We start from the raw sequence: 57,671 nt of genomic DNA on the forward strand, positions 1-57,671 counted from the left end.
GCTCCGCTGCCGCCGGAGAATCCGTAAGCCAGCCGGATCAGCGTCGCGCCGTGAACATCGGCACTCGAGCGCGAACAGCTCACCAGCTGTGCGGCGTCGTCCGAGCACGCCTCGAGCTTGCCGAGAACATCCGAAGAGAAGCTGCAGCGCTTGGCGACTTTCTCTGCATAGTGGTCGCGCGCTTTGGTGATGCGGCCTTTCGGGTCGTCGTCGTCGCACGTATATGCCGCGCCGCCGCCGGATTCGTCCGCGTCGTTCTGGCAGCGCCGCCGCTCGCCGAGATACGTCAGCGCGACGCGACCGACGCCCTTTCCGAGAGTCCCCTGGCAGACGCGCAGCGGATCGAGCAGTGGCTCGTCAGGGTTTCCTTCGGAATCTGCGTAAAGCTGTCCGGCATGAACATCGGCCAGCGCCGCGAGGCAGGCCGCAACCTCGCCGAAATCGTCGATGCCCGTCGTCGTTCCGCCGTCGTCGGCGCTGCGCGCGGGCGCAGGGCACTCCTCATAATTCGCAAGCAGCGAGCTCGCCGTCGTGCAGGTGCCGACAATGGTTTCGCGAAGCGTATCCTGCGCGCGCGCGAGCCGTCCGCCGGCATCAGCCTGCGCGGCGTCGTTGCAGTTGATGTCGAGTGACATGTCGCCCGAGCTTCTGGCCTGGTTGCACCTGGCGATGAGCTTGGCGACCGAGCCGAGATAGCGCGTCAGCCCGCCGGCGATCGCGTCGCGGCAGCCGATCTCGGCGGACGTCAGCGCGTGCGAAGGCGACGGAGAAAGAACGGCCAGAAGGGCGAACACTGCGAGCAGCCGCTGGGTACGCATGGGCGGGTCCCTCCAACTTTCATTTCCGTCCCGGCACGCACGGCAGGGTCCGGAGACGCGCCGGTCGGCAAGAAGCGGCGCTACTACGACTTCGATACTTTACTTACAGTATTCTCAGCAAGGGGGCCGTGCGTTTTTGATCTCAGCCGAGGGGGACAACTTGGATCGTATTTTCAATGACTTACGGCGATAAGCGTTGGCCGATTCACTACTTACAACCATTTTACGAGTTGCACCGCGGAGCCGCTGTGTTGCACACCCACGCACCCGCGATAGCTGTTGGCGATGGCAACCCATCCGCAGGCCGCCATTCTTCTTCCCCCGCCCGCCGCCGCCCGTTACCTCGAGTTCGGGCTACGAAAGGACGCGACGCGCACGAAAGCGGCCGCTGCGCTGGCGAGCCTCGCGGCTGCAGCACCCGTCGACGGCGTTTCCGTGCTGACCGGCTTCGGACTGTCGCTCGCGGACCTGCTCGGCCTGCGGATTCCGGGCCTGCGCGAATTTCCGACGCTCGCAAGCACACACGTCGAGATTCCGTCGACGCCGCGCGCGCTGTGGATCTGGATACGCGGCGAGGATCGCGGAGAGATCCTGCTGCGCTCGCGCGCGATCGAACGGGCGCTGTCGTCCGCCTTCGATCCTGCGAGCAGCGTCGACGCGTTTCGCTACGACATCGGCCGTGACCTGACCGGCTACGAGGACGGAACGGAAAATCCAAAGGCCGAAGCTGCAACCGAAGCTGCGATCGTCGGCGGACGCGTTGACGGAGCGGCGCCGGCCGGCTCGAGCTTCGTTGCAGTCCAGCTCTGGCAGCACGACCTCGTGCGCTTCGCGGCCATGGACAAGGCGTTGCAGGACTGCGTGATCGGACGCGAGCGCATCAGCAACGACGAGATCGCGGACGCGCCACAGTACGCACACGTCAAGCGCACCGCGCAGGAAAGCTTCGATCCGCCTTCGTTCGTGGTGCGGCGCTCCATGCCGTGGTCGGACGAAACGCGCGAGGGCCTTATGTTCGTCGCATTCGGCGCAACGCTCGATGCGTTCGAGCGGCAGCTCCGGCGTATGGCCGGACTCGACGATGGAATCGTCGACGGCGTGTTCCTGTATTCGAAACCGCTCGCCGGTTCGTACTACTGGTGTCCGCCGGTCGTCGACGGACGCGTGGCCCTCAGCGGGCTCTGACGGCCGAGAAATCGAGCCGTGCCGTCGTGGTTCCCGATCGCCGTCGCCGCAGCCGTGCTCTACGGCGCGCATCAGATCTTCACGCGCCTTGCGGCCGACCGGATCGGCGACGGTCTCGGCGGCTTCGTCGTCGAAGCCACCGCCGCGGTGACGATCCTCGCCTACCTTGCGTTCCTGTGGCTCACCGGACGCTGGGACCAGAAATTCACTGCGCCAGGCGTCGGTTATTCGATGCTGACCGGCGTCTGCGTGGGCGCAGGCACCGTCGCGTTCTTCCTGCTGTTCCAGCGAGGAGGACCATTGTCGGCGGTGCCGGTGATCCTCGCGGTCGGAGCGGCGATGATGGCGCTCGCCGGGTTCGCGGTGTTTCACGAAACGGCAAGCTGGCAGCGGCTGCTCGGCATCGCGCTTGCGATCGCCGGCCTGCTGCTGCTGCGGCGCTGATCCGGTCCGTCAGTGCGTTCCCTGGAGGAACCCCGCGATATCGAACGCCTTGACGACGGTGCCTTCGGACTCGCCGTAGTTGTAGTACCAGCCCTTGTCGTCGGAGGCTGTATGCAGCGGCAGCTCGCAGCGGGTGATGTGGTCGATCTGCATGTCGATCATCACGTAGCCGGGCAGATAGAACTCCTCGAACGATCGACCGCCTGCGTCGGCGCGCACCTTGGTTCCGAATCCCCATGTCTGGTGGAGCGCTTTCCAGAGCTTGCCCTGGTCGTCGTAGATCTCGGTATACGGCACCAGCCAGCTTTCCTTGTCGACGTAGACGACGCGGCGGGCGAACGCGTACTCGGGCAGCAGCGAGCGGCCTTCGAGCACGTAGACGTCGCGCATCTCCCACGGCTCGTTCGCCGCGAAATCGGCCGGCGCGGCCTGCCAGTGGACCGGCACGTGCTCGGAATGCATTGACGCCAGCATTTTCTTCGATCCGACCAGGCGCCAGTCCATCCACGCGGGGTTGCCCGCGTAGCCGGTGTAGCTGTCGAGGTCCATGTCCTGGCCGAAGATGCCCTGCGACCGCTGCGCGGTGCTCAGTCGCCGCACGCGGCGCATGACCGGATAATAGATCCAGCCGTCGTCGGGACGATGGACGTCGGTGTAGCGAATGAAGTTCCAGCCTCCGCCCTTGAGATCGAACGGCTCGATCAGCGGGTACTGCAGCTCGCGATAGCGGATTCCCTCGATGTTCGGCATCGACGGGCGCGGCTCGTGGTAAAGCCGGCCGACATAGTACAGCCGCCTCCAGTGCTCGATCTGGAACGTCCGCTCGCGTTCGAAGCCGCGGCCGCTCGAGATCGTCCCGATCTCGCATCCCATCTTGCGAGCGTCCATGTCGTCGACGATCAGACGCGACTGCTGGTTGAAGACGATCTTGATCGCGGCATCCGGATCGCCGGCCTGCACGAGAGGAAACGGAATCCCGGCGACGAAATTGCGCATGTCGCGGCGATCGGGCGTCAGTGTGACCTGATCGTGGTAGCGCTGGGTTGCCTCGGCACGCGCGTCTTCCATCGGGATCGGCTTCGTCGCTGTGACGCGAAGGGTCGCGCCTCGAAGCAGCGCCCACTGCACCGACGGACCGAGCAGCGATTGATAGCGGTCGATATCGCCGGCACGAACCACGTCGCCCGCAGATGGAAAGGCCTCGGGATCATGGATGGCCGCCGCGACGACGACGGCTGGCGCTGCGGCGTTCATTGCGGAAGACGACGCGGCAGGTAGCGCGGGCTCGGCAATCTGCGGCAAGCCCGCGGCTGCCGGTTTGACGACCCGCGGCGCGCGCCGGACCACTGCCTTTCGTACGGGCAGCGCCGGTTTTTTCCTCACTGCCGTCGCGGGCTCGTGCGATGCGGCGTCCGGCGCGGGCGCTTCCGGTTCGGAAGCAGACGCCGCCGGCATCTCGGGCGCTTCCGGCACCGGCGCCGGCACGCCGAGCAGTCGCCGAAGCACTTCGTATTCTTCGGGGCTTCCTACTGCCGGTTCATCCGCGCGCGTCGGTGCGTGGTTTGCGGGATTTTCCGGCGCCTGCTGGGCCAGCCCGATTCCCGCGAATCCCACCGCGCATGCGGCTACGAGCGAACAAGCGATTCTCGTCCGCATGCGACTCCCCGCACGCGGACGAAACTTTGCACCTACTAACATTCCCGCTCCCCTCAGCTCGCAGCGCGCACACTGCAACAACGCACGCGCAGTGAACGTGCCGGAGCGATGACGACTGCCAGGTCGTTGATGCCTCTGTGGAGTTGGAGCCATCCCAACGCAAACGCAGTTGGGGGATTTTTCAACAGCCCCCGCGTTGGCACACGGCTATGCACATCGGTGTATGCACCGATCGCGGCGCTTTTTTGCCGATCGCAGAAGATCGCTCTGATCGTGTCGCGCTTCCTCTGAGCTTGTGCGCGACGCCGTGAATCGCAATGCCGCCATCTCCTGCGGTTGCGGCCTCTCGTGTGTGATCACCCGAATGCAAGGACTTGCTGCATGCGAAACAGCGTCGCCATGGTGTCGACGAAGGAAAGACGCATGTCCGAACGGATCGACAAATACGAAATCGTGGAGCCCATCTGCCGCGGCGCTGCAGGCGTCGTGTACCGCGCAATGGATTTGCGCCTGAAGCGGCCGGTTGCGCTCAAAGTCTTCTCCACGGGCCGCGCGCTGGCGGACGAGCTTCGGGCGCGCCTGCTGTGCGAAGCAAGGTTGTGGTCGGCGCTCGGGCACCCGAACCTCGTCAGCATCCACGACGTAGGCGAAGAGCAGGACGGCTCTTACGTGGTCATGGAATTGCCGGAAGGGCCGACCCTCGACCAGGTGCTGCGCGAATCCGCGACGATCCCGCTCCAGCAGAAAATCTCGATCATGATCCAGCTTGCCGGTGCGCTGCACTATGCGCATCAGCGCGGTCTCGTGCATGGCGACATCCGGCCGGCGAACATCGTTCTTCCCGACGACGGCACAGTGAAGCTCGGCGACTTCGGCATGAACAAGCCGTTCGATTCCAACAGCCCCGACGAGCTTGCGGCGGCAATCACGCCGTACACGGCCCCCGAGCAGCTGCACGCGCGCGTCGATGCACGCTCGGATCAGTACGCACTGGGCGCCGTCTTCTACGAGCTGCTTTGCGCGCAGCCGCCCTATGCAGCAAGCGGTGGAGCGTCTGCGCGCGAGATGCTTGCAAGCGAGCGTCCGCGATCTCTGCGCGAGATTGCTCCAGGGCTTCCAGGCGATCTCGTGCCCATCGTCGAACGCGCGATGCGGGCCGAGCCGTCCGAGCGCTATTCCGATCTGCGCCAGATGCGCAGCGAGCTCGAGACTGTTCTCGCGAGGCTCGTCGCCGCGGAAACCAGTGCGCGGCAGGCGCTGAGTCCGGGGAAGCTCGGCGCGGCGCCATCACTGTCGTTCGACTCGAACGAAAAGCCCGCGCGACGCGTGGCCGATGATTTCCGCGGCTGGCAGCGGTCGAACGGGACGCTGGTCGCGTTCGCTTCCGTTGCATTGTTCTCTCTCGCCGTTGCGTGGTGGACGGCGCAAGAGACGCGCACGGCACCCGCGCCGCAGGCAGCAGCCGGCACCTCGCCGCGCGTTTCTGCTCGCGTGGATTCCGCCGTCGTTCGCGACGCCGCCACCCGGGAATCGGCCGAGGCCGCACGCGACCGCGCATTGGCGGCGCGATACGGATCCGCCAAATCCGAAGCCACGTACTATGCGGCGGACCTGCACCTTGCCGCGCAGCGCAAGGAAGCCGAGGCGGACGCGGCGATCGCAAGGAACGACTTCGCGACCGCCACGGTTCTCTACGACATGGCGCGCGACGGATATGACCTGGCCGCACAGAAGGCCGAGCTCAAGTCGACGACGCTCGACAAGCAGAACGTCGATGCGCAGGTTGCCGCCGACGCGGCCCGCAGCGGATCGAAGACAACCGTCGGCTCTGCCGAGATCACTGCACAGCCGCCGTATGCGGACGTTCGCAACCCCGAGATCCCGGCCGATGCATCGGAGCGCTACGGACGCGTCGTCTATCCCGGCGCCCCGTACGAGAATCCCACTGCAACCGAACAATCCGGACGCATCCGGCCGAAGATCGTCGAGCCGCTCCAGCCGCTCGATCACGTTTCCCAGGAACGCGTGCAGCCCCAGGACCGTTCGAAGCCGCTGGCCGGGTTCGCGGCCGTCTTCGCGGAGCCGACGGACGGCAATCACCACGGCGGAACGTGGGGAGCCTGCTGGCGAAGCGATCCTGCGAGTGCACGCGAATGCGCAAAGGCGAGCTGCGAAAACGGGCGCACGTCGAGCCAGCCCTGCGTACAGCTTGCGCTGAGCCGGCCCGGCGAACACTGCGCAGTCGCGAGGGCTACCGGATTCGGCGTCTCGTGGGGAGCGTGCAGCACGAGCCGTTCGGAAGCCGAAAGCGCTGCGCTCAGCGGCTGCCGCGACGAGACTATGCGCAACTACGGTTCGACGTCGGCCGCGTGCGCGGTCGCGTGGTCGACGGCGCAGTAGCGCGCAACGTTGCCGGCTCGAGTACGGCTTACGCGGCTGCCGCCTGCCTCAACGCATCGCCTGTTGCCTGGTCGGCGGGGAAGAACGCTTCGATCGCGAGCTCCGACAGCGTGATGTCGACCGGCGTTCCAAAGACCGTGATCGTGCTGAACAGCGACAGCACACCGGCCGCCGTCCGAAGCTGAAGCGGAATCACGACGCCTCCGTAACCGCCGTCGGCGCTTCGCGGCGCGGAGGTTCGCGCAGGCGCTGCTTCATCAGAAGGCACGGGATACGCAGCCAGCTCGCGATGCAGCTCCGCCAGCACCGGGTCCGCGCTCGAATCGATCTGGCGGCGAAGCCGGACCAGCAGATGCTCGCGCCACTCGGCGTGATTGACGATCCTTGGCGCGAGCCCGCCGGGATGAAGGCTCAGGCGCAGCACGTTGATCGGTGGAGTGACGAGCGCCGGTGTGATGCCGGCCAGAAGCGGCGCGAGGGCGCGGTTGGACGCAACCAGCGTCCAGTGACGATCGACCGCGATCGCAGGATACGGCTCGTGCCCCTGAAGTACGAGATCGACGGCCCGCCGCGCCGACGAAAGCGCAGGATCGTCGAGCGAACGCTCGCGAAACGTCGGCGCAAAGCCCGCCGAAAGCAGCAGCGAGTTGCGCTCGCGAAGCGGAACGTCGAGCAGCTCGGCGAGATGAAGCAGCATCTCGCGGCTCGGCTGCGCGCGGCCGGTCTCGAGAAAGCTCAGATGTTTGGTGGAGATCTCGGCCTCGCACGCGAGATCGAGCTGGCTGCGGCTGCGCCGCTGCCGCCACTGGCGAAGCATCGTTCCGACGGGCTGTGCCTCGGTGATCATGCGCGCGAATCTAACGTGCGCATTGCCGCGTTGCCATTACCTGCGAGGTAATCGACAACCGGCACGACCGGTCGCATCGTGGCGTCACTTTCAACGCAAGGAGAACGCCATGACCATATCCTCCAGGAATCTTCTTCCTCGCAAAGCCTTTCTCGCCGATGACCGGAGGTACGCGTGATGCCGTACGTTACGACCGCCGACGGCTGCAGTCTTTTCTACCGCGACTGGGGATCAGGCTCTCCGGTCGTGTTTCTTCATGGATGGGGTCTCGGATCCGGCATGTGGGAATACCAGATGCCGTGGCTCGTCGATCAGGGGCTTCGATGCGTCGCCTTCGACGCGCGCGGATGCGGACGCTCGGACGATCCGGGGCGCGGATACGATTTCGACACGCTCGCGAGCGACCTTGCGGTCGTGCTCGAAAATCTCGATCTGACCGGTGTAACGCTGGTTGCGCACTCGATGGCAAGCGGGACCGTCGCACGCTACCTGACCCTGCACGGTGCAACTCGAATCGCGCGCGTGCTGCTGCTGGCACCGACGACTCCATTCGTGCTGAAGACCGGGGACAATCCGCACGGCGTGGACAAGGCGGCGTTCGACTTCACGTGCGACCAGCTTGCGCGCGACCGGCCGCGCTTTCTCGCGGCCGGTGCCGAAGCATTCTTCGGCCGCGGCACCGAGCAGTCTCCGGTATCCCGCGAGATCATCGAATGGGCAGTAGGTCTTGCGCTGCAGGCCTCGCCGCGAGCGACGATCGGCTACGTGCGCACGTTCTCCGAGAGCGATCTTCGCGGCGACCTGCGGTCGTTCACGGTTCCGACGCTCGTCATCCATGGTGATGCGGACCAGAGCACGCCGCTCGAGCTGACCGGTCGCCCGACGGCCCGCGGCATCGACGGCGCGCGCCTCGTCGTCTACGAGGGAGCCGCTCACGGGCTTTTCTTCACGGAGAAGGAACGGCTCAATCGCGACCTGCTCGAGTTCGTTTCCTCGTAGCGGCTCCGCGATATACGGGTCCTCACGTGAAGGCAGGTGCATTTCCGGATGCACCTGCCTTTGCCACAAAAGCGAGGAGCTCCCGCGATGACTGTCACGATCCGACCCGCGAGGCCCGAAGACGCCGAGATCTGCGGCACGATCTGCTACGAGGCGTTCAACCACATCGCCGGCAAGCATGGCTTTCCGCCGGATTTCCGTTCGGCGGACATCGCGATCGGCGCGATGTCGATGTTCCTCACGCGCAGCGACGTCTACGCGCTCGTTGCCGAGACAGGCGGCAGGATCATAGGCAGCTGCTTCCTGTGGGAGACGTGCGCGATCGCCGGCATCGGGCCGATCACCGTGTCACCTGCGGATCAGGACAGTGGCGCCGGCCGCCGGCTGATGGACGCCGTGCTTTTGCGCGTCGCGGAAAAAGGCGCTCCGGGCGTTCGGCTGGTGCAGTCGGCGTATCACAGCCGCTCGCTGTCGCTGTACACGCGGCTCGGCTTCGACGCGCGCGAGCCGCTGTCGGTGATCCAGGGCGAGCCGATCGGAATCTCGATTCCCGGCCATCCTGTCCGCAAGGCCTCGACCGACGACGTTGCCGCGTGCAACCGCCTGTCGATCGCAGTCCACGGACACGAGCGCTTCGGCGAGATTCAGGATGCCGCCGGACAGGGCACGCTGATCGTCGTCGAGCATGACGGCCGCCTCACGGGATACTCGACGACGGTGGGATTCTTCGGACATTCGGTCGGCGAGACCAACAACGACATCAAGGCGCTCGTCGCCGCGTCGCCCGGCTTTGCCGGCATGGGCTTCCTGCTGCCGACTCGCAACAGCGATCTCTTCCGCTGGTGCCTCGCGCACGGGCTGCGCGTGGTGCAGCCGATGACGCTGATGTCGCGGGGATTGTACAACCAGCCCGACGGCGCGTTCCTTCCGTCGATCATCTTCTGATCGATCGGCTGCACGCGCCCGACCTGCCGATTGCGCCAGATGGACGCGGTGTTCGGTTCACGCGCCGGGAAGCTTCCCTTCGAGGTACTGCGGCTCGATCACGCGCTCGCGGATCCGCCATCCCCTGGGAGTGCGCACGAACCGGTCGCGGTAGACCGCGCCGACCCACAGCATTTCGACGCTGCCGTCGTCGCGCGGATAACCGAGCGGATTGAACAGGTAGCACGTGCTCGACGCTTCGTCGCCGTGCAGATCCACGGAGATGTTGGTCACGAGGTGCTGGACCACGGTGAAGATCGACAGTGCGCGCTCGAGCCACTGCTTGATCTCACCGAGACTGCCGCGGATGCCGCCCGACGCGGTGTAGTCGCCGATGCCGTCGGCAGTGAATACTTCGTCGAGGAGCGCGAAGTTCTTCGTGTCGATCGCCGCGCTGTAGCGAACCAGCACGTCCTGGATGGCGAGACGGTCCGCGATTTGTGAAAGCTGGTCGTGCATCGCCCGAGCATCGCGCTGCGGCCGCGCCGAGTCCAGACCTGCGCCGGCTTTTCTCCGGAGCCGCCGTCCATGTAGAACGCGCGCGGACGTCTGTTCGTCTCGACCGGCAAGGCCTGAGCGGACATCGCGGACATGGGAAATCCGGCGCACATCACGATCGGCTATCAGGACGGATGCCTTCACCCGTTGTGGCTCACGAAGGCCGGCGTGACCGTCGCCCGCGCGTTCGGCGCCGACGCGATCTGGGTACCCGATCACTTCATGGGCTTCGCGCCGAAATGGCTATGGACGCCCGACGTCGTGCCGGCCGCCAGGACCGTGCATTCGATGGATGCGCTGTTCGATCCGGTGCCGATCATGACATGGATCGCTATGAGGTTTCGCCGGCCGCTTGTCGGAACCTCGGTCACCGAGCCGATCCGCCGCCACCCGATGTCGCTCGCGCAGACGTTCGTGACGCTCGACCACATCTCGCGCGGTCGCGCCGTGCTCGGCATCGGCAACGGACTGCGCGAGAACACCGAGCCGTACGGGCTGCCCTCGGACGAGCGCGTCGCGCGCCTCGAGGAAGCGCTCACCATCATCCGCATGCTGTGGGACAGCCGCGGCGCGCCGATCACGTTCGACGGGAAGTACTGGCCGCTTCGCGATGCCGTCTTCGACCTGCCGCTGTACAGGAACCGGCCGCCGCGCCTGTACATGGGCGCGCATTTCCCGCGCATGCTCCGCATGTGCGGTCGCTGGTGCGACGGCTGGTTGCCCGGCCAGAAGATCGACGGCGCCGAGTATGCGCGCCGACTCGCCATGATCGCCGAAGGTGCGGAAAGCGCCGGCCGTTCGATGGACGGCTTCGTGGCCGGCCAGACGCTTCTGGTCGCGATGGGAAAGAGCCGCCGTCACGTGGTCGAGAAGGCGCTCGCGAACAGGTACGTCGCCTGCATGGCGTGCGGGCTTCCGCCCGACGTGTGGAGGCAATGCGGCCTCGAGCATCCGATGGGCGAGGACTTCATGGGGTTCCTCGACCTCGTGCCGTCGCGCATCACTCCGGCCGAGATCGATCGTGCGCTCGCGCAGCTGAACGAGGCGCTGCTCGATCGCCTTTTCTTCATGGGCAGCACCGACGACATCCTCGCGATGGCCGAGCCGCTCGCGCGCGCCGGATGCCGTCACTTCATCGTTGCGAACATGGGCGCTGCGTTCCTGACGGAAACCGCGCGCGATGCGGTCGAAGACCTGGTGCGCCTGAGGGCACTGATGAAGGGATTGAGAAGACTGGCCTGAGCGTGGCCGTCGACGCGGATCAGGTGCGCGGGATTTTTTCCTGCGGGCTTTCGATCCCCGGGCGCTGCATCTCACTCATCTCGTTCATCAGGGCGACGAGTCGCTCGTTCTTGTGTTCCCACAGCTCGCGGACCCATGCCTGCACGCGCTCGCGATAGACCGTGTCGTCGGTGTAGTTGCCGCGCCGGATGTCCTGGGGAATCGTCTCGACCGTGACCTCGGCGATCACGCGCTCGACCTTGCCGGTCAGCCAGTCGCGAAAATCCATGTTCGGCCGGCTGTACGCGATCGTCACGTTGACGAGCGTGTCGAGGTCGCCCGAGAATGCATCGAGCACGGCCGCGATCCCGCCGGCTTTCGGCTTCAGAAGATGGCTGTGCGGGGATTTGTACTGGTCGCGCTTGGCCGGAGAGAAGCGCGTTCCCTCGACGAAGTTCATGATCGAGATCGGGCCGAGCCGGAAGCGGTCGCAAGCACGCCGCGTGCTCTCGAAATCCTTCCCGCGCAGCTCCGGGTGCCTGGCCAGCTTGGCCGCGGAGTAGCGCTTCATGAACGGCATATCGAGCGCCCACCACGCAAAGCCGAGCAGCGGGAAATAGATCAGCTCCGACTTGATGAAGAAGCGCAGGAACGGGATGTGGTCGATCAGCAGGTACTGCAGCAGCAGCACGTCGGTCCACGTCTGGTGGTTGCTGGCCACGAGATAACGGCCGTCGCGCCGCAGCCGCGGATCGTCGAGGCCGCGAAACTCGAAACGCGTCGGCAGCGCGAGCCTCTGGAAGAAATTGTTGCCGTGGATCCACGCCTCGGCGACGACGACCAGCGGCCTGGTCCACCAGTGACGCCAGCGGTCGTTCGGAATGGCAAACTTGATGACCGCCAGGAACAGGATCGGAACGAAACAGACGAACGTATTGATGGTGATCGCCATCAGCAGAAGCAGGCCGAGCAGGGGACCCGGGAGAAATCGGTACATGTGGTGCTCGCCTTGTTTCCGATGCTGAACCGTTTTCCGCGCTGCGATCGTATCGTGCGAGGCGAGCGGCTGGTCCGGACGGCCGCTAGATACGCACCTCGACGGGCAAAAAAAAGCCCGCGATCGTCCGCGTGCGACATGCGGTGCGTCATGCGAGCGAAGCAGGCGCGGTCGCGCCCCGCTACCGTGGCGTTTCGTAAGGTCCGGCGATAGCGTTCGGCCGTGATGAATGCGCCCATCGTGATCACCGGAGCCAACGGGCTCGTCGGCTCGGCTCTCGCAGAGTTCGCTCGCGACGGCGGGTTCGCTGTCCGCAGCCTCGTGCGACGGCCCGACGGATCGCCGGGCCAGTACGCGTGGGATCCGGCCACTCGTTCCGTGGATCCGTCTGCGCTCGATGGCGTGCAGGCGGTCGTGCATCTGGCCGGAGAGAACATCGCCGACCGCCGCTGGACGGACGAAACGAAGAGCCGCATCCTCTCGAGCCGCACGCAGGGGACACAGTTTCTGTGCGAGACGCTGGCGCGGCTTCGCAAGCCACCGCAGGTTCTCGTCTCCGCATCGGCCGTCGGGTTCTACGGAGATCGCGGCTCCGAGCCGCTCGACGAAACATCGAGCCGCGGCCGCGGTTTCCTGGCAGAAGTATGCGAGCAGTGGGAGCAGTCGACGTCGGTCGCGCGCGACGCCGGCATTCGCGTGGTTCTGCTCAGGCTCGGCGTCGTGATGACTCCCGCCGGCGGTGCGCTCGCGAAGATGCTTACTCCGTTTCGCTTCGGCGGCGGAGCCACGCTCGGCAGCGGCGAGCAGTACGTGAGCTGGATCGCGCTCGAGGACCTGCTCGCCGCCATCGTCCATTGCATCGGCGAGAGCCGCCTCGACGGCCCCGTCAATGCGACGGCGCCCGCGCCGGTGACCAACGCCGAGCTCACTCGCACGCTGGCATCGGTGCTCCGCCGGCCGGCATTCCTGCGCGTGCCGGCGTTCGTGCTTCGCGGGCTGCTCGGGGAGATGGCCGACGAGATGCTCCTCGCATCGGCAAAAGTGTTGCCGCGACGGCTCGACAAGAGCGGGTTCGTTTTTCGCTACCCGGAGCTCGGCGCGGCCTTGAGCGCGATGCTGGCCGGATAACGACCCGCTCTAGCCAGAGAACGCGACGCAGGACCGGAACGGTGCCGCATTCTGCCCGCCGCAGCCAGAGGTAGCGCGTCAGACGTGATTGCGCAGCAGCAGCTCGCGCGGATGCGGCTCGAGATAAGTCTGGCGCGCAAGGGTTTCGATGCCGTGAAGGTCCACGTAGTGGCGCACCAGCGTGATCGGCACGACGAGCGGTACCAGCTCGCGGCGGTAGTCCTCGATCACTGCCGCGAGCGCCGCGCGTGCGCGCGCATCGAGGACGTTCCGAAACTGGCCGAGCATGTGCTGCAGCACATTGACGTGGCGCCGCCGGACCGCAGGTTTTGCAAGCGCGGCGAGGAACGCCGTGCGGTACTGCGCAGCGACCTCCGAACGCGGCATGGCGGATGCTCCCGCGACGATCCTGCCGAGCGCGGTCGCAGCAGCCGGCTGATGCGCCGACAGCAGCATCTTTTCGCGCGTGTGAAAGTCGACGAGGGATTTCATCGTCCAGCGGCCGGCGAAGAGCCCTGCGACGCGGTGATGCGCAAACACGCGCTCGATGAAGCTCTCGCGCAGCACCGCATCGCAGAGCCTGCCTTCTTCCTCGACGGGAAGATGCGGCAGAGCCGCGAGAAGCTCGGCGGCGAAGATTCCCGAGGTCGAATCCGACGGCATGCCGGCGCTCGTGTAGACGCGTACGCGCTCCATTCCGCACGACGGCGAGGACTTCTTCAGGATGTATCCGCAGATTCCGAGACGCGACAGCGCCGCGATCCGCCGGCGCGCGAACCGGCGCATCGTATCGGTATGGTCGGCCCCGCTGGTCACGCCGCGCATGCGAACCTCGCCGCCGGTTCGCACCAGGCGCACCGGCTCGCGCGGCGTTCCCATGCCGGCTTCGACTTCGGGGCAGACCGAGACCATCTCGAAGTGTGCGGCAAGCACGTCGGTCACGTAGCGATCGTGTTTGTGTCCGGCATCGTAACGCACCGGCTCGCCGAGCAGGCACGCCGAAACGCCGACGCGAATCCTCGCAGACGGCAACGGCTCACCCGATAGCTCCGCGCGCCCGGCCTTCTTCTCAATCGTTCTGCCGGAAAATTTTCGCACTTCGGCCACGACCGGCTTATACCGCGATGCAGGTGCACAGGAAGCCGGCTGTTACTGGCGCCCGCTGATTCGGGGGAGGTGCAATTGCGATGCTGCTGACCACGTTCGCCGCAATATTGACGCTGTTCGTGATGCTCTGGGTGGCCAGCCTCATCCTTCACGACGCGAGCATTGCCGACCGGTTCTGGGGCATCGGATTCCTCATCATCGCATCGTCGGCGTCGGCGGCGACCGACGGTGCCGTCGTGCGTGCGCATCTCGTGCTCGCGCTGACCGCGATCTGGGGAGTGCGCCTGTCGCTGTACATCATGATGCGCAGCATCGGCGCGGGAGAAGACTTCCGCTACCGGCAGATGCGCCGGCACTGGGGGGAATCGTTCCCGCTCGTCAGCCTCGTGACGGTCTTCGGGCTCCAGGCCGCCATTGCGTGGATCGTCTCGCTTCCGGTGCAGGCTGCGATCGCCGCGCGAACGCCGGCCGGTCTGACGCTTCTCGATTTCGCCGGCGTAGGCATGTGGACGGCCGGATTCCTCTTCGAGACGATCGCCGACTTCGAGCTCGCGCGCTTCAAGTCCGATCCCCGCAACCGCGGCCGGCTGCTTGATCGCGGACTGTGGCGCTACAGCCGTCACCCGAATTATTTCGGCGATGCGCTCGCGTGGTGGGGACTGTGGCTGATCGCCGGAGCAACGGGCGCGTGGTGGACCGCCGTCGGGCCCGCGCTGATGACGTTCCTGCTGCTGCGGGTCTCGGGCGTCTCCCTGCTCGAAAAGAACCTGCGCAAGGCCCACGGCGACTACGAATCGTACTGCCGCCGCACGAGCCCGTTCGTGCCGATGCCGCCGCGCGGCGGCTGAGCGGCGGCTGCAGGCTAGTCGCCGCTGCGGTGCCGCGCGATCTCGCCTTCGACCATGTAGATCACGTCCTCGGCAATGTTCGTGGCATGATCCGCGATGCGCTCGAGATAGCGCGAAACCGAAAGATAGTGCGTCAGCGTCGCAAATTCCGACGGATGCCGCCCCACCGCGTCCTCGACGCGCCGGAACGTGTCGCGATGCATCGAATCGGCCTCGTCGTCCATCGCGCAGACCCTGCGCGCGAGCCTGGCATCGAGATTCACGAGCGCATTGAGCGCCTCCGACAGCATCGAGCGCACGAGCTTTGCCATCGCGCCGACGTCGAGCGGCTTCTCGCTCACCTCGGCCACGCTCGAAAGGAACACCGCGCGCTCGCCGATGTTGACCGCCAGGTCGCCGATGCGTTCGAGATCGCTGTTGAGCCGGATGCACGCGACGATGAAGCGCAGGTCCTGCGCGACCGGCTGGTGCAGCGCGAGCAGCTTCAGGCATTCCTCTTCGACTTCCACTTCGAGCGCGTCGATGTGCGAGTCGAAATCGATGACCTGCTGGCCTGCCCCCGCGTCGCGGGCGTTGATGGCGGCAACGCTGCGCGCGACCGATTCCTCGACGAACGCGGCGAGCGAGAGAATCTGCTTCTTCAGCTTCTCGATTTCGAGATCCAGGTGCTTCGGCATTGCGTTCCCTCTTCCTTACCCGAACCGACCCGAGATGTACGCTTCGGTCGCTTTCCGGTGCGGCCTGCTGAACATCTCGAGCGTTCCGCCGTACTCCACCAGCCGGCCGAGATACATGAATGCCGTGAAATCGCTGGTCCGCGACGCCTGCTGCATGTTGTGCGTGACGATCAGAATCGTGTAGTCGCCGCGCAGCTCGGCGATCAGGTCTTCGATGCGCGACGTGGCGATCGGGTCGAGCGCCGAGCACGGCTCGTCCATCAGCAGCACTTCGGGGTCGGCCGCGATCGCGCGCGCGATGCACAGGCGCTGCTGCTGTCCGCCCGACAGGCCGAGCGCGCTCGCCTCGAGACGATCCTTGACCTCGTCCCACAGTGCGGCGCCGCGAAGGCTTCGCTCGCAGACCTCGTCGAGCACGCGGCGGTCGCGCTCGCCGTCGATGCGCAGCGGGTAGACGACATTCTCGCGGATGCTCATCGGGAACGGATTCGGCTTCTGGAAGACCATGCCCATGCGCTTGCGGAGCTCGATGACGTCGATCGCCGGATCGTGGATCGAGTGGTCGCCGAGGCGCATGTCGCCGCGGATGCGCACGCCTTCGACCAGATCGTTGAGGCGGTTGACCGAGCGCAGCAGCGTCGACTTGCCGCAGCCGGATGGACCGATCAGCGAGGTGACCTTGCGACGATCATCGAGACGTCGAACAGGGCCTGGCTCTGGCCGTACCAGAGGCAGAACTTCTCGATCGTAACCGCTGCCTCCTCGCCCGCCAGCGAGCGATGCGTCTCGGTCGCCGCGTCTTTCGCCCGCGCCGCATCGTCAAGGACGGTGTCTGTCGAGGCCATGGTCCGGATCTCCGTCTCGAGCTGCATCAGAACTGGCTCGTCATGAACCGGCGGCGCAGGCGCGCGCGCAGCCAGATCGCAGCGAGGTTGAGCGACGCAATGATGGCGATCAGCAGGAGCGTCGTCGTGTAGACCATCGGCTTTGCGGCTTCGCTGTTCTGACTCTGGAAGCCGACGTCGTAGATGTGAAACCCGAGGTGCATGAAGCTGCGCTGCAGATGAACGAACGGCGCGACGCCGTCCACGGGCAGCTCCGGCGCGAGCTTGACGGCGCCGACCAGCATCAGCGGCGCAACTTCGCCCGCGCCGCGGGCGATCGCGAGGATCATGCCGGTCAGAATTCCCGGCATCGCGCGCGGCAGTACGATGCGCCGGATCGTCTGCCACTTGGACGCCCCGCACGCGTACGATCCTTCGCGCATCGAATTCGGAACCGCCGCGAGCGCTTCCTCGGTCGCGACGATCACGACCGGCAGCGTCAGCAGCGCGAGGGTCAGCGAAGCCCACAGGATGCCGCCGGTGCCGAACGTCGGCGTCGGCAGCTTTTCGGAAAAGAAGACCTGGTCGATGCCGCCGCCGACGATGTAACAGAAGAACCCGAGCCCGAACACGCCGAAGACGATGCTCGGCACACCGGCCAGATTGTTGATGGCAATGCGCACGGCGCTCACGACGAAACCGCCGCGCGCATACTCGCGCAGGTGAAGCGCCGCCAGCACACCGAACGGCGTGACCAGCATCGACATCAGCAGCGTCATCGCGAGCGTGCCGAAAATGGCCGGAAACACCCCGCCTTCGCTGTTGGCCTCGCGCGGCTCGTCCGTGACGAATTCCCGCCAGCGCGACAGGTAGACGGACAGCTTACCGGTGAGCGTGAGCTGGTTGGCCGGATACGCGCGCACGACATCGGCCAGCTCGAGTCGCTTCTCTTTCCGGTCGCCGGTGCGAAGCACGAGGCCGTAGCGGGCATTCTCGGCATCGAGCGCGCGGATCTGCTCGCGGATCGCGGCGAACTCCGTGTCGGCGTCGGCCTCGAGGTCCTGGGCCGCCTTTGCCGCGGCGTCGTGCTGTGCGGAGCGGCGTCCGTACCGGACATCGGCCGCGCGCACCGCGAGACGCGCGGCTTCGAGCCGGCGGTTGACGCGGCCGATTTCGTCGACCTCGAGCGCACGCCGCTTGTGCCAGCGCGAGGCAACTTCGCCGAGCGTTGCGTCGAGATTGTCGATGATCGCCTGCGGAGTGTCGGCAACGGCGACTCCATCGACGAGGAACTGAACCGGATCGCCGTAGAACCTGCCCCATGCGCGACGTTCGACAACCATCGCCCACGGCGGCAGCGATTCGGTGCGAACCTCCGGCTCGGACACCCAGCGGAAATGCTCGCCGGTCATTTCGAAGTTTCCGGTGCGCACGAGCCGGCGTCGCACGGCGGTCAGAGCGGCATCGGCCGCCGGATTCGCCGAAACAGCGGCGGATGCGGCGGACGGTGCGGCGTCGGCGGCCGCATTCGCAGATGCCGCAGCCTGCGCCGGCTTCGTCGAATCGGGCCCGGCCACCGGCGTGTAGAGCTCGCTGCGCGTGACCTCGCCCATCGCGACCACGCCGCCCGTGGTCTCGATGCGAACGACCGGAACCGGCCAGAACGTGTCGATGCCCTGGACGATGACGAGCACCAGCAGGCCCGCGATCATCATCAGCGAAATCGCAAGGCCGCCCGACGTGAGCCACAGCATCGGCTCTCCGTACGCGCTGAGGCCGCGCAGGCTGCTGCGCGGCGAGCGGCGGGGGCGGCGGTCGCCTTTCACGGCCTCGTCCGATTCGGGAACGAGGCTCACAGGCTTGCGGCCCTGCTGCGAAAGCGCAGCCGCACGAGCTCGGCTGCGGTGTTCAGCACGAACGTCATGATGAAAAGCGTAAACGCAGCCAGGAACAGCGTGCGGTAGTGCGAGCCGCCCCGTACGGCTTCGGGCAGCTCGACGGCGATATTGGCCGACAGCGTGCGGAAACCATTGAATACGTTCCACTCGAGAACCGGAGTGTTGCCGGCCGCCATCAGCACGATCATCGTCTCGCCGACCGCACGGCCGAGGCCGATCATCATCGCCGAGAACAGGCCGCTCATCGCCGTCGGGATGACGATGCGCACGGCCGTCTGCCAAGGCGTTGCGCCGAGCGCGAGCGAGCCCGCGCGGAGACTTTCCGGAATGCTCGACAGCGCGTCTTCGGCGATCGTGTAGATGATCGGGATGATCGCAAACGCCATCACGAAGCCGACGACCAGCGCGTTCCTCTGCACGTAGGTGCCGAGAAACGTCCCGCGAAGATCGAGTCCGGCCGCCGAGAGCAGCGAAGCCGCGCCCCATGCCGCCGCAATGGCTGCGACCGAAGCCGCGAGGAATACAGCGAGCGAGCGGACGGCAGCGCTGCCACGTTCGGTGCGGCGGCCGATGCGACCGACGACAACGGCCGCGGACGTCGCCGTGAGCGGCAGCGTCACGAACAGCCATCCTGCGGTTGCATCTCCGATCCGGCCGTCGAGCCAGCGATGGATGTCGCCGGCGAACAGGTGCCGCTCGAGCGCGGGACCGACGATTACCGCTGCAGCGACACCGGCGAGGATTGCGACACCCGCGAGCGCGAAGCGCGCCTCCTCGAGCTTCGCACGGCGGCCGCTGCCCGCGAACTGCCACAGGTGCGCGGCCAGAAGCAGCGAGAACGGAACCAGCACGACGGCGGCGAGAACTTCGGTCACCGACCGCTCGACGAGCGGAGCAAGGACGAGCGCGGCCAGAAATCCGAGCACGACGCTCGGCAGGCTCGCCATCATTTCGATCGACGGCTTGACGACGGCCTTGACCTCGGGCCGCAGGAACTCGCTCGTGTAGATCGCGGCCATCAGCGCAATCGGCACTCCGAACAGCATCGAGTAGAACGTGGCCTTCATGGTACCGAACACGAGCGGCCACAGGCCGAGCTTCGGCTCGAAGTCGTCCGAGCCGCTCGACGACTGCCAGACGTGATCCGGCTTCGGATAACCTTCGTAGAGAACGGGCCTGAACAGCGAGCCGGCAGAGACCTCCGGGTGCGGCGCGTCGAGCTCGAATGCTTCGAAACGGCCGTCCCACGCGACGACCGTCTTGTCGTCCGGCAGCATGGCGAGCGCCGAAATGGCATTGCGTGCATGCGACTCTGCGACAAGGCGCTCGGACGTGACGTGGTAGATGCGAACGGTGCCGTCGGCATAGCCGGCCGCCAGCAGGCGCGTGCGCGGCGACGGGATCAGCGCGGTCACTGCAGCAGGGCCGGCCTGGAGATCGTGTGCGCGGATGAAGTGCGCGCCATCGCCGGTGGCCATCGTTGGCGCCGGCACCTTGAACCACGCGTGCAGGCCGCCGCGCGTGTCTCCGACGACGATCGTGTTCTTGCCGGTCAGGAACGTCGCCGAGCTGATCTGCGCCTGCGGATCCCGCAGCAGGTCGAGCTCCTCGACGATCGCGGGCTTGGCGAGGTCGCGGACGTCGACACGCACGGCATGTCCGTCCTCCCAGACCGCAAGCGCGTTGTCGCCGAGACCGCGCAGCAGCACCCATTTCGGAAGACCGCGTGCAGCGACTTCGAGGCGAATTTCTCCGGACTCGGTCGAAAGCTCGTCCTTGCCGGTCATGAAGTTCTGCGTCGTGCTGACCTGCGTGACGCGCAGCACGCCGTTCGTATCAATGGATGCGAACGCGGGCCCGTTCGATGTCACCGACAGATCGACGGCGTGGATCGCCGCGTTCTCCACGAGCGGAATGGGATCGTCGACGGTGTAGCCGATGCTCCGCAGCGCAAACTGGTCGGCGTTGACGCGCTCGCCGACTTTTCCTTCGAGCAGAAAGTGATCGCCTGCTTTCCGGTCGCGCAGCGCTTCGGGCATCTGGTCTGCATCGCGGTATTCGGTGCGGTTTTCGACGCGTGCGAAGCGAACGCTGCCGTCGGCGAACCCGAACACGCCCTCGCCGGCTCGAACCGGAAACGCGAACGACACGGGCGGCACCGCGAACGGATGGATTTCCTCGAGCGTGCTGCCGTCCGCGGTCGCGATCGTCACGAATCTTGCCGCGTCGGTCCACGCCCACATCGTCGAGAACTGGTCGTCGGCGCCGGCGGCAAGCACACGCTCGCCCGCCGCAAGTCCGGAGCTCAGCTCGAGCGGCGCAGAAATCGACTCACCTCGCAGCAGCGGCCAGACGACCCAGAGCAGGAACAGGAAGACCGTCGAGATCGCGCCGATCGTGGCGACGCCTCCGATGCGGATCACGGAGCGTGCGACACGATCGGCGAGACGCACGGACGACCTCGTCCTGCGGTCCTGCCTCTTTCTTGAAACGGCACTCATCGCGCCATCGCAGCGGATGCGAATCTTTCGACGGCCGTCAGTTCAGCCCGGCTGCGGTCTTCGATTTTTCACGAAGCGCCGGAGTCAGCGGAAAGTACCCATCCTTGACCACCGTTTCCTGGCCCTGCTTGCTGAGGACGTACGTGAGAAACTCCTTTCGCAGCGGGTCGAGCGCTTCGCCGGGCTTCTTGTTCACGTACAGCAGCAGGAAGCGCGACAGCGGGTATTCGCCGCTGTATGCGTTCGCGAGCGTCGCTTCGACAGGTTTTGTCGTTTCTGTCTTGGCAAGCGGCACGGAGCGTACGTCGGCCGTCTTGTAACCGATGCCGCTGTATCCGATGGCGTAACGATCGCTCGCGACGGCCTGGACAACGGTCGAGCTGCCAGGCTGCTCCTTGACCGAATCCTTGAAGTCACCCTTGGCGAGCGCGTGTTCCTTGAAGTACCCGTACGTGCCCGACGCCGAGTTGCGGCCGTACAGGCTGATCGGCTTGTCCTTCCATTCGCCGCCGAGACCGAGGTCGCCCCACGTCACGATGTCGTTGCTTCCGCTCGCGCGCGTCTTGGAGAAAATTCCGTCGAGCTGTTTCAGAGTCAGCTGCTTGATCGGATTGTCCTTGTGGACGAAGACCGCGAGCATGTCGATGCTGGTCGCAACGGCAGTCGGCTCGTAACCGAAACGCGTCTTGAAGTCGGCGATCTCGGCATCCTTCATCGGACGGCTCATCGGACCGAACTGCGCGGTGCCTTCGACGAGCGCCGGCGGCGCAGTCGACGAGCCCTTCCCTTCGATTTCGATCTGGACGTTCGGGTAGAAGGTCTTGAAGCCTTCCGCCCACAGCGTCATCTCGTTGTTCATCGTGTCGGATCCGACGCTCTTGATCGTTCCGGACACGCCCTTGACCGGGCTGTATGCGGGTATCGAAGCATCGATTCCGACCTGGGCAGCTGCGGGCCGGCCGGCAAGCGATGCCGCAGCAAGAAGGGACAGCGTGAAAGCGTGCGAAAATTTCATCATCGATTCTCCTGTTACCAGCTGATGCGGAGCCCGGTCGTCACGCCCCAGCCGTTGTAGTGTCCTCCATCGTGAGGAGCGTCATCCATGTTCGCGTACTGAAGACCGGTCTGCCATTTCAGCTTGTGGCCGTAGAAATACTTGTTCAGGCCGAGGTAGATCTCGTGGTACTCGTCGCCCACCGGCTTGCCGTTGCTGACGCCGACGACCTTGTTTTCGTAGCGTGCGAGCCGGATGCCGTTCGGGTCGTCGCTTGAAATTCCGGTGTAACGAAGCACGACCTGCCAGGTCTCGAAGAGCTTGACGGCCGGCATGATCTGGCCGCCGACCAGGTCGCTCTGCGTGCCGTATCCGTCGGCGTAGTCGACGTCCGTGTAGAGGCCCCAGCGTCCTTTCTCCCACTGCGTGCTCAGCGACAGCACGTGCTCGTTCGGACGCGTGAAGTCATTCTGTGGGTCCGGGTTCTGGTAGACGTAGTCGAGCCGGATCAGAGCTTTGTCGATGCCGACGATCGAATTCAGGTCGTAGCCGCCGCTCACGAGCACGAAGTAGTCGCCCTTGAAATCGCTGAATTCGGAGTTCTGGTCGCCGGCAGTGAAGATGCCGGCGTTGTACGACCACTTGCCCACGTCACCGCTGACGCTGACTCCCGGAATGTACTCGTCGGGGAACCAGAAGTTGTTCGCGACGTTGCTGCGGTCGATCGTAATCAGCTGCGTCGAGCTGGTGCTGCCGTCGAGCGTGAACTTCGCGCCGTGCTTGCCGACCGTCAGGTTCAGCCACTTCCGCGGTGACCACTTGACGTACGCATCGGTCAGCTTGGTATAGACCTCGTCGCAGCCGCTCCCAGTGGTCGGGTCCTTGCACGCTCCGGCGTTCTCGTGGAAGTCCAGGTCGGTCTCGACGTGCGCCGTTACGGTCTTGAACATGAGCGCCTTCAGACCGATGCGCGTGCGACGGTTGACGAAGTTGGTCGCGTCCCCCTGGTCGGCATCGAAGTGGTAGAAATCGACCTGCTCGCGGCCGACGATGCTGAGCTCCTCGATCCACGGATTGGCCGGGTTGCTGTAAAGCTTCGGGAGCGCCCAGATTCTGTCGTAGATCGACTTCGGCGCGGGCGGCGCAGGAGCCGGCGCGGCAGGAGTCGCATTTGCTGCGCTAGCGGTTTCTGCGCTTGCGACATCCACCCCGCCGATGATCGCCGCAGCGAGCGTCAGCCCGGCGATAGCAACCGTTGAAAAAATTTCCCCGCTCCCGGACCGGCGTCTAGCGGCCTGCGAACGGACGAGCCCTTTGTCCATCACCAATGTTTCTCCCTTGCAGACGCCTGCAGTGTTCCGGCTGCAGGCCTGCGGTGTTCCGGCTGGGACCCGCCGTGTTCCTCGCAGGTCCGACCGGAGCGTAAACGGAGTTTGTTAAGGAACGGTAAGCTTACGGTAAGGATCAGGCTCAATCGCCGAGGATCCTGCAGCGTGTGCGCTGCTGCGCGACGGCAGCCGGCGGCTCAGCGCGGCCCGGGCCCGCCGATGGCATGGTCGAGCGCGTACTGCGCCTTGTTCCATTCCACGATCGTCCTGAGCCCGTTCTCGCGCGCCCGCACGAGGTCCTCTTCGGCCTGAACTGTCTCGAGAACCATGCCGACCTGGAAATCTTTTCTTTCGCGCGACAGACGGAAACCTTCCTCGGAGTCGCTGAGAAGTCGCCGCGACGCTTCCAGCTGTCCGGCGAGCGAACGGACCCGCGACTGGGCTTCGACGACCTCGCGCACGATGCGATCCTTCTGCCGCTGTTCGATCAGCTCCTCGGTCCGCAGGCGCGCACGGGCAGCGTTGATGGGAGCAGGATCGAGCAGGCCGCCGGGGCCGATGCGCCAGTTGATGCCGGCAGCGTAGTCCTGCGAAGCGCCTCCATGGTCCGGCCGGCCGTCCGGGCTGCCGCCGATTCCGCCGACCGATGCGAGCGCACCGATGCTCGGAATCAGCGGACCATACACGGCCGCGTCCTTCGCCTCGCGCGCGGCAGCCACCGCAGCCGCCGCCTGCTGCAGCTCCGGTCTCGACGCCACCGCGCGGGCGACAAGCGATTCGAGCGGCTGGTCCGCATCGACGAGCGTAAGCGTCGCGAGATCGCCGTCGCGCGGATGGAGGTCGACGCTGGCGTCGAGGTGAAGCAGATCCGAAAGGCGCGCGGCGGCGACGCGACGCTGGTCTTCGGCTTCGAGCACGGCGATCCGGCTTTGCTCGGTCAGCACCCGGACCCGCAGCTCATCTCCACGAAAGGCTACCCCGACGCCCACCGCGCGATGGAGCTCGTCCTGATAGGTCCGCGAGATGCGCTCGGCCTCTTCGCGCACTCGGAGGCTGACCGCGGCCGCGAGAAGATCAAGATACGCGTTCGCCGCCGACAGTATCGTGTCGTTGCGCTCTGTGTCGATGCTCGATGCCGCCGCGCGGACCAGCTGGTGCGCCGACAGTGCTGAAAAATACGTCGCGCCGACGTCGAGCTGCAGGTGGACACCGGCGCCGCCCGAATAGGACTGCTTGTCGACGTCGATGACTTCGCCTTCGACGTTCTGGATCCTGCCCGAATGACGATTGTAGGCTGCTCCCGCCGCCAGCCACGGAAAGAAGCGAGCGCGTGCACTGTGCTGGGCAGCTTCGGCAAGCCGCAGCCTTTCGCGCGCGATCTGGATCTCGAGATTGCGCGCGCCGGCAAGCTGGAGCGCCGTCGGCAGATCGATCGTCTGGGCAACGGCAGGCGCGTCTTCGGCACTCACGGTTTCGACAACCGCAAGTGAAGCGAACGCGAACACCAAAGCCGCTGCGCTCACGATTGCGATCCTGACTCTCGCCGATGTCATTGCGACTCCGCACGCTTGACCGGCTGGCCGTCGGCAAGGATCTGCTTGCCCACGAGAATGACCGGCTGGGCCTCGTCGATACCGTCGGCGATCTCGACCGTTTCGTGGTTCTCGAACCCGACGTGGACAGTCTTCTTTCTCGCGCGGGACTCGCCGTCCACGACAAAGACGCTTCTGCCGGTTTTTTCGGTGACGACCGCCGCCGCCGGCACAAGGAGCGCATTGCGGTGCAATTCAACGCCGATGCGCGCGGTCGCATACATCCCGGGGCGAAGCTTGCGTTCGGGATTGTCGACGTCGACCTCGGCGAGCATCGTTCGTGTCGCCTCGTCCAGACCATATGCGATCCGGCTGACGCTCGCGTGGAACGTGCTGCCGGGGAACTCATCGAACGTGATGTCGACGGGCTGGCCGTTGCGCACCGACGGCACGTCGGCTTCGGGCACGGCCACCTTCACGCGTACCTTTCGAAAATCGGCGAGGGTTACGATCGCTGCGTTGCCCGCCGTGCTGCCGGTGGTTGCGGCCGGCACGAATGCTCCCGCGTCCACGAAGCGTGCGGTGACGACACCGGCGAATGGGGCGGTGATTTTCGAGAAACCGAGCAGAGCTTGCTGACGTGCAAGCGCAGCTTCGGCAGAAGAGAGCCGCGCCGCCGCGTCGTCGGCCGATTGAGGCGTGACGAGATCGGGCGCCTTGCCCCGCGCATCCTTCAGCCTTGACGAAAGAAGACTCGCGACACCGACCTCGGCCCGGGCTTTGGCGATGTCGGCAACGACTTCGGGCACCTCGATCTCGGCGATCAGGCTTCCGGCCGCAACGTCGTCTCCCTTGTCTACAGCGATCGTCTGGAGATATCCGGCGACTTTCGCGTAAAGCGTGACCTGCTGCCACGCGGCGACAGTGGCAGGCAGGCTGAGGTTTCGAAGGATCTCTCCGCGCCGCGGCATCGCCTCCTGTACCGCAGCGGGCGCCGCCGCGGGTGCGGTCGTGGTCGGCGCAGGGCCGCAGCCGAACGTCGCCGCAGCGGCGGACACGGCCAGTACGCAATGCACAAGGGAACGGATCATCGTCATTTCGCACCTCGCGCGGCCGCCGGGCCCTGCAAGCTGCGCAGCAGATGATGGCGACTCCCCGGATCATCCGGATCGAGCGATCCGGAGACAACGCCCGCACGTCCGCGCAGAAGCACGAAGACCGACGGCACGACCAGCAGCGTGGCAAGCGTCGCGAACGCAAGACCGCCGATGACCGCACGCCCGAGCGGCGCCGTCTGCTGGCCGCCCTCGCCGGCTCCGATCGCCATCGGGAGCATGCCCGCAATCATCGCGCAGCTCGTCATGAGAATCGGCCGAAGCCGCGATTGTCCTGCGGCGATGGCTGCCGCCCTGGCGTCTCCGGACTCGCCGCGATGACGTTCCGCGAACGTGACGAGCAGAATGGCATTGGCGACCGCGACGCCGATCGCCATGATCGCACCCATCGCTGACTCCAGATTGAGCGTCGTTCCCGTCAGCGCGAGCACGATGCTGATCCCGGCCAGAACCGCCGGGATCGTCGACAGCACCACGAGCGCAAGCGCGACAGACTGAAAGCTCGCCATCAGCAGAAGCAGGATGACCACCACGGCAGCGACCAGGCCCGAACGGAATCCGCTGGTCAGCTGCGTCAGCGGCACGGCCTGGCCGCGTACGGCAACGCTTGTCTTCGCGGGAGGCGGACCGAGCTCACGGAGTGCGTCGGCGATCTGGGCGGTCACGGTCCCGAGATCGGCATCGTGCAGATTGGCCGTCAGGCTCACCAGGCGGGCCATGTTGTATCGCTCGTACGTGCCGACGGCGGTGCCGGGCTGCACGCTCGCAAGACTTCGAAGAAGCACGGGCTCGCCTTCGATGGTACCGACCGGCACGTTCTTCAGGTCTTCGGTCGATGTCATGCGCGACTGCGGGATCTGAACCTGCACGTTGTAGCTGACTCCGGAGGTCGGGTCCGACCAGAAGTTCGCGACGGTAAAGCGGCTCGAGGTCGTCGCGGCGACGAGCGAACGCGTGATGTCGTCGACTTTGACGCCGAGCAGGCCGGCCCGCTCCCGACTGACGTCGACATTGACGGTCGGAAAGTCGAGCGACTGGGCGAACTGTACGTCACGAAGCGTGGGCAGTTTCGAGAGTTTCCCGAATATCCGGTCTGCGAACTCCTTGTCGACCGAAAGACTGGGGCCGCTTACCGCGATCTCGACGGGCGTTGCCGCGCCGAAGCTCATCACGCGATTGACGATGTCGCTCGGCTCGAACGAGAACCGGATGCCCGGAAGCTCGCGCGCAAAGACGCCGCGCAGCGTTTCGCGAATCGTTTCATCGGGGGGAACCGCGCCGCGTTTCAGCTGCACCGCGAGCCAGCCCTCCTCGGGCCCGGCATTCCACAGGTGGATCAGGTTGACCGGATAGTTCGCAGCATGGACGCCGACCAGGCCGATCGACAGCTCGAGGTTGTCCGGACCGACTTCCCGGCCGACGATTTCGAGCACTTTCTTCGCAATCGACTCGGTCTGTTCGACGTTCGTACCGGTCGGCGCGCGGAAACGGATCGCGAGCTGTCCGGCGTCGACGCGCGGGAAAATTTCTGTGCCGAGATGCCCGCCGACCAGCCGGATCACGACAACGGCGGCCACGACATATGCGGCCGTCGCGGCCAGACGCGCACCGAGAATACGGTCGAGGAGCCTCGCGTACCTGCGCCGAAACGACTCGAACCCTGTGCGCCCGCGCGGCGACGCCGCCGCTTCGTCACGCGCACGAAGCATCCAGACCGACAGGACCGGGACCAGCGTGCTCGAGAGCAGGTACGACGCGATCATCGAGTATCCGACCGCCATCGCCATCGGCACGAACAGGGCCCTCGCCGAGCCCACCATGAAGAACGCCGGCAGGAAGACCGCAACGATGCACGCCATCGCCAGGAAGCGCGGCAACGCGGTCTCCTGCGTGGCATCGAGCGCCGAACGCGCGACGGGGCTTCCGGCTTCGCCGTGCGCATGGATGTTCTCGACCGTAACCGTGGCTTCGTCGACGAGGATGCCGACGGCGAGCGCAAGGCCGCCGAGCGTCATCAGGTTGATGTTCTGGCCGCTCGCCCACAGCGCGAGAGATGCCGCCAGCAGCGAGAGAGGGATGTTGAGCACGACAACGAACGCCGTTCGCCAGTCGCGAAGAAACACGAGAACCATGATTCCCGCCAGAAGCGCTCCGAGCAGGCCTTCGCGAGTCAGGTCGCCGATGGCGCGGGTGACGACCGGCGACTGGTCGAATTCGTAGTCCACCTTGACGTCGTCCGGAAGCGCGGCCTGAAAACGCGGAATGTTCTCCTGGACAAGGCGAACGACACTCAGCGTGGACGCATCGGCGCGCTTGGTCACCGGGATGTAGACGGTGCGGCGGCCGTTCGCGAGAGCGTAGGAGGTGACCACGTCCGAGCCGTCCTCGATCTTTCCGACGTCGCGCAGGAACACCGCACCCGCCGCTGTCGTTCGCAGCGCTACGCTCTCGAGGTCGTGGATGTTTCGCACCACCGAATTGACCGGCACGAACGGATACGAGTCGCCCAGGTTGATGTTGCCGGACGGACTGATCGCATTGGCGTGCGTTACGGCGGCCACCACGTCCTGCGGTGACAGGTCGTACGCTCGCAGTTTCTGGGGATCGACATTGACGACGATCGTACGCGCGCTTCCGCCGAACGGCGGAGGAGCGGAAACTCCGGGCAGGGTCGCGAACATCGGACGCACGATGTTCAACGCGGCGTCCTGCATCTGGCCGAGCGTGCGGGCGGGATTGTCTGTGGAAAAGACGAGATAGCCGACCGGGACGCTTCCGGCATCGAAACGCATCACGAATGGAGGCACGGTCCCCGGCGGCATGAACGCACGCGCACGGTTCACATAGGCCACCGTCTCCGACATCGCCTGCGACATGTCGGTTCCCGGATGGAACTGAAGCTTCATCAGCGACGCGCCCTGGATCGATTTCGATTCCACGTGCTCGATGCCGGTGATGTAGAGGAAGTGGTACTCGTAAAAGTACGTCAGGTTCCCTTCCATCTGTGCCGGGTCCATCCCGCCGTACGGCTGGGCGACGTAGATCGTCGGCACATCCAGTGGCGGAAAGATGTCGCGGCTCATGCGTTCGAGCGCGAGAAATGCGCCGAGCACGACGGCCACGACAATCGCCACGACCGTAAGCGGCCGGCGCAGGGAGAAGCGGACCGGATTCATGGATGGTGCACGGCGGAAACCCCGAGGAGACGCGACGCTAGCGCGTCCATGTGTGCGCCGCCAGTACGGACCCGGTTGCGCAATCCGGCCCGCATACGGCGTGGGAATGCGACCGGGATCAAACCGTCGGAAACCGCAGCGAGAAGGTACTGCCGTGCCCGGGCTTGCTCTCGACGTCGACCGAACCGCCCTGGGTCTGCACGATGTGCTTGACGATCGCGAGGCCGAGCCCGGTTCCTCCGAGCGAACGGCTGCGCGCCTTGTCGACGCGGTAGAAGCGCTCGAACAGCCGCGGCAGATGCTCCGCATCGATGCCGGGCCCGTGATCACGTACGGTGATCGAAACCGACCCGCCCGACGATGAACCACGGATCTCGACGACGTCGCCTTCATCCGAATACTTGATCGCATTGTCGATCAGGTTGACGACGGCCTGCTCGACGAGCGCTCCGTTGACCGGTGCGCTGAGGCCGGCCGCGCACGTCGCATCGAGCCGGATCTTCTTCTGCTCGGCCTTGTTGCGACAGACGTCGACCGCTCCGTCGATCACCGTCGCCAGCAGAGTCGGCGACTTTTCGATCCCGGGCTGGCCGGTTTCCTGGTCGATGCGCGAGAGCACCAGCAGGTCTTCGATGATCGCTCCGAGGCGATCGGCCTGCCGCGAGGCGATCTCGACGAAGCGGCGGGCATTTTCCGGCTCTTCGAGCGCGCCGCCGAGCAGCGTCTCGAGGAAGCCTTTGATGGACGTGACGGGGGTTTTCAGCTCGTGCGAGACGTTGGCCACGAAATCGCGGCGCACGGTCTCGAGCCGGCGAAGCCGCGTGACGTCGTTCAGCACGATCACTGCGCCGATGCGACGACCGGCGGCGTCGAGCACCGGCGCTCCGTGTGCCTGCAGATGGCGCGGCTCGTCGCCGTGGAGCGCGATGTCGCGCTCCAGCACCGCGTCGGCAGCGAGCGCCTCTGCGACGAATTTCTGGAGCGGTATGTTGCGGGCGACTTCCTGGATCGTGCGGCCGATGGCCTGGCGCGCGTCGACGTCGAGCAGCCTGGCTGCCGCGTCGTTGAGCGCCATCACGCGTTCGTTGCGGTCGATGGCGAGCACGCTTTCGATCATGCTCGACAGCACGGCTTTCTGCTCGTTGCGCTCGGCAACCAGCGTCGCAATGCGGCCGTCGAGCTCCCTGGCCATCTTCTGCATCGCACTGGCCACGCGCTCGATCTCGACCGAGCCTCCGGACGGAAGCGGCCGCGCGAGCCTGCCGTGGGCATATTCGTCGGCGAGCACTTCGAGCTCTTCGAGCGGACGCGTCAGCCGCCGCACGAAGAAGAATCCGAACGACAGCATGACGAGAGCCACCAGCGCCGCCGCCATGGCGGAACGCACGCGCAGCTGGCGATCGGCTGTCTCGAGCGCCTCGAGCGGTACTCCCACGCGTACGACGCCGAGCGTGCGCCCGTCGCGGCGGACCGCACGCGCCGAGTACATCATCTCGGTGTTGATGGTGTCGCTGTGCCGCACGGCCTCGCCGACTCCCGACTGGAGAGCAGCTGCGATCTCCGGGCGCCTGGCATGATTGTCCATCAGCGCCGGATCGTTGTCGGACTCGCCGAGCACCGTTCCGTCCGGCGCGATCACCGTCACGCGAACCTTCGCCTGCTGGCCGATGCGCTTGGCGACCGGATCGATCGCGGCGCGGTTCGCATCTGCGAGCAGTCCGCCGACGGCTTCGTCGAGGAGCGCGCTGGCCGATGCCAGCTCGGATGCGATCTGCGCCGAGTGCGACGAACGCATCAGGCGCGACGCCTGCCAGGAGACCGCGACGAGGCCGACCGTGATCAGCACCGCGAGCGGTACCGCAAGCTGCCACAGCAGCCGCGACCGGCGCATCGTCTCTGCCACGCTCACTCCTTGAAACGATAGCCGACGCCGCGCACGGTCTCGATGAGGCCACCGAAGCCGCCGAGCTTGCGCCGGAGCGCAACGATCTGCACGTCGACGGCTCGCTCGGTAACCGGATAGTTCTCTCCGCGGATGCCGTCGACGATCTGGTAGCGCGTAAAGACCCATCCCGGACGGCGCGCGAGAAAGTGCAGGATGCGGAATTCGGTATTGGTCAGCACGACCTCGTCTCCGCCCGCGCGCACTTCATGGCGGCCGGGGTGAATTTCGATCTCGTGAACGTGCAGCGTCTCACTTTCGGCGGGAACCGCGATCGTACGCCTCCTGAGAACCGCACGCACGCGCGCGAGCAGGATCTTGATGCCGAACGGCTTGGTCACGTAGTCCTCGGCGCCGAGCTCGAGGCCGGCGACGATGTCGGACTCCTCACCTCGCGCAGTGACCATGACGATCGGAATGTCTTTGGTAAGGGGATCGGACTTGAGGGATCGGCAGACTTCGAGACCATCCATGCCGGGAAGCATGAGGTCGAGCAGCACGAGGTCCGGCGGCTTGCGCCTGGCGGCTTCGAGTCCCTTCTCGCCGCTCGCGACGGTGGTCACGACGTAGTGCTGTTTCTCCAGGTTGTAACGAATGAGCTCGGCAATATCGTCTTCGTCTTCCACGACGAGAATCGTTTCTCTCGACATATGTGGTTCTTGTCGCACACGACGGCCGTCTTGCAAGGTTTGCGTTCGACCTTTCGTGTGAGTTTTTGGTTAGCGTGGTGCGCAGCCTCTTTCGTCCGCACATCGAAACGGCAGCCGTCCGTTGCGACAACGCGCAAACCACTCGCGAGCAACGCAGCAGGCAGCAAGAGGCACCGCAGCGCCTGAGATCCCCGATCAGCACGAGAATGCCTGTGCCTCCTCGTACGCGGCCCGGCATGAAAACGGCCGGCGCGGGCAAGAATTTCGTTATTACGGGTGGCTTCCGGGCGACTTCAGCTTTAACGTTGCCCGTCGGAACCGTGACGGACCAAGGGAGGTTTCCGGGATGAATTCAGCCAGACAGATGTTGTTTCTTTTGAGCGGCGCGGCGCTTCTGACCGCCTCGTTCTCGATCGTTCCGCCGCCGGCCCTGAGCTGCGGCGACAAGGATTCCGCCTGCGCATGCGGCGCGGCCTGCCCGTCGATGGGTGAAAATCCCACTCCGGGAGCCTGTGCATGCGGAGGCGCCGGCGAGGCTGCTGCGGCAGGCGCCGACGACCACGCCGGCGGGTGCGAGCACGCCGCTGCATTGAAGGATGCCGGCACGGCCACGGGCGGTCTTCGGGCCGTGATCGATCCGGCTACCGGCCAGCTCACGGCACCGGATGGCGCTTCGGCAGCCGCGGTTGCCGCTCCGGCCGCCGCAGCAGCAGCCGAGGCTCCCAGGGTTGTCGAGGTTCCGCAGCCCGGCGGTGGCGTGATGGCCGCGGTACCGGCCAATCGGACCAACCACGCCGTAGCGACCGTCGACGAGAACGGCAAAGCCCAGACCGGCTGCGCGGAATAGCCAGCCCCGGTCCTGAGCGGCCGAGGCGCGCGTCGCCACATCAAAACCGGGACAGGCACAGATTTCACGATCTGTACCTGTCCCGGTTTTTCTTTGACGTTGCGCTGCCGCTCGCCTCTCGTCGCGGTCTCGCGACGCTGATACGAGACGCTAGTAGATGATCTTGCCGCCGCCGACTTCCTGCGGCGTGACGATCCTGCTCGCCGACTCGCGGCGCATCTGACGGGCTTCTTCGATCATCCGGTCAAGCCCGGCCTGAATGGCCGCCGGAAACCTCTCGATCGCCTCCGCCAATGTCGCCGCCTCGACCGGCGCATGCACCGGCACGAGGCCCTGCGGCGTGAGGATCTGGGTTTCTACCGAAAACATCGTCGGGCGGCTGTCGTCGGTGCTGCCGTCGACCTTGACCGGCGTCAGCCGGCGAATCGTCGCGACGCGAAGGTCCGAGAAGACTTCCTCCCGATAGAGGTTTGTCGCATCGACTTTGAGCTCGTCGAGCTTGATGGTTTCGCTCATCGTCCTTTCTCCTGGCCTCGCTTTTTTTGCTGGCCTCGCGACGCATCTGCGCACGCGGCGGCCGGGCTGCTGCAACCCGAGGTACGGGTAGGACAAGCGGAAACCGGAGTCGAGCGAGCGAGTCTCAGTCGCGCGAGGACTCCAGTGTCAGGCGCGCGAGCGTTCCCATCCGGTGAGCGTCCGCATCACAGGGGTGAGCGTTCCACATCACGCGCGCGAACGCGCGAGGCTCGCGTAGTCCGGCCGCCCCGCATCATTCCATTCGCGGAACAGCTCGAAGAAGTCCGGGCCCATCGGATCGAGACCGCGGATCGGCATCGATCCGCGGCGAATCGTCCAGTCGTGCGGCGCGAGCTCTCCGGCGCGAAGGAAATGCTTTTCGGCCGCGTCGCGATCGCCGCGCTGGAACAGGAACCACGCGAGCGCGAATTCCGCGCGCGCGAGCTGTTCGTCGTGCGTCGGCGCCGGCTGCTCGCGCGAGACGTCGGCCGGCGACATCGGCAGCTCGCCGTCGAGAACCCAGCGACGTACGGCGTCCAGGTGCGGCGCGGATTCCTTGCCGTGGAAATCCTTGAACATGTCGCTTCCGTACTCGATCGCCGGCGCGCGCACGATGAGCCCGTTCTCGTCGATCCAGATCACCGTCGAGATGTTGATGATTCCGTAGCGGTGCGCGACGACGTGGTTGGAATCGATGAGCGCCACGTTCTCGTACGCCGGCTCTTTCGGAGGAAACGCCGCAAGCGCGCGTTCGACGTACGGGCGTGCATCTTCCGGAGACTGGTCGAGCGCAACGGTGAGGACGGTCAGTCCCTTCTCGCCGAGCTCATTCTGAAGTTGCTGCCAGACCGGCAGCTCTTCGCGGCACCCTCACCAGGATGCCCAGGCAATCAACAGGGCCTTTCGGCCGCGGTAATCACCCAGGCTGTGCGTGCGTCCGCTGAGATCGGGAAGCGTGAAGTCAGGAGCGAGGCGGCTCGCGATCGACGTTCGTCGTTCGCGCGCCGATTGGCCGATCGATGCTGCGCCGGCATCGGTGTCGCACGCAATCGGACGATCGGTGAGCTGCGCAAACGCGACGAGATCGATCGATCCGCCTGCGAGCACGGCAGAGGAAGGCGGCAGCGGGATGCAGACCTCGTCGCGGCAGAGGCCTTCGCGTTTGAGCGACCAGCCGAGCGAGCGCTCGAGATCCGCCGGCGAGACGAGCACGCGCGAGCCGTCGATGCGGGCATCGACGCTCGTCGTTCGTTCGTCATCGATGATCGTGAAGTCCATTGCGATGCTGGCCAGGCTCATGCCGGCTCGGCCGGCGGTCCGGCGTTGCGCAGCGGGAACACGACACGCGGAGGCGGCTGGTAGTTCATCGCGCGCATCGCGGCCTTGTACATCCGGTTGAAACGGACGCCGTCCCAGAAACCGAAGGTCATCATTTCGCCGTACGTCAGGTGGCGCTGCCGAAGCCACGCCGAATGCCATCCGCCGCCGACGCTGACGACGACCGGCGCGTCGACTTCCGGATACTGGTCGGCCGTGATGTCGAGCGTGTGCTCGCCGACGCGCAGCCATACGTGCGACTGCCACGGCAGCCCGGTGCCTCCACCGCCGCGCTCGCCGTAAACGAACGAGACCAGCGGGACCTGGAGCTCGGTAACGAGGTACTTGGCGATCAGCTGCGAGCTGTGCTTGCAGCACCCGATCGGAAACCGGGCCATGACTTTCGAGTGCCGTCGGACACTCGATTTCTCGAGCGCCCGGCGAAATTCGAGCGCCGTCACCGCCAGCTCGTGGGTGCTTTGAAAAACTCTTCGTCGCATCGGGACCCTGGTTGCCGACGGCAATCCCGCTTGCCGGGGGAACCCTGTCAGGTCGCGACTTTTAACCTGTCCGCAGGAATTTGACCACAGCGAATCCGGGGGAAACGCCGGAAAATGCCGGCGGCGGTCAGCCTTTCAGGGATGACGAGCTGGCGGCCACCAGCGGCAGGACGGTCTGCTCGACCGGCTCGGAGCCCTCGAGGAACGCTTCCATCCGGCGGTAGGCCTCGTCGTCCGTGTACTGCCGCGGCGGATGCTTGCAGAACCACGCGGCCGGCTCGTAGAGAACCCCACCCCGGCCGCGGTCGAGGGCGAGCCGGCAGCAGCGGATCGCGTCGATCGCGACCCCGGCGGAATTCGGCGAATCCTCGACCGAAAGCCGAAGCTCGAGCGACAGCGGCACGTCCCCGAACATCCGGCCTTCGATACGCAGGAAGCAGACCTTGTTGTCGTTCTGCCACGGGACGTAGTCGCTCGGACCGATATGGATGTTGTCGTCCTCGAGCCTTTCGCCGGCCACCGACTGGACGGCCTCGGTCTTGGAAATCTTCTTCGACGCCAGGCGCTGGCGGTTCAGCATGTTGAGGAAATCGGTGTTGCCGCCGGTATTCAGCTGGTACGTGCGGTCCACCTTGACTCCGCGCTTGGCGAACAGGTCCATCAGCGTCCGGTGCGTGATCGTCGCGCCGAGCTGCGCCTTGATGTCATCTCCGATCAGCGGAAGGCCGGCTTCCTCGAACCTCCGCGCCCATTCCGGATCGCTCGCGATGAACACGGGCATGTTGTTGATGAACCCGCAGCCGGCCTGCAGGGCGCACTCCGCATAGAAACGGGTTGCCTGCTCGGATCCGACCGGAAGATAGTTCACGACCATTTCCGCACCGCTGCGCTTGAGCTCGCGAACGACGTCGATGGCCTCCGGCTCGGGCGCGCCCCCGGGTTCGAACGTTCGCTCCCCGGGATATTCCGACATGTGCTCGGAGACGCCGTCCAGAATGCGTCCCATGCGCACCTCCACTCCCAGAGCCGGAACCTGCGGGCAGAAGCGGGCAGTGCAGTTGGGCGGGGCGAAGATTGCTTCCGACACGTCGCGTCCGACTTTGCGCCGGTCGATGTCGAATGCCGTAACTACTTTGATATCGCTCGGAACATAGCCGCCGATTGATCGGTGCATCAGGCCGATTGCCGCACCGAGCCGAGCTTCGTCGTAGTAGTGGATGCCCTGGACCAGGGAGCTGGCGCAGTTGCCAACCCCGACAATGGCGATCTTGATCGTGCTCATCCGCGCTTCGTCTCCTGGCGCTATGATGTCGGTCGCGTGAGCGGCTGATCCGCGGGACAAAGGGTCACGACACCCGAACAAACGATAGTTCTATCCTCGCGGATATGACAGAGTCCGGGCCCGATGATCACCTCGCCTGAGTCCCGTCGCCGTCCCATCAACTGGCCTACAGTGCTCTTCATCATCGCCACCACGACCGGCGCGCTGATCTGGCCGTTTTATGCGTGGCACCAGGGTGTGACCTGGTCCGAAATCTCACTGGCCGTTGCTTACTACTTTGCGTGTGGATTGGCGATCACCGTCGGCTACCACCGTTTCCTGTCGCACCGGACGTTCAAGGTGCATCCGGCTGTGGAGATGATGTTCCTGCTGTTCGGCGCGGCCGCGTGGCAGGGGTCGGCGCTCGAGTGGTCGGTCGATCACATCCGCCATCACTCGCACATCGACACCGAGGCCGACCCGTACAACCGCCGTCGCGGATTCTGGTATTCGCACATGGGATGGCTCGTCCGCCGCGACACCGACGTGCAGATGGCGCGCATTCCGCACTTCCTCAAGAACGACTGGATGGTGATGTGGCAGCACCGCTGGTACGTGCCGATCGCTGTCGCGACCAGCTTCATCATTCCTCTCGCGCTGTGCGGGTGGCACGGGCTGCTGCTGGTCGGCGCGGTGCGCATCGTGGCGCTCCACCACACCACGTGGTTCATCAATTCGTGGGCGCATACCGGCAACCAGAGGCCGTACAACCCGGACGTGACCGCATCCGACAACTGGCTGCTCGCCATCATCGCTTTCGGCGAGGGCTGGCATAACTACCACCACGCGTTTCCGAACGACTACCGCAACGGCGTCCGCAAGTTCGACTGGGATCCGAGCAAGTGGCTGATCTGGACGCTCTCGAAGCTCGGCGTCGCGTACGACCTGAAACGCGTCAATCCGGCCACGATCTGGAACCGCCGCGTCGAGGCGCTGCTCGCGTATGAAGGCTGCGCGAGCACGCGCGCCCGGCTGCTGACGGGCACGCGCGAATCGCTCGAGCGGCTGGCAGCGCGCAGCGAAGCCCGCCTCGCGCTGCTGTCGTCGCGCATCCACGAGCAGTTCGCATCGCACGTCGACCTTGCCGATCTTCGCCAGCGCGTCTCCAACCGCATGGACGAATGGAAGCACGCACGCGATCGCCGCAGCCTCGCCCGCGCGCGTCGCATCGACGAAGCCATCGAGCAGCTGATGCTCTACCGCGATCTTCTCGAGCGGCTGTCTTCCTCGCCGGCCGCTTTCCAGGCGAGATAGATCGGCGACGACCACGCGCGCTCCTCGTTCGGAGCCAGGCAGTCGTCGTCATACGGCGTTCGCCAGTCTCCGTAGCATGGCGAGACCTGCGTACACTTGCCGGTCGCGTCCGCACTGCAGCGCAGCCCACCCGCGTTGATCGCGAGCGTCGGTTCCTGGATCGCCCGCACGTAGTACAGGACGTCGCGCGATCCGCCCGCAAAGTCCGGATCGCTGAACTCGACGGCACAGCCGTTTTCGGACTTCTCGCATTCGAGCGTTTTCCACGGATCCTCGATCAGCCGCGCAATCGGCTCGCCGGGTCGTACCTGCGGCCGGATGCGGACCACTTCGATGCGCGAGATGCGGTGGCGTGTGTCGGACGGGTTGTAACACTCGCCGCCGCACAGGCGCTTTACTCGCTTCGCCTCGAGGCCTTCGAACGTGAATGCGGGGCAGCCGGGTTTCTGCTCGGGGCTTCCGACCGCGCGTACTCGGAACGTGGGTTTGCCGGACCACGTGAGACTCGCTCCCATCGGCGCGACGGCGTCGTCGCCGCGCACCAGATCGAACCACAGCAGGATCCGCTCGCCGCTGGTCGCGTAGACTTCCCGGCGCTGGAGCGCGTCCCAGACCGCGTCGCGGTCGCGGCGCTCGGCGTGCAGCGCCACCAGGCCGCCGGTGTAGTAGAACGACGAGCTGCGCTCGAAATCGAGAATTTGAAAACGCTGGAAGCGATTGTTCTTGGGATCGATCGCTTCCGAATCGGGGTTCGCCTTGCCGAGCGGTCGCGCCCATCGCCGCCAGAACGCGCTGCGCGGGCCGAACGCATCGGTCATTCCGTGCCGCTGGATTTCCTTGTAGCCGGTGCCGGGCCGCGCCGAATGATTGTCGCTCGAGCCGATGAATCCCGCATGCAGCCGACGCGGCGCGGCGGGATCGCTGAAATCGGTGAGCGCGAGCGCGTACTGCAGCGAGCCGCCCGGACGCGGCTCGAAGACCGGATCGAAGCAGTCGAGACATTGTCCGCACACGCCCCATGCCGCGACGTCCGCACCGGAGATCGTAAGGCGGCCTGAGGCACCGGCGGCAAGATAGTTGCGCCGCGCATCGTCGACACGGGTCCGGCACTCGTCCGACGCAGGATCCTTGCATCGCGAGCGAATGATTTCTCCCGCGCGCCAGCAGCACGGCTCATAGTCGGCGGTCGGCTCCGGGCAGACGAGCTGTCCCTGCGGATCGATGCCGGCTTCGCGCCACGATCGATACTCCTCGGTGTTGCCGTCGCCGGAGAAGATCTCGACCAGTCCGTTTTCTGCGCCGCGCAGCGACTTGTCGAAAAAGTACGCCGGCGGCGTGTAGGTTCCCCACGTCATGCCGTGCGGCACGACGATGCTGTCGGCGTTCCACTGTTCGAGCTTCTCGAAGAGCTCGGCCGGAGTCTTTGCGTAGTCGATGCAGTCGTCGGTGACGTCCTTTACGTCGACACCGGTCGGGCACGCTTCGGTCTGACGTGTTTCGCTCCAGAACTGCAGGAAATCGAGGTAACGGCTGCGATTGCGCCAGTCGATCTGCGGCAGAAGGTAACGCACGGCGGCCGGAAGCTTGTCGCTCATGACCTGACCGGCAAACGCCGACGCGGCGATCGGTCGTCTGGGAATCCTGTCGTCGTCGAGGTCCTTCAGGATGACGTTGCGGTGTCCGTAGTGCTCTTCCGCAGCCAATCCGATCTGCGTCCATTCGAAGCCGAGAAACGAGATGAGGTCGGGGGTTTTCGAGCTCGCGCCGATGGCATTGCAGCGACGGATCGTTTCGATCGTCTGTTGCCAGCGGCGGGGAGTCAGCGATTCGGCGTGGTCGGTGATGCCCCAGAAATCGAGACCGGAGCAATAGCGCGCAAAGTCGCACGCCGTCGCAACCGGATGCACGCCGGTTCCCTGCATCAGCGGCAGGCTCATCAGGAACGCGTCGGCCGAAAAGCTGCTGTGCACGTGCAGATCGCCGAAAAGGATCTGCTTGTCCGGAACGCGTGCGTGCGCGGCGGCAGAGACCAGCACGGCCGCGTTCTTCTGCGACTCGCTGCGCGCTGCGACGACGGCTTCGGGAATGGCCTTGCCGTGTATCGTGCCGGGGCCCTGGGATTCGCCGCGACAACCGGCTGCGAGCACTGACACCCACAGCATTGCCGCTCGCGCTGCCGCCGCGGCAGCGGTCGCACGGTTTCGCCTCGGATGCATCGGATCGCATTGTGCCCATCGAAGAGGGTTTGGCCAGCGGCGCTGCTGCAGACGAGGTTGTCCGTCCTCCGGTGCCGTGACAGATTCTCCTCGATGCGTGCTTCGCCAGAGCAATCCACGAGCGATACGACGACGGCAGGCAAGCGCCTTCTGGTTGCGAGCCCGCGCGGTTTTTGCGCCGGAGTTTCGTACGCGATCGAGATCGTCGATCTCGTGCTCGACCACTACGGACCTCCGGTCTGGGTTCGCCACGAAATCGTCCACAACCGCCACGTCTGCGACCGCCTGCGAGCGCGTGGAGCGATCTTCGTCGACGATCTCTCGCTGGTCCCGCCCGGCAGCCTGCTGATCTTCTCTGCGCACGGCGTGGCGCCATCGGTGCGCAACGAGGCCGACGGCAGGAACCTTCGCGTCATCGACGCAACCTGCCCGCTGGTGACCAAGGTGCACCTCGAAGCACTGCGCTTCGCCCGCGAAGACTACCGGATCCTGTTGATCGGCCACCGCGGCCACGTCGAGGTCGAAGGGACGCTCGGGCACGCTCCCGAGCGCATGTGCCTCGTCGAGACGGTCGCCGACGTCGAAGCGCTCGACCTTGCCGCCGACGAGCGGATTGCGGTCGTCACGCAGACCACGCTCTCGGTGGACGACACGCGCGAAGTCGTCGAAGCCATCCAGCGCCGCTTCCCGCAGGCTCGCACCCCGAAGAAAGACGACATCTGCTACGCCACGCAGAACAGGCAGACTGCCGTCAAGGACCTCGCTCTTCGCTGCGGCCTCGTGCTCGTGATCGGCTCTCCGAGCTCGAGCAACGCCAACCGTCTCGTCGAAGTTGCCAGAACCACCGGTGCGCGCGCGCACCTGATCGAATGCGCCGCCGACGTCAACGCCGACTGGCTGGCCGATACGGCAGCAGTCGGCCTTACGGCCGGCGCATCGACGCCCGAAGGTCTCGTTCAGGAAACGATCGAACGCCTGCGCTTGCTCGGCTGCAACGAAGCCGAGGATCTCGAGACGGCGCGCGAGAACGTCACGTTCACGCTGCCCCGCGAGCTGCGCGCGATCGCGTCGGCGCGCGATCCGCGCGAGCTCGAAGCGCAGCGGCTGCCGCGCGGGCAGCAATAGACGGCGCAACGACGCGTCCCTCCGGGTCGGCCGCGCCGCCCGAGCCCTCGAATCCGTCGAATCGCGCACGCCGCGCGGTACCGCCGAAAAACGCCTCGATCGCCTTCGCTGGCAGCGCCGGCATTCCGACGCGGCTCCTGCCGGTGTGATCGAGTAGCCGCGCGCCTTCCGGCAGCCGGCGCGGAAGCGTTCCGCGGACTCTCGCTTCGTAAACTGACGCGCGGATCTTGCGGCCGACGATGTCGTGACGGATTTCGAAAGATCGACCGGCGATCGACACATCGAGTGCCGCTCGCGCGCGCACGAGGTCCGCGAGCGCGGTTTCGACGTCCGAGGAGGCTTCGCCGTTCGAGCAGGCGGCTTCGCCCCTTTCGATTGTCGGCAGCTCCCACAGCCCGGCGAGCAGCGCATCGCCGCGCGATCGTCGCAGCAGCAGCACACGGCCGCCGACGACGACCATCGCACACGCGAGCTCGATTTCGCGCGGCGCTTTTCGCGCGCGCAGCGGGGCGAATGCGAGCGGATCACCGCTCGCACGCGCACTGCAGATTCGCGCCAGCGGGCAGAGCTCGCAGCGCGCGATCTTCGCAGTACAGACCGCCGAGCCGAGATCCATCAACGCTTCGTTGATTTCTCCCGGGCTGTCGCAATCGACGAGCCGCGCTGCGAGGTCGACGACGTTTTTGCGACCGTCCGCCGAGCGCGGATCGGTGACTCCGCCGATGCGTGCAACGACGCGCAGCACGTTCGCATCGAGCGCCGCTTCGCGCTCACCGAACGCGATCGCAAGGATGGCGCTCGCGGTGTACGACCCGATTCCGGGAATGCCCTCGAGTGCTTCGCGCGAACGTGGAATGCGGCCGGAATGCTCGGCGGCAACGCAGCGTGCGCCGGCATGAAGCATTCGCGCCCTTCGGTAGTAGCCGAGGCCCGACCACTCGGCGAGCACGTCGTCCTCGTGCGCGCGGGCGATCGCTGCGATCGACGGGAATCTGCGCATGAATCGCTTGTACGGCTCGACCACCGCCTCGACGCGAGTCTGCTGCAGCATCACTTCGGAGACCCAAACCCGCCATGGATTGCGACGGCTTCGCCACGGCAGCTCGCGCCGCGACTGCGCGTACCACGAAAGCAGCGCGCGGCGCGCAGTTGCCGCTTGCCGCGGGGAGCTGAGTGGTCCTTCGCTGGCGTCCCGAGGCACGCCAAGCGTTTCCACGGAACCGCGTCCGGCCGCAACGCGTGCGGTGCGGCGGTCGATCTGGCGGCGATGAGATCTGGCCGTGATGGCGGCGAGCTATGCGAAGGGCTGCAGCAGTGCGCAGACCACGCGGCGCATCTCGGCGGTGGCGGTTGCGACGTCGTAGCCGGAAAAGCGCCGCATCTCGTCCCAGACCTGGAACGTGCAGAACGCCGCGATCGTATCTCCAAGCCGGTTGTCACCCCCGGCCCGCGCGACGTTGAGCTCGGGGCCAAACGCGCGCTCGACATCGAATCGGTGAAGGTTGCGGGCGAGCTCGAGGCGCTCCGCAACGATTCTCGAGAACGGCTCCTGGAGCATTGCGGCACGCCGGATCGGCGCGATCGTCTCGTAAAGGTTGGAGCGGTAGTTGACGAACACGTCGATGCGCGACGGCAGGTCGCCATCGTAGTTCGTACCCGTGTAGAGGCGCGCCACACGGTTGGTCTGGCGATCCGAGACCGCCACGAACAGGTCCTCGAGGTCGGCGAAGTGCTGGAAGACCGAACGTACGGAAAGTCCCGCCTGCGAGGCGATCGAGGCTGCGGTCGGCTTGAGGTCGCCACTGTCGAGGAGAGCGATGGCCGCGTCGACGATCGCTTCGCGCGTCTTGACCGCGCGCGCTCTTCGCCCGTCGACGGTAACGACCGTCGCAGTACCCGCCGAACCCATGAGGTCCCTATATTCCATCTTGCACCAAATGTGCGAATAGTTTTCTTTTCCGGGGTTAGTTACGCGGCGCGTCAGCCGGGGCAGCGGCATACGTGCGGCACTGCGCGTCGCTCCGTGCGCGTGCCTTCGGCGCTCCCAACCTGGTAAAATAACAGATGATTTTTACGACTTACGGCTACGGGGCGGTGCCTTTGCACCAGCGGCGACGCTCCCCGTTTCATCCGGGCCAGTCAGCGAGCCGTTATCAAAATGTGCCGGAAGTCGGGGTGCTGCCTGCGGTCGGGACGCCAATCGAGAATCAAAGTCCGCGGCTCCGACCTGACCGCCGGCCCGGCGCGAGTATTGCGAATCGATCAGGTCGCCGCACGCATGAATGCACGAAACCACATCTTCAGCGCAGCCGGAATCCGGACCTGCAGTGACCATATGCGCAACCGCCAACACGATGAGCGGTCGAGGCGCGAGCGAGCGTGCGCGCAGATGACGACAACACGACCAGTGACATCAGCGCTGCGATGGAGTACACACGATCCGCTGGATTGCAGACCTCAGCGGGGAATCAGGTCAGTAACGTGCCGGTAAAGGGGCTGAAACAGGCAGGTCTTCATACGATCGTGGCGGCGCTCACGGCACTTGCAGCCCTGCGCGCGGGCCCCGCATCCGCAACGCCGACCGCACCCGCTTCACGCTACGCATCGATCGTCATCGACGCAGACACCGGGTCCGTTCTTTACGAACGCAACGCCGATCTGCCGCGCTATCCGGCTTCGCTCACCAAGATCATGACGCTGTACCTCGCCTTCGAGGCACTGGCGACAAAGAAGCTCTCGCTCACCGACGAGCTTCCCGTCTCTGCGTATGCCGCGGGCCGCGACCCGTCGCGACTCGACCTCGCCCCCGGCTCCAGGCTCAAAGTCGAGGATGCGATTCGCGCGATCACGACCAAATCCGCCAACGATGCCGCCTGCATCATCGCGGAGGCGCTCGGCGGCGGAAGCGAGAAGCACTTCGCTGAACGGATGACCGCCAAGGCCAAGGCGCTCGGACTTACCCAGACCACGTTCCTGAATGCATCGGGCCTGCCGGAAGACGGGCATCTGACGAGCGCCCGCGATCTGGCGCTGCTCTGCAAGGCGCTGATCCAGAAATATCCGGACTTCTACCGTTACTTCTCGACGGACACGTTCGAGTTTCACGGCACCCGCTTCAACAACCAGAACCGCTTCCTCCACACCTACTACGGCGCCGACGGCATCAAGACCGGATTCGTCAATGCATCGGGTCATAATCTTGCTGCGTCGGCGGTTCGCGGCGGCAAGCGCCTGATCGCCGTCGTCCTCGGCGGCGACACACAGGCCTGGACGAGAGAACACGCCACCCGCCTGCTCGACGTCTCGTACGCGAAGATCGATCCGAGCCTGGTGATGGTCGCGAGCAATGCGGTCAATGCTGCCGACGAAGCGGCGGAGTCCGCGCCCACGGTGACCGCCGCAGTCGCATCGCCGCCGGCGCCGCAGACCCCCGTGGTGCAAGGCTCCCAGCCGCCTCCGCCGCCTGCCGTGGCGACTACCGCCACTGCGAGCCCGCTCCCGCTTCCCAACGCGACGGCGAATCTGACGGCATTCGTCGCCACCTCGACCGCACCAGGATCTCCTGGACCTGCGGCAAGTACCGGCACCGTGTCGGACTCCGTACCCACGAAGCCTGTTCCCGCGGCAGCAACGAAGCCCGCACAGGCTGCTGCGCCCGTCCCGGCGCTCGCCGAGCCCGCCAGATCTGCAGCGGCAGCGAGTCCGCCGGCCTCCCCGAATTCGTCGACCGGCCGTGCCGCGAGCGAGAAAGCGCCGCCACAGCAGAAAGAGCCGACGCCGGCGGCAACGCATTCTGCCGCTCCTCCTGCCGCAATCGTTCCTGCGTCGGCAGCACCGGCTGCCGCCACTGCTGCAACTCCGATCGCTGCACCCCCGAAATCTCCGCAGAAACCCGCCGAGGCTTCCGTGCCCGTTGCGGCCGCTCCTGCCGGATCAAGCGGCGGCGCGCTGCCAGTCGTCGAGACAGTCTCATCGTCTTCGGGCGCGGCCACCGGCGGGGACTGGTCGGTGCAGGTCGGTCTGTTCCGCGATGCAACGGTTGCTCGCCGCCGCGGTGAGGAAGCGCGCCAGCAGATGCCCATGCAGCTTCGCGGCGCCGATCTCGTCGTCGGGCGCGCCGTGGACGGCGTGCACGTGACGTCGCGCCTCAGCAGGCTCACCGAGCAGGACGCCCGCGCTGCCTGCAACGAGCTTCAGCGAGGGCGCGTGCCGTGCGTCGTCGTGCCTCCCGGCCGGCCGCTGATCGTCGCCACCAACTGACCTTCCTGTCCCAGGCCCGCTGTGGGCCTGTTCACGTCCGTCGATCTCCGCCCGCGCCCAGTATGCCTTCCTCCGCCTCGTAGCGCCGGCGCGCTCCCCCAATGACGTGACTCACACGCTTTCTTTGGCCTAAGGCCAGGCCACCGAAGTTGACGAGATCGTTTAAGTCGGACAGGGTCTTGCCTGTGCTGAATGTGCAGGGGGTCCTTTGGTCGGCAGCGGAGGCCGATCACAGAGGGTCAGGGTAGCGGAAACGCCAGGTCTTCGGGCGCGTCGAGGAGGGAGCTGTCCGGCTTCTTCCAACGACTTGCGTCCATCTTGGCAGGGGATGACCGGATCGGCGCACGGCCGGTCCGCGAGCAGCGACTGCGATAGTCGAAGGTCGAAAGAGGTAAAGGAGACGTCATGAACAATTTCATCAGGAACCATCGGAGCACTCGCGCATCGGCGGGTCGTTTCGCGTTCGCCGTTCTGCTCGCTGCGATGGCAACGGCCGGCTCTAGCCGGAGCGCGAATGCAGCGCCGTGTCTCGAAGAAGCGTTCGGCACCGACACGGTCTGCACGTCGAACGATATCCGGGTCGCCACGATCGCAGCGACCGAGGTCACCGAAGCCTGCGACGGCAGTCCGAACGACACGTTCACCTTCACCGGAAGCCTCGAGGTCGAGTTGTCCGCGACCACGCGCTACGACATCGGCTTCTACGTCGGCGAGAACCCGCAGTCCTCGACCAACGCCGACTGCTCGGTCGGCATCATCGACCCGGCCCTCGATCCTGCGGTCACTGACCAAGACCAGGACCAGTGCGGCGACGTGACCGGAACCGGCGTCAGCGGCGTGCTCGTCACCGGCATCCAGGCACCGTGCATCGACGCGAACCACGACGGCTTTTTCGACGTCAACATCTGTTCGTCGTGGAAGAACTCGGCGGACGGCGTCTGCACCGGCCCCGAAACGGCGATCCCGGAAACCAAGTCGAAGTGCGACTGCCAGGTCCTGGCCGTGGAAGTTCCCAAGTGCGACCAGTTCCCTTCGCTCTGCGAAGACAACAATGTCTGCACCGACGACATCTGCAGCGTGGGCGCGCCGGGCACCGACGACTTCGGCTGTCTCCACACCCCCAATACCAGCCCGTGCACGGATGACGGTCTGTTCTGCACCGGCACGGAAGTCTGCTCGGCCGGCTCATGCACGAGCTCTGGCAATCCGTGCATCGGCGGCGATGTCTGCGGCAACGTCTGCAACGAAGACGCCAACAACTGCCTCGTGACCCAGGGAACGGTCTGCCGCGCAGCCAACGGCATCTGCGACACGGCCGAAGTCTGCACCGGAACATCTCCGTCGTGTCCGGGCAACGGCTTCCTCGGGGGAGCGACCACGTGCCGCGCGGCCAATGGAATCTGCGATGCAGCCGAAGTCTGCAGCGGCACCTCGCCCGACTGTCCGGCCAACACGTTCCAGACCGGCACGACATGCCGCGGATCGAATGGCATCTGTGACGTCGCCGAAACCTGCAGCGGTTCGTCCGCTTCATGTCCGGCCGATGCATTCCTCGCCACCTCCACGCAGTGCCGTGGTTCGAACGGCATCTGTGACGTTGCCGAAAACTGCACCGGCACTTCTGCATCGTGTCCGAACGACGGATTCGTCAATGAGGGCACCACGTGCCGCGGCTCGGGCGGAATCTGCGATACCGCCGAAGAGTGCACCGGCTCGTCGGCCGCATGCCCGACCGATACGTTCCTCGGCACCACAGTCACGTGCCGCGGGTCGGCCGGAATCTGCGACACCGCCGAAGTCTGCAGCGGAGCATCGGCCTCGTGCCCCGGCGACACGTTCCAGAACGGAACGATCTGCCGCGCCGCCGGCGGCGTGTGCGACGCAGCGGAAACCTGCAGCGGAACCAGCGCCAGCTGCCCGACCGATATCTTCGGAACCGAAGTCTGCCGTCCGGCATCGGGCATTTGTGATACCGCCGAGTCCTGCACCGGTTCGGGCGGCAACTGCCCGCCCGATGCGTTCCTGACCGGCAACACGTGTCGCGCGGCAAACGGCATCTGCGACGTGGCCGAAACCTGCTCAGGCCAGTCCGCATCGTGCCCGGCCGACAGCTTCGCCGACGACTCCACGCTCTGCCGCGGAACAGCCGGCATCTGCGACGTCGCCGAAAACTGCAGCGGAACGTCCGCTTCGTGCCCGAACGATGCATTCAACACGGGACTGACGTGCCGCGGGTCGGCGGGCGTGTGTGACACGGCCGAGACCTGCAGCGGTTCGTCGGCTTCGTGTCCGACCGATGCGTTCCAGACCGGAACCACCTGCCGCGCATCCGCCGGCGTGTGCGATACGGTCGAGACCTGCAGCGGATCGTCGGCTTCGTGCCCGACCGATGCGTTCCAGACCGGAACCACGTGCCGCGCATCGGGCGGCGTCTGCGATACGGTCGAGACCTGCAGCGGCTCGTCGGCTTCGTGCCCGGCCGATGCGTTCAACAACGGCCTCGTCTGCCGTGCAGCAGGCGGAATCTGTGACGCCGCCGAGACCTGCAACGGATCGTCCGCATCGTGCCCGACCGACGTCTTCACGGCGTCGAGCGTGCAGTGCCGCGCCGCCAACGGCGTGTGCGACACGGCCGAGAACTGCAGCGGCTCGTCGGCAACCTGCCCGGCGGATACGTTCCGCGGCACGGCGACGACCTGCCGCGCAGCGGCCGGAATCTGCGACACGGCAGAAACATGCAGCGGGACATCCGGTGCGTGTCCGGCCGATACGTTCAAGACGACCCAGTGCCGTGCGTCGGCAGGAATCTGCGATGTCGCCGAGACCTGCACGGGCTCGGCGGCCACCTGCCCCGCCGACGTGTTCAAGACCACGGTCTGCCGTGGTGCGAACGGCGAGTGCGACGTGGCCGAAACCTGCACGGGCCAGGTCGCGACGTGTCCGGCCGATGCATTCAAGCCGAACGGCTCGGGATGCTCTTCGGACCAGAACGTCTGCACCAACGACGTCTGCAACGGCTCCGGCACGTGCACGCATCCGAACAACCACGCCGATTGCGATGATGGTCTCGCCTGTACGGAAGACGATCAGTGCAGCGGCGGAACCTGCAGCGGCGAGGAGAAGGACTGCGCCGATGACGACCAGTGCACGCTCGACACCTGCAGCGAAAGCCTGGGTGGCCTCTGCCAGCACGCGAATGTCTGCAACGACATCTGCCGCCGTCCGGGATGGTGGGGCAAGCGCGGCGTCGACATCGTGCAGGATCTGCTCGATTCGGCGGACGGACTCGAGGTCTGCGGCCAGTCCATCACGACCACCGCGGTGGACAACGGCGACAACGTCGACGACCTCGGCCTGTCGTCTGCTCTCGAAGGCCTGTGCGTGGAAGTCGACAGTACGCCGATTCGCCGGCTCTATCGTGAGCTCGTGACGGCAGCCCTGAACTGCACGATCAGCGGACGCCCGGACAACTGCGATGCAGTCGTCAGCCAGTTCGTCGACGTGTCGTTCAGCGATTGCAACGAGCTCTGCGAAATCGGAGACGGTTCATCGCAGGCGGCGAGGCGCTGCGCGCACGAGCTCGACTGCTACAACAGCGGCGGTCGCTTCGAGGACGGCAAGTGCTCGTACGGCGACTGCAACATCACCGGCGAGCGTTGCGGCGGCGATTACGGCGCGTGTCCGCCGGTGTCGCTGATCACGCACATCGTGTTCCAGAAGTGCGAGCGCTTCGAGGGCAACTGCCGCGACGAGCTGTTCTGCAACACCGGTCTCGACATCCCGAGTGGCTGCGACGAGAACTCGAGCAACCACATCCACGTGACGAGCAGTGATGCGTGCAAGGACGCGAAGGACAACGACTGCACGATCGACGACTGCGACTAGCGGAAACCAGTCACGCCGGCTGCCGGGTGCAGCCGGCGTGACAAAGACGAAGGGGCGGAACCGAAAGGTCCCGCCCCTTTTTTTGCTTCATCGTTGCGGTGAGTTGGTCGCTAGACCGTTGGGGCGGCCGCCGATCCGTCCTCCTACCGACAGAACAACTCGGCGATCTGGATCGCGTTGAGCGCGGCGCCCTTTCGAAGGTTGTCGTTGCTCACGAAGAACACCAGCCCGCGGCCGCCGTCCACGGAGGAGTCCTGGCGGATGCGGCCTACGTAGCTGGGATCCTTGCCGGCGGCTTCGAGCGGAGTCGGGACATCGAGCAGCTCGACACCGGGAGCGGCCGCGAGGAGCTCGGTCGCGCGCGCAACGCTGATCGGGCGCGCGAACTCGGCGTTGATGCTCAGCGAGTGGCCCGTAAAGACCGGCACCCGCACGCACGTTCCACTGACGCGCAGATCGGGGATCGACAGGATCTTGCGGCTCTCGTTGCGGAGCTTCTGCTCTTCGTCCGTCTCGAGCGATCCGTCGGCCACGTAGCTGCCGGCGTACGGCAGCACGTTGAACGCGATGCTCTTCGCGAACTTCGACGGGGCCGGCATCGTGGTGGCCGATCCGTCGTACGTGAGATCGCGGGCGTTGCCGACGGCGGCGTGCGCCTGCGCGTCGAGCTCGTTGACGCCGACCAGCCCGGCGCCGCTCACGGCCTGGTAGGTGCTCGCGACGATCCGCGTAAGGCCGGCCTCGTCGTGCAGCGGCTTGAGGACCGGCATCGCGGCCATCGTCGTACAGTTCGGGTTGGCGATGATGCGCCGGCGGGCGTTGGCGATCTCGCCCGGGTTCACCTCGCTTACGATCAGCGGCACGTCCGGATCCATGCGCCACGCCGACGAGTTGTCGATTACGGTCACGCCGCACTCGGCAAAGCGCGGCGCCAGCTCACGCGACGATTTGGCGCCGGCCGAAAACAGCGCGATGTCGAGACCGGTCGGATCGGCCGTCGCGGCATCCTCGACCGTGATCTCGCCGCCGTTCCACGGCAGCTTCGTTCCCGCCGAGCGCGACGATGCGAAAAAACGGATCTGGCTGATCGGAAACCTGCGCTCGGCCAGCAGCGTGCGCATCACGCTCCCTACCTGCCCGGTCGCTCCTACTACTCCTATCTTCATTTCTGCGTCTCCGTTCGCTCGACGGACGACCTCGTATAAGGGCCCATCTGCTTCGTTCGACATCGGGCCGGTCGCTCAACGTGGCTCCGCCACGCCTCGCTCCCTTTCCCCGATGTCTGCCTCGCATCTGGACCCTTCTCCGAGGTCGCGTGCTGAGCGGGCCGTCTCTCGAGCGGCAATCCTTTTCTTTAGCGGAGCTTCGTTGCGAAGGCGACGGAGGGTCTGGGCTTCGCGGGCTTGGCGACACTTCAAGTTCGATTCCATTCATGGTGGTAATGCGTGCGGCCGCCTGTGGGGCGAAGGAGACAAAGTCATGTCGGATCGCGTCGTTGTTCGGATGGAAGGGCATGTGGCGGACGTCCGCATGGATCGCGGCGACAAGCTCAATGCGCTCGATCTCGCGATGTTCGAGGGGCTGATCGCGACCGGGCGCGCGCTTGCGCAGGAGCCGGGTCTGAGGGCCGTCGTGCTTTCGGGTAACGGGCGGGCGTTTTCGGCGGGGCTCGATTTCGCGAGTTTCATGGCGCTGGCGGCCGAAGGCGGCGAGGCCAACCTGTTCGACCGCACGCGAGGCGGGCCGGCCAACGTCGCGCAGCTGGCCGGATATGTCTGGAAAGAGCTGCCGGTGCCCGTGATCGCCGCGATTCACGGCGCGTGTTACGGCGGCGGGCTGCAGATCGCAGCGGGAGCCGACATCCGCATCGTGCATCCGGAGGCGAAGCTCTCGATCCGCGAGATGCACTGGGGCCTGGTGCCCGACATGAGCGGAACACGCACGCTCAAGCACGTGCTGCGCCAGGACGTGCTGAAAGAGCTCACGTTCACGGCGAGAATCGTCTCCGGCACCGAGGCGGTGTCGCTCGGCCTTTGCACGCGCGCGTCGGAAGACCCTTATGCCGACGCGATGACGCTGGCGGCACAGATCGCGGCGAGCTCGCCGGATGCGGTGCGCGCGGCCAAGAAACTGATCGACCGCAACTACCTGATCCCGGACGACGAAACCGGCCTTGCGCTCGAAGAAGAGTTGCAACGCACTCTGCTGAAGACGCCGAACCAGATCGAAGCCGTGACGGCCAATCTCGAGAAACGGCCTGCGCGCTTCATCGACCCGCAGTAACGGCGCGTGGGTACGCTCTCGCGAAAGGTCCTGCGGACGGGCCCGGTCGGAAGCTACGGCGTCGAGGAAGTCGAGCTTCCGAGCGGAAGGCGCACGACGCTCGACGTGCTGAAGCACCCCGGCGCGGCGGCAGCCGTCGTGTTCCGGTCGCCCGCGACGATCGTGCTGCTCAAGCAGTATCGCCACCCGGTTGGCGAATGGCTCTGGGAAATCCCGGCCGGCAAGCTCGATCCGGGCGAGAACCCGGCCGAATGCATCGCACGCGAGATCGAGGAAGAGACCGGGCTCAAGGCTGCGACGATCGAAGCCATCGGCGTCATGGTGACGACCCCGGCGTACACCGACGAACGTATCTGGCTCTACGAAGCGTCGAACCTGACAGCGGGCAAACTGGCCCATGGCCACGGCGAGGAAATCGAGATCTACGACGTCGCCTTCGACGAAGCGCTCGCGATGATCGGACGCGGCGAGATCATCGACGCGAAAACGATCGCGGCGCTGCATCTGGTGTCGGCGCGACGCGCGGCGCTCCCCTCAAAAACATGACGTGCGTCACATTCCCCGCGGAATGTTCGTGCAGCAGCGACATACGCGAGGAAGTCCCCGCCGTACTCGATCACCGGCTCTCGGCCTCGGCGATTTCCTCGATCTCCGATGCCAGGTCCAGCGCCGGCTCCGCCTCGCGATCGCGCACGCCGATCAGATAGAGAATCCCATCCAGCCCGGCAGCCGAAAGCGCCTGGCGCGCCGACTGCTTGACGATCGGCTTGGCGCGGAACGCAACGCCGAGCCCGGCAATCGACAGCATCGGCAAGTCGTTGGCTCCGTCGCCGACCGCGATCACCTGCTGCATCGAAATGTTTTCCTTGGCCGCGATCGCGCGCAGCAACTCGGCCTTGCGCGCGCCATCGACGATCGGGCCGACGACGTTGCCAGTGAGCTTGCCGTCCACGATCTCGAGCTCGTTCGCATGCACGTAATCGATGCCGAGACGCGTAGCCAGGTATTCGCCGAAATAGCTGAAGCCGCCGGAGAGGATCGCAATCTTGAAGCCGATCGTTTTCAGAACCTGGATCAGGCGTTCGGCGCCTTCGGTCAGCGCGAGGTTTTCGGCGATCTCTGCGAGCACGCCCGCGTCGAGGCCCGCGATGTGCTTCATGCGCATCCGCAGGCTCTGCTGGAAGTCGAGCTCGCCGCGCATCGCGCGCTCGGTGATCTTCGCGACCTCCTCGCCGGCGCCCGCCGCACGCGCCAGCTCGTCGATCACCTCGACCTGGATCAGTGTCGAGTCCATGTCGAACGCCACGAGTCGGCGGTTGCGACGGAAAAGATCGTCGGCCTGGAACGCGATGTCGACGTCGTGCTCGTGCGTCACGTCGAGAAACTCGGCGCGCATGCGGGTGGCGTCGCGCGGAGTTCCGCGCACCGAGAGCTCGACGCACGCGTACGGCGTCCGGCCGGTGTCCGCGAGGGGAATGCGGCCGGAGAGCCGGTGGATCATGTCGATGTTGAGTCCCTGGTCGGCAAGAATCGAGGAAACGGCCGCGATGTGCTCGGCACTGAGACGCCTGCCGAGCACCGTGATGGTGTGACGCGGCTTGCCCTGCTGCCCGACCCAGTGCTCGTAGTCCGCCTCGGTGACCGGAGTGAAACGGATCTTCATGTCGAGCTCGTGCGCCTGGAACAGCAGATCCTTCAGGATCGGTCCCGATGCCGCGCCGGGCGGGACTTCGACGAGAAGTCCGAGCGTCAGAAGGTCGTGGATCACGGCCTGCCCAATGTCGAGCACGATCGCGCCATATTCGGCAAGGATCGTCGTCAGCGACCTGGTTACACCGGGACGGTCTTCTCCGGAGACGTTGATCAGGATGATCTCGCGACTCGTCGCGGCCTTGGCCTTCATGCCGCTGGCGTAGCTGCGGGCGGCTTCAAAGCCAACACACGAGCACCGCTGGAGCTTCACACGCGACGGACGTGCCCGCTCCGCGCGGCGGAGTGTTGGAAAAGACGTCTGCTGCGATAGTCTCCGCGCCGCTATGGGACGCATCTTCGAGACCAGAAAGCACACGATGTTCGCGCGCTGGGACCGCATGGCGAAAGCCTTCACGCGCGTCGGCAAGGAAATCGTCATCGCCGTCAAGGCCGGCGGCCCGGACCCGGACGGCAATCCGCAGCTTCGGCGCGTCATCCAGAACGCACGCTCGGTCAACATGCCGAAGGACAAGATCGAATCGGCGATCAAGCGTGCGGCCGGAAAAGACGTCGCCGACTACCAGGAGATCGTCTACGAAGGTTACGCGCCGCACGGCGTGGCGATCCTGATCGAGGCCGCGACCGACAATCCGACGCGCACCGTGGCCAACGTGCGCAACTGCCTCAGCAAGGGCAGCGGAAATCTCGGCGCCGGCGGCAGCGTCAGCTTCCTGTTCAAGCGCATGGGCACGTTCCGGCTCGATCCGGCCGGAATCGATCAGGAGAGCCTCGAGCTCGAGCTGATCGACGACGGCCTCGAAGAGCTCGGCGAGAGCACCGGCGAGAAAGGTGAGCCGCAGATCCTCATCCGCTGCGCGTTCGCCGACTTCGGCCGCCTGCAGAAAGCGCTCGAAGACCGCGGCATCAAGCCGATCTCGGCGGAATCCGAGTACATCCCGCTGACGCCGGTCGAGCTTGCCGAAGATGCCGCCAAGGATGTGCTCAAGCTCGTCGACAGTCTCGAGCAGGACGACGACGTGCAGAAAGTCTTCCACACGCTCGCGTGACGCCGTGCAGATTCTCGCGATCTCCGGAAGCCTGAAGGCAACCTCGACCAACAGCGCGCTGCTTCGTGCAGCCGAGGCGATCGCTCCTGCCGGAATGCATTTTACGTTCTTCGATCAGCAGATCGGCGAGCTGCCCCACTTCCGTCCCGACCTTGACGAAGAAGGCATGACGCCGCCGCCGGCCGTCGCCGCGCTCAGAAGCCTTCTCGCCGAAGCCGACGGCGTGCTGATCTCGTGCCCCGAGTATGCGCACGGCGTTCCGGGCTCGTTCAAGAACGCGCTCGACTGGATCGTCTCGAGCGGGGAGCTGAGCGGCAAGCCCGTCGCGCTGCTGATGGCGTCGCCGAGCGGCGCCGGTCACGCGTGGACTGCATTGTCGCCGACCCTGCGCGTGATGGAAGCCGATCTCGTCTTCGAAGCTTCGCTCGTGTTCGCGCGTCGCCATCTCGACGGCGACGGCCGCCTCGCCGATGCCGGGCTCGAAGCCGAAGTCCGCAAGGCGCTCGATGCTCTGGCAATCGCGATACGCGACGGTCAGGCCGAAGGCGCGCCGCTTCCATCCGGAATCGTGAAGTAGAAGCACGCCCCCTTGTCGACTGCGGCCTCGACTTCGATGCGGCCGCCGTAGCGCTGGACGATGCGCTGGACGGTAACGAGGCCGATTCCCGTTCCGGGGAATTCGCCTTCGTCGTGAAGGCGCCGGAATGCGCGGAACAGCTGGTCTGCATATTCCATGCTGAAGCCTGCGCCGTTGTCGCGCACGAAGAACATCGGTTCCCTTCCGCGCTGCACGCGACCGAAAACAATCTCGGGATCGCGTGCGCGTGCGCTGAACTTCCACGCGTTGCCGAGCAGATTCTCCATCACCGCGCGCAGGAGCGGCGCGCTGCCGCGAACGGCCAGCCCGGGCTCGATCTGCACGCGGACGCGGCGATCCGGATGTTCGGCGGTCAGCGTCTCGATGGTTTCGTTCGCGATCGCGCTCAGGTCAACGTGATCCCTCTGCAGCGGTCCTCTCGTCAGGCGCGCGAGCCGCAGCATGCCGTTGATGCGCTCGTCCATGCGGCGCGCGGCGTTGCGAATGCGTTCGAGGTCCTCGAGCCCCTCGGTATCGAGCGGATCGATGTGGCCCTTGGAGAGCATCTGCGCAAAGCCTTCGATCAGCCGCAGCGGCGAGCGAAGGTCGTGCGACACCGATGCGCTGAACGCCTCGAGCTCACGGTTAGCCAGCTCGAGCTCGCGATTGGCGAGCTCGAGATGGCGGTTGGCGACCTCGATCTCGCGTGTCCGGTCGGCAACGCGCCGTTCGAGTGTAACGTTGAGGTCGAGGATGCGGCGCTCGGTGTCTTTTCGCGCGGTGATGTCCTGGATCTTCGACAGGAAATACGAGTGGGCAGGATCGCTCATGCGCACGAGCACGACGTCGAGCTGGATCCAGATCGTCTCCCCGCTCTTGCGGATGTAGCGCTTTTCGAGCTGGTAGCTGTCGAGACGACCCGCAAGGACCTGCTGCATCATCTCCAGGTCCGCGTCGAGATCGTCCGGGTGCGTGATCGTCTGGAAATCGAGCTTCAGCAGCTCGTCGCGATCGTAGCCGACGATCCGGCACAGCGATGGATTCACGTCGATCCAGCGCCCGTCGCTCGCAACGATCGCCATGCCGATCGGCGAGAACTCCATCGCCATGCGGAAACGCTTTTCGCTTTCGCGCAGCGCGACCTCGGTGGCGCGCCTGACGCGCTCCTGCGCGAAATTCTCGAGGGCGAAGCTGATATTGTCGGCGATCTCGCCGAGCAGCCGCAGCTCGTCCGCGTCGAAGAACGACGGCTCTCCGGAATAGAGCGCAAGCACACCCCAGACGCCTTCGGAGTTCCGGATCGGAAACGCAGCCGACCCCAGGATCCCGTAGCGCCGCATGCTGTCGCGCCACGGCGTCGTTCGCGGGTCGTCTTCGTAATGGTTGCAGACGTACGGCCGGTTCTCGCGGATGCAGGTCGCAGCCGGCCCTTGTCCCTGCGGAGTATCGTCGATCCGGATCTCGATCGTATCGAGGAACGAGCTTGCCGCGCCGGCGCGCGCGAGCGGCTCGATCATTCCGATCTGAAAGTCGGCGCGCCCGATCGCCGCCAGCACGAGGCCGCCGTCGTCAACGAGAATCCTGCACGTCGCGATCAGGAACGTGCTTGCCTCGGTTTCGGCGAGCACCGCGTGATTGACGGCGCTCAGCGACGCATAAAGCCGGCTCAGGCGGCGGATCTTCTGCTCGTCGGTGCGACGCTGCGTAATGTCGCGCCCGGTCGATTGCACTTCGGCCAGACGGCCGTCCGGATCGAAAAGCGCGCGATGCGTCCACTCCTGCCAGACCTCTTCGCCGCCGTCGCGCGTGGTTTTCTGCAGCCCGACTGCGACCGGCCGTTCGGGAGTCAGGCTGCGGATGCGTGCGCGAAGGTAGGCCCAGTCGGCTTCCGGGAGAGTCGGCGCGAAGCTCGAGCCGAGCAGTTTCGCTGCCGGTGAACCGGTCACGCGGCAGTACGCGCCGTTCACGAACGTTCTCGTTCCGTCCGGATTCCAGCGCACGATCATCTCGGTCTGGTCTTCGACGACCGCGCGGAAACGGGTTTCGCTGCGGCGCATCGCCGTCACCTGCTCGCGGCTTTCCTGGATGACGAGGGCGAGCATCAGCCCGATCACGTCGAGCAGCGCGACCAGCGTCTGCGCGGCGCCCGTGGCTTCGGGCCGCAGGCTTGCGGCGTCGCCGGAGACCAGAGCCGCGCCGGTAAAGAATGCGACCGGCAGCGACAGCGCGAGGCAGATCGTGGTCACTCCGCGCATTCCGAAACGAAGGCCCGCCCAGATGACCGGCACCGCCAGCAACAGCCGGAGCGGTGAGCGTATTCCGTCCGCGAGAACGAACACGACGACCACCGACACGATGGTCGCCAGCACCAGCATCAGCGCTTCTGCGATGCGCGAGCCTTTTCGCAGGCCGATGTCCGACCCCATCGGCTGCGACCATGCAAGCATGTGCGGCGCAAGGACGAGGACGCCCATGGCGCTGCTGCCCCAGCGCGGCCAGAAGATCTGCTCGAAATCGACGAGCCCTTCGTAGCCGCTCAGGCCGACGCCGACCTTCGCGCCGAGCAGCGTCGCAATCGGTACCGTCCAGAATAGAAACCACAGCAGCTCACGCGAAGACGTCATGAGGAACGGGCGGCGGACGAACGTTTCGACGGCGAGCGCACCGAACAGCGCCTCGAGCGCCGTCGCGCCGAAGCGCCCGGCGATCGCCGTTGGTGCAAGGTCGTAGGCAAGCCCGAATGCCGCGTCTCCGATCAGCGCACCGATCAGCAGACTCGTCCATGCGGGTCGCGGAGAAAGCAGAAGACTCGCCAGCAGAAGTCCTGCCGGAAGCCAGAAGAATCCGAGCGCATCGTCGCCCGGCGACAGCGCGTGTCCGGCTGCGGCGATCGAGAAATACGCCGTCGCGAGCAGTGCCGCGTTCTGCACGTTGACAGAAAGCGATGGCAATGCGGCGGATGCCCGCGAAACGGGTGCAGATACGGTGGACATCGGGCCTCAGCGCCTCCCCTCGCCCGGTGCTCGCATTCTAGGGTTCCTG

The 57,671-nt window shown here is 65.8% G+C and carries 45 protein-coding genes (1 of these 45 cut by a window edge); 17 read left to right on the forward strand and 28 right to left on the reverse strand.

Annotated elements, in window-relative coordinates:
- Positions 1 to 818 carry the start of a hypothetical protein gene (locus VN634_01105; protein HXC49455.1) on the reverse strand. 1,927 nt of this gene lie to the left of the window's left edge, so 818 of the gene's 2,745 nt are visible here — the first part of the coding sequence; the start codon lies at positions 816 to 818; the stop codon falls past the left edge of the window.
- A 285-nt stretch (positions 819 to 1,103) separates the two neighbouring features.
- Between VN634_01105 and VN634_01110 the strand changes: the two genes are divergently transcribed.
- Both VN634_01110 and VN634_01115 read left to right on the forward strand, forming a co-directional pair.
- Positions 1,104 to 2,003: a Dyp-type peroxidase gene (locus VN634_01110; protein HXC49456.1), complete on the forward strand. Its 900-nt coding sequence runs from the start codon at positions 1,104 to 1,106 to the stop codon at positions 2,001 to 2,003.
- Between the two features lie 18 nt (positions 2,004 to 2,021).
- Positions 2,022 to 2,447, forward strand: a complete 426-nt coding sequence (locus VN634_01115) for an EamA family transporter (GenBank protein ID HXC49457.1) — start codon at positions 2,022 to 2,024, stop codon at positions 2,445 to 2,447.
- A gap of 9 nt (positions 2,448 to 2,456) precedes the next feature.
- On the opposite strand, the gene VN634_01120 is transcribed toward VN634_01115, so the two are convergent.
- A complete protein-coding gene (locus VN634_01120) occupies positions 2,457 to 4,103 on the reverse strand; it encodes a DUF1329 domain-containing protein (GenBank protein HXC49458.1) in 1,647 nt (548 codons plus the stop codon).
- Positions 4,104 to 4,526: 423 nt separating this feature from the next.
- Here VN634_01120 and VN634_01125 point away from each other — a divergent pair, with 423 nt between their 5' ends.
- Positions 4,527 to 6,503: a serine/threonine-protein kinase gene (locus tag VN634_01125; protein HXC49459.1), complete on the forward strand. Its 1,977-nt coding sequence runs from the start codon at positions 4,527 to 4,529 to the stop codon at positions 6,501 to 6,503.
- Positions 6,504 to 6,531: 28 nt separating this feature from the next.
- On the opposite strand, the gene VN634_01130 is transcribed toward VN634_01125, so the two are convergent.
- Positions 6,532 to 7,350: a helix-turn-helix transcriptional regulator gene (locus VN634_01130; GenBank protein HXC49460.1), complete on the reverse strand. Its 819-nt coding sequence runs from the start codon at positions 7,348 to 7,350 to the stop codon at positions 6,532 to 6,534.
- 177 nt (positions 7,351 to 7,527) lie between these two features.
- Here VN634_01130 and VN634_01135 point away from each other — a divergent pair, with 177 nt between their 5' ends.
- Together VN634_01135 and VN634_01140 are read left to right on the forward strand one after the other, a co-directional pair.
- Positions 7,528 to 8,349, forward strand: coding sequence for an alpha/beta hydrolase (locus tag VN634_01135; protein HXC49461.1), 822 nt, complete (start codon positions 7,528 to 7,530; stop codon positions 8,347 to 8,349).
- A gap of 87 nt (positions 8,350 to 8,436) precedes the next feature.
- Entirely contained in the window at positions 8,437 to 9,294 is an 858-nt protein-coding gene (locus VN634_01140) for a GNAT family N-acetyltransferase (GenBank protein ID HXC49462.1), read from the forward strand.
- Between the two features lie 57 nt (positions 9,295 to 9,351).
- On the opposite strand, the gene VN634_01145 is transcribed toward VN634_01140, so the two are convergent.
- Positions 9,352 to 9,792, reverse strand: coding sequence for a nuclear transport factor 2 family protein (locus tag VN634_01145; protein ID HXC49463.1), 441 nt, complete (start codon positions 9,790 to 9,792; stop codon positions 9,352 to 9,354).
- Positions 9,793 to 9,924: 132 nt separating this feature from the next.
- Here VN634_01145 and VN634_01150 point away from each other — a divergent pair, with 132 nt between their 5' ends.
- Positions 9,925 to 11,073, forward strand: a complete 1,149-nt coding sequence (locus VN634_01150; protein ID HXC49464.1) for an LLM class flavin-dependent oxidoreductase — start codon at positions 9,925 to 9,927, stop codon at positions 11,071 to 11,073.
- Between the two features lie 19 nt (positions 11,074 to 11,092).
- Here the strand turns inward: VN634_01150 and VN634_01155 are convergent, their stop codons facing one another.
- Complete coding sequence (locus VN634_01155; GenBank protein ID HXC49465.1) at positions 11,093 to 12,049, reverse strand: acyltransferase; 957 nt, start codon at positions 12,047 to 12,049, stop codon at positions 11,093 to 11,095.
- A 225-nt stretch (positions 12,050 to 12,274) separates the two neighbouring features.
- On the opposite strand from VN634_01155, the gene VN634_01160 reads away from it, so the two are divergent.
- On the forward strand, positions 12,275 to 13,177 hold the full coding sequence (locus VN634_01160; GenBank protein ID HXC49466.1) for a TIGR01777 family oxidoreductase: 903 nt from the start codon (positions 12,275 to 12,277) through the stop codon (positions 13,175 to 13,177).
- A 78-nt stretch (positions 13,178 to 13,255) separates the two neighbouring features.
- Here the strand turns inward: VN634_01160 and VN634_01165 are convergent, their stop codons facing one another.
- Positions 13,256 to 14,209: a DUF523 and DUF1722 domain-containing protein gene (locus VN634_01165; GenBank protein HXC49467.1), complete on the reverse strand. Its 954-nt coding sequence runs from the start codon at positions 14,207 to 14,209 to the stop codon at positions 13,256 to 13,258.
- A gap of 155 nt (positions 14,210 to 14,364) precedes the next feature.
- Here VN634_01165 and VN634_01170 point away from each other — a divergent pair, with 155 nt between their 5' ends.
- A complete protein-coding gene (locus VN634_01170; GenBank protein HXC49468.1) occupies positions 14,365 to 15,132 on the forward strand; it encodes a DUF1295 domain-containing protein in 768 nt (255 codons plus the stop codon).
- 14 nt (positions 15,133 to 15,146) lie between these two features.
- On the opposite strand, the gene phoU is transcribed toward VN634_01170, so the two are convergent.
- From phoU to VN634_01230, 12 genes are all read right to left on the reverse strand, one after another.
- Positions 15,147 to 15,809 carry a phosphate signaling complex protein PhoU gene (phoU, locus tag VN634_01175; protein HXC49469.1) on the reverse strand — a complete coding sequence of 221 codons (663 nt, stop codon included), beginning with the start codon at positions 15,807 to 15,809 and terminating at the stop codon, positions 15,147 to 15,149.
- 15 nt (positions 15,810 to 15,824) lie between these two features.
- A complete protein-coding gene (pstB, locus tag VN634_01180; GenBank protein ID HXC49470.1) occupies positions 15,825 to 16,544 on the reverse strand; it encodes a phosphate ABC transporter ATP-binding protein PstB in 720 nt (239 codons plus the stop codon).
- Entirely contained in the window at positions 16,475 to 16,654 is a 180-nt protein-coding gene (locus VN634_01185; protein ID HXC49471.1) for a hypothetical protein, read from the reverse strand. The genes pstB and VN634_01185 overlap by 70 nt, the downstream gene beginning before the upstream one ends.
- Positions 16,655 to 16,680: 26 nt before the next feature.
- Positions 16,681 to 18,489 (reverse strand): phosphate ABC transporter permease PstA, encoded by a 1,809-nt coding sequence (gene pstA, locus VN634_01190; protein ID HXC49472.1) that lies wholly within the window; start codon positions 18,487 to 18,489, stop codon positions 16,681 to 16,683.
- The gene (locus tag VN634_01195; GenBank protein HXC49473.1) at positions 18,486 to 20,984 is read right to left on the reverse strand and encodes an ABC transporter permease subunit; all 2,499 of its coding nucleotides are present in this window, start codon (positions 20,982 to 20,984) and stop codon (positions 18,486 to 18,488) included. The genes pstA and VN634_01195 overlap by 4 nt, the downstream gene beginning before the upstream one ends.
- A gap of 85 nt (positions 20,985 to 21,069) precedes the next feature.
- Positions 21,070 to 22,050 carry a phosphate ABC transporter substrate-binding protein gene (locus tag VN634_01200; protein HXC49474.1) on the reverse strand — a complete coding sequence of 327 codons (981 nt, stop codon included), beginning with the start codon at positions 22,048 to 22,050 and terminating at the stop codon, positions 21,070 to 21,072.
- A gap of 11 nt (positions 22,051 to 22,061) precedes the next feature.
- Positions 22,062 to 23,234: a porin gene (locus VN634_01205; GenBank protein ID HXC49475.1), complete on the reverse strand. Its 1,173-nt coding sequence runs from the start codon at positions 23,232 to 23,234 to the stop codon at positions 22,062 to 22,064.
- A gap of 317 nt (positions 23,235 to 23,551) precedes the next feature.
- Positions 23,552 to 24,877, reverse strand: a complete 1,326-nt coding sequence (locus VN634_01210) for a TolC family protein (protein ID HXC49476.1) — start codon at positions 24,875 to 24,877, stop codon at positions 23,552 to 23,554.
- Positions 24,878 to 24,903: 26 nt separating this feature from the next.
- Positions 24,904 to 25,977, reverse strand: coding sequence for an efflux RND transporter periplasmic adaptor subunit (locus VN634_01215; protein ID HXC49477.1), 1,074 nt, complete (start codon positions 25,975 to 25,977; stop codon positions 24,904 to 24,906).
- A 2-nt stretch (positions 25,978 to 25,979) separates the two neighbouring features.
- The gene (locus VN634_01220) at positions 25,980 to 29,177 is read right to left on the reverse strand and encodes an efflux RND transporter permease subunit (protein ID HXC49478.1); all 3,198 of its coding nucleotides are present in this window, start codon (positions 29,175 to 29,177) and stop codon (positions 25,980 to 25,982) included.
- A gap of 118 nt (positions 29,178 to 29,295) precedes the next feature.
- Positions 29,296 to 31,080 carry an ATP-binding protein gene (locus tag VN634_01225; protein ID HXC49479.1) on the reverse strand — a complete coding sequence of 595 codons (1,785 nt, stop codon included), beginning with the start codon at positions 31,078 to 31,080 and terminating at the stop codon, positions 29,296 to 29,298.
- Between the two features lie 2 nt (positions 31,081 to 31,082).
- A complete protein-coding gene (locus VN634_01230) occupies positions 31,083 to 31,769 on the reverse strand; it encodes a response regulator transcription factor (GenBank protein ID HXC49480.1) in 687 nt (228 codons plus the stop codon).
- A gap of 346 nt (positions 31,770 to 32,115) precedes the next feature.
- On the opposite strand from VN634_01230, the gene VN634_01235 reads away from it, so the two are divergent.
- Positions 32,116 to 32,616 (forward strand): hypothetical protein, encoded by a 501-nt coding sequence (locus tag VN634_01235; GenBank protein HXC49481.1) that lies wholly within the window; start codon positions 32,116 to 32,118, stop codon positions 32,614 to 32,616.
- A gap of 150 nt (positions 32,617 to 32,766) precedes the next feature.
- On the opposite strand, the gene VN634_01240 is transcribed toward VN634_01235, so the two are convergent.
- From VN634_01240 to VN634_01255, 4 genes are all read right to left on the reverse strand, one after another.
- Entirely contained in the window at positions 32,767 to 33,132 is a 366-nt protein-coding gene (locus VN634_01240; protein HXC49482.1) for a hypothetical protein, read from the reverse strand.
- Positions 33,133 to 33,339: 207 nt separating this feature from the next.
- Positions 33,340 to 34,410, reverse strand: a complete 1,071-nt coding sequence (locus VN634_01245) for a TlpA disulfide reductase family protein (protein HXC49483.1) — start codon at positions 34,408 to 34,410, stop codon at positions 33,340 to 33,342.
- Positions 34,411 to 34,427: 17 nt separating this feature from the next.
- On the reverse strand, positions 34,428 to 34,910 hold the full coding sequence (locus tag VN634_01250) for a hypothetical protein (GenBank protein HXC49484.1): 483 nt from the start codon (positions 34,908 to 34,910) through the stop codon (positions 34,428 to 34,430).
- 166 nt (positions 34,911 to 35,076) lie between these two features.
- Complete coding sequence (locus VN634_01255) at positions 35,077 to 36,231, reverse strand: inositol-3-phosphate synthase (GenBank protein HXC49485.1); 1,155 nt, start codon at positions 36,229 to 36,231, stop codon at positions 35,077 to 35,079.
- A gap of 123 nt (positions 36,232 to 36,354) precedes the next feature.
- On the opposite strand from VN634_01255, the gene VN634_01260 reads away from it, so the two are divergent.
- Positions 36,355 to 37,524, forward strand: coding sequence for a fatty acid desaturase (locus tag VN634_01260; GenBank protein HXC49486.1), 1,170 nt, complete (start codon positions 36,355 to 36,357; stop codon positions 37,522 to 37,524).
- Here the strand turns inward: VN634_01260 and VN634_01265 are convergent.
- Entirely contained in the window at positions 37,467 to 39,740 is a 2,274-nt protein-coding gene (locus tag VN634_01265) for a DUF3604 domain-containing protein (GenBank protein ID HXC49487.1), read from the reverse strand. The genes VN634_01260 and VN634_01265 overlap by 58 nt on opposite strands.
- Before the next feature lie 93 nt (positions 39,741 to 39,833).
- Between VN634_01265 and ispH the strand changes: the two genes are divergently transcribed.
- Positions 39,834 to 40,865: a 4-hydroxy-3-methylbut-2-enyl diphosphate reductase gene (gene ispH / locus VN634_01270; protein ID HXC49488.1), complete on the forward strand. Its 1,032-nt coding sequence runs from the start codon at positions 39,834 to 39,836 to the stop codon at positions 40,863 to 40,865.
- Here ispH and VN634_01275 read toward each other — a convergent pair.
- Entirely contained in the window at positions 40,777 to 42,066 is a 1,290-nt protein-coding gene (locus VN634_01275) for an A/G-specific adenine glycosylase (GenBank protein ID HXC49489.1), read from the reverse strand. The genes ispH and VN634_01275 overlap by 89 nt on opposite strands.
- A gap of 93 nt (positions 42,067 to 42,159) precedes the next feature.
- Positions 42,160 to 42,792, reverse strand: coding sequence for a TetR/AcrR family transcriptional regulator (locus VN634_01280; GenBank protein ID HXC49490.1), 633 nt, complete (start codon positions 42,790 to 42,792; stop codon positions 42,160 to 42,162).
- 521 nt (positions 42,793 to 43,313) lie between these two features.
- Here VN634_01280 and VN634_01285 point away from each other — a divergent pair.
- Both VN634_01285 and VN634_01290 read left to right on the forward strand, forming a co-directional pair.
- The gene (locus tag VN634_01285) at positions 43,314 to 45,125 is read left to right on the forward strand and encodes a D-alanyl-D-alanine carboxypeptidase family protein (GenBank protein ID HXC49491.1); all 1,812 of its coding nucleotides are present in this window, start codon (positions 43,314 to 43,316) and stop codon (positions 45,123 to 45,125) included.
- Positions 45,126 to 45,530: 405 nt separating this feature from the next.
- Positions 45,531 to 49,010 (forward strand): hypothetical protein, encoded by a 3,480-nt coding sequence (locus VN634_01290; GenBank protein HXC49492.1) that lies wholly within the window; start codon positions 45,531 to 45,533, stop codon positions 49,008 to 49,010.
- 143 nt (positions 49,011 to 49,153) lie between these two features.
- On the opposite strand, the gene VN634_01295 is transcribed toward VN634_01290, so the two are convergent.
- Positions 49,154 to 50,176 (reverse strand): aspartate-semialdehyde dehydrogenase, encoded by a 1,023-nt coding sequence (locus tag VN634_01295; protein HXC49493.1) that lies wholly within the window; start codon positions 50,174 to 50,176, stop codon positions 49,154 to 49,156.
- A 313-nt stretch (positions 50,177 to 50,489) separates the two neighbouring features.
- Between VN634_01295 and VN634_01300 the strand changes: the two genes are divergently transcribed.
- Complete coding sequence (locus VN634_01300; protein ID HXC49494.1) at positions 50,490 to 51,293, forward strand: crotonase/enoyl-CoA hydratase family protein; 804 nt, start codon at positions 50,490 to 50,492, stop codon at positions 51,291 to 51,293.
- Between the two features lie 6 nt (positions 51,294 to 51,299).
- The gene (locus VN634_01305; protein ID HXC49495.1) at positions 51,300 to 51,839 is read left to right on the forward strand and encodes an NUDIX hydrolase; all 540 of its coding nucleotides are present in this window, start codon (positions 51,300 to 51,302) and stop codon (positions 51,837 to 51,839) included.
- A 70-nt stretch (positions 51,840 to 51,909) separates the two neighbouring features.
- Here the strand turns inward: VN634_01305 and serB are convergent, their stop codons facing one another.
- The gene (gene serB, locus VN634_01310) at positions 51,910 to 53,196 is read right to left on the reverse strand and encodes a phosphoserine phosphatase SerB (protein HXC49496.1); all 1,287 of its coding nucleotides are present in this window, start codon (positions 53,194 to 53,196) and stop codon (positions 51,910 to 51,912) included.
- Between the two features lie 133 nt (positions 53,197 to 53,329).
- Here serB and VN634_01315 point away from each other — a divergent pair, with 133 nt between their 5' ends.
- Both VN634_01315 and VN634_01320 read left to right on the forward strand, forming a co-directional pair.
- Positions 53,330 to 54,052: a YebC/PmpR family DNA-binding transcriptional regulator gene (locus tag VN634_01315; protein HXC49497.1), complete on the forward strand. Its 723-nt coding sequence runs from the start codon at positions 53,330 to 53,332 to the stop codon at positions 54,050 to 54,052.
- Positions 54,053 to 54,056: 4 nt separating this feature from the next.
- Positions 54,057 to 54,629 carry an NADPH-dependent FMN reductase gene (locus tag VN634_01320; protein HXC49498.1) on the forward strand — a complete coding sequence of 191 codons (573 nt, stop codon included), beginning with the start codon at positions 54,057 to 54,059 and terminating at the stop codon, positions 54,627 to 54,629.
- Here VN634_01320 and VN634_01325 read toward each other — a convergent pair.
- Complete coding sequence (locus VN634_01325; GenBank protein HXC49499.1) at positions 54,587 to 57,580, reverse strand: PAS domain S-box protein; 2,994 nt, start codon at positions 57,578 to 57,580, stop codon at positions 54,587 to 54,589. The two genes, VN634_01320 and VN634_01325, sit on opposite strands and share 43 nt — an antisense overlap.
- Between the last annotated feature and the right edge of the window lie 91 nt (positions 57,581 to 57,671).

This window comes from Candidatus Limnocylindrales bacterium (assembly GCA_035571835.1).
Lineage (GTDB): Bacteria > Desulfobacterota > Binatia > UBA1149 > CAITLU01 > DATNBU01.

Coding starts and splice junctions, on each gene's coding strand:
- VN634_01110 (HXC49456.1), top strand. CDS start 1,104: ATGGCAACCCATCCGCAGGCCGCCATTCTTCTTCCCCCGCCCGCCGCC.
- VN634_01120 (HXC49458.1), bottom strand. CDS start 4,103: ATGCGGACGAGAATCGCTTGTTCGCTCGTAGCCGCATGCGCGGTGGGA.
- VN634_01125 (HXC49459.1), top strand. CDS start 4,527: ATGTCCGAACGGATCGACAAATACGAAATCGTGGAGCCCATCTGCCGC.
- VN634_01130 (HXC49460.1), bottom strand. CDS start 7,350: ATGATCACCGAGGCACAGCCCGTCGGAACGATGCTTCGCCAGTGGCGG.
- VN634_01135 (HXC49461.1), top strand. CDS start 7,528: ATGCCGTACGTTACGACCGCCGACGGCTGCAGTCTTTTCTACCGCGAC.
- VN634_01140 (HXC49462.1), top strand. CDS start 8,437: ATGACTGTCACGATCCGACCCGCGAGGCCCGAAGACGCCGAGATCTGC.
- VN634_01145 (HXC49463.1), bottom strand. CDS start 9,792: ATGCACGACCAGCTTTCACAAATCGCGGACCGTCTCGCCATCCAGGAC.
- VN634_01150 (HXC49464.1), top strand. CDS start 9,925: ATGGGAAATCCGGCGCACATCACGATCGGCTATCAGGACGGATGCCTT.
- VN634_01155 (HXC49465.1), bottom strand. CDS start 12,049: ATGTACCGATTTCTCCCGGGTCCCCTGCTCGGCCTGCTTCTGCTGATG.
- VN634_01160 (HXC49466.1), top strand. CDS start 12,275: ATGAATGCGCCCATCGTGATCACCGGAGCCAACGGGCTCGTCGGCTCG.
- VN634_01170 (HXC49468.1), top strand. CDS start 14,365: ATGCTGCTGACCACGTTCGCCGCAATATTGACGCTGTTCGTGATGCTC.
- phoU (HXC49469.1), bottom strand. CDS start 15,809: ATGCCGAAGCACCTGGATCTCGAAATCGAGAAGCTGAAGAAGCAGATT.
- VN634_01185 (HXC49471.1), bottom strand. CDS start 16,654: ATGGCCTCGACAGACACCGTCCTTGACGATGCGGCGCGGGCGAAAGAC.
- VN634_01200 (HXC49474.1), bottom strand. CDS start 22,050: ATGATGAAATTTTCGCACGCTTTCACGCTGTCCCTTCTTGCTGCGGCA.
- VN634_01215 (HXC49477.1), bottom strand. CDS start 25,977: ATGATCCGTTCCCTTGTGCATTGCGTACTGGCCGTGTCCGCCGCTGCG.
- VN634_01220 (HXC49478.1), bottom strand. CDS start 29,177: ATGAATCCGGTCCGCTTCTCCCTGCGCCGGCCGCTTACGGTCGTGGCG.
- VN634_01230 (HXC49480.1), bottom strand. CDS start 31,769: ATGTCGAGAGAAACGATTCTCGTCGTGGAAGACGAAGACGATATTGCC.
- VN634_01235 (HXC49481.1), top strand. CDS start 32,116: ATGAATTCAGCCAGACAGATGTTGTTTCTTTTGAGCGGCGCGGCGCTT.
- VN634_01240 (HXC49482.1), bottom strand. CDS start 33,132: ATGAGCGAAACCATCAAGCTCGACGAGCTCAAAGTCGATGCGACAAAC.
- VN634_01255 (HXC49485.1), bottom strand. CDS start 36,231: ATGAGCACGATCAAGATCGCCATTGTCGGGGTTGGCAACTGCGCCAGC.
- VN634_01260 (HXC49486.1), top strand. CDS start 36,355: ATGATCACCTCGCCTGAGTCCCGTCGCCGTCCCATCAACTGGCCTACA.
- VN634_01265 (HXC49487.1), bottom strand. CDS start 39,740: ATGCATCCGAGGCGAAACCGTGCGACCGCTGCCGCGGCGGCAGCGCGA.
- ispH (HXC49488.1), top strand. CDS start 39,834: ATGCGTGCTTCGCCAGAGCAATCCACGAGCGATACGACGACGGCAGGC.
- VN634_01280 (HXC49490.1), bottom strand. CDS start 42,792: ATGGAATATAGGGACCTCATGGGTTCGGCGGGTACTGCGACGGTCGTT.
- VN634_01290 (HXC49492.1), top strand. CDS start 45,531: ATGAACAATTTCATCAGGAACCATCGGAGCACTCGCGCATCGGCGGGT.
- VN634_01295 (HXC49493.1), bottom strand. CDS start 50,176: ATGAAGATAGGAGTAGTAGGAGCGACCGGGCAGGTAGGGAGCGTGATG.
- VN634_01300 (HXC49494.1), top strand. CDS start 50,490: ATGTCGGATCGCGTCGTTGTTCGGATGGAAGGGCATGTGGCGGACGTC.
- serB (HXC49496.1), bottom strand. CDS start 53,196: ATGAAGGCCAAGGCCGCGACGAGTCGCGAGATCATCCTGATCAACGTC.
- VN634_01315 (HXC49497.1), top strand. CDS start 53,330: ATGGGACGCATCTTCGAGACCAGAAAGCACACGATGTTCGCGCGCTGG.